Here is a 57,479-nt window from a genome sequence, read left to right on the forward strand (position 1 = left end):
TGCAGGCACCGCTGATGTCGCAGGTGCCGATCGAGCTGCGCGCCACCATCCCCTGCGCGGCCGTCGCGCAGCTGCCCGCGCAGGGCGGCATGCTGCTGGCCACCGCGCCGCCGCAGGGCGACCGGGCCGCGCTGGAGGCGCTGTTCGTACGGGTCTCCGACACCTCGGTGGACGTCGTCGATCGCAATGCCGTGGTCGCCTCGGCTCAGCGCGACGAGCTGGCCGGCTGCACCGATATCACCATCACCTCCGATCTCGACCGCACCCACGCCGTCTTCAACGGCCTGACCACCGACACGGGTCAGCCGGTGGAGGGGCAGTTGCTCGGCGATCTGCGGCCGCAGGTGGTCGGTGTCTTCACCGATCTGCAGGGCGAGGTCCCGGCCGGTCTGTCGTTCGACACCACCATCGACACCCGCTACAGCTCCACGCCCACCGCCATCAAGATGATCGCGATGATCGCGGCGGTGCTGTGCACCCTCATCGCGCTGGCGGCGCTGGCCCGTCTCGACACCAGCGACGGCCGCGGGCACCGCCGGTTCCTGCCCGCGGCCTGGTTCAAGCCCACCTGGGCCGACGGCGCCGTCATCGGCACGCTGCTGGTGTGGCATTTCGTCGGCGCCAACACCTCCGACGACGGCTACATCCTGAGCATGGTCCGGGTCGCACCCGACGCGGGCTATATGGCCAACTACTTCCGCTGGTACGGCGTCCCCGAGGCCCCGTTCGGCTGGTACTACTACGTCATCCAGCTCTTCGCCGAGGTGTCCACGGCCAGCCCGTGGGTGCGCCTGCCCGCGCTGGCGTGCGCGATTCTGTGCTGGATGGTGATCAGCCGCGAGGTAGTGCCCCGGCTGGGTCGCGGGGTGCGCAACAGCCGGGTGGCGCTGTGGACCGGCGGCCTGGTGTTCCTGGCCTTCTGGCTCCCGTTCGACAACGGCCTGCGCTCGGAGCCGATCGTCGCTCTCGGCGCGCTGCTGACCTGGGTCTCGATCGAGCGGGCCATTGCCACCGGGCGGCTGCTGCCCGCCGCGGCCGCGGTGCTGATCGCCGCGTTCACCCTGGCCGCCGCGCCGACCGGTCTGATGTGTGTGGCCGCGCTGCTGGCCGGTATCCGGCCGATGGTGAAGATCGTGGTGCGCAAGCGCCGCGAACACGGGACGTTGCCGCTGCTCGCGCCGATCGCCGCCGCCGGTCTACTGGTCTTGACAGTCGTCTACAGCGATCAGACCTTCGCCGGTATTCAGGAAGCCAACCGTGTCCGCCAGGCCACCGGCCCCAACCTGGCCTGGTACGAGGACTACCTGCGCTACTACTACCTGTTCGTGGAGACCGTCGATGGTTCGGTCTCGCGCCGCTTCGCCTTCCTGGTGATGCTGCTGTGCCTGTTCACCACCATGCTGGTGCTGCTGCGCCGGCGCCGGGTGCCCGGCATCGCCAGCGCCCCGACCTGGCGGTTGATGGGGATCGTGTTCGGAACGATCTTCTTCATGATGTTCAACCCGACCAAGTGGACCCACCACTTCGGCGCCTACGCCGGTATCGCCGGTTCGCTGGCGGCGGTCACGGCGGTCGCGGTATCGGCCAGCGCCTTGCGGGCACGCAAGAACCGGGCCATCTTCCTGGCCGGACTGCTGTTCGTGCTCGCGGTCGCGTTCTCCGGGATCAACGGGTACTGGTACGTCTCCAGCTTCGGTGTGCCGTGGTTCGACAAGCGGGTCTCGGTCAGCGGCATCCAGTCCAATACCGTCATCCTGATCCTGTTCGGGGTGGCGCTGGCGCTGGTGGCCTGGCACGCGCTGCGTGAGGGTTATGCCAAGCCGCCGAGTTCGCCGCGCTCGGCGCGTGGCCGGCGGATCCGCAAGTTCGCCGCGATCCCGTTGACGCTGGTCGCCGCCGCGATGGTGCTGTTCGAGGTGCTCTCCCTGGTCAAGGGCGCGTACTCGCAGTACCCCGGCTACTCGCTGGCGCGCTCGAACTTCGACGCGATCACCGGCTCCAGCTGTGGTCTCGCCAACGACGTGCTGGTCGAGGCCGATCCCAACGGCGGCCGGTTGACCCCGATCATCGACCCGGCGAACCCGCCGACTAACCCGAACGATCCGCTGGCCGGCGTCGATCCGGTCGGCTTCGATCCCAACGGTGTGCCCGACGACCTGTCCGCCGATGCCGTCGAGGTGAAGCCGGGCACCGGCAACACCTCCACCCAGTCGGTCGGCGCCGCGTTCGCCGAGGGCCAGAGCGCCGGTACCGGCGGCGGTCAGGGCGCGCTCGGCGTCAACGGCAGCACCGTCGCGCTGCCGTTCGGGCTCGACCCGGCGACCACACCCGTGCTCGGCAGCTACCAGAACGGTGTGCAGAAGCCGGCGTTCGTCACCTCGAGCTGGTACGGGCTGCCGGAGCGGTCCGAGGACAAGCCGCTGGTCGTCATCTCGGCGGCCGGTCGCATCCTGTCCTACGACGACACCGGCGCCATGCAGTACGGCCAGTCGCTGACCGTCGACTACGGCAAGCGTCAGCCCGACGGCAGCGTCACCCAGCTGGGCACCTACCTGCCCCGCGATATCGGCCCGTTCCCGTCCTGGCGCAACCTGCGGGTGCCGCTGGACGAGATCGCCCCCGAGGCCGACGCGGTCCGCATCGTCGCCAACGACCCGATCCTGATCGGCGACCAGTGGCTGGCGTTCACCCCGCCGCGTGTGCCGACCCTGGAATCGGCCAACAGCTTCCTCGGCTCCGAACAGCCGGTGCTGCTGGACTGGGCCGTGGGCCTGCAGTTCCCCTGCCAGCGCCCCTTCGCCCACCACAACGGCGTCGCCGAGGTACCCAACTACCGCATCCTGCCCGACCGCCCGCTGGCCGTCAGCTCCACCGACACCTGGCAGGCCCAGGAATTCGGCGGCCCCCTCGGCTTCTCCCAGATGCTGGCGAAGTCGGTCACCGTCCCGACCTACCTGAAGGACGACTGGGCCCGCGACTGGGGCTCCCTGGAACGCTACGACCAGTACTACGACGCCGTCCCCGCCGAATTGGAAACCGGCACCGAAACCCGCTCCGGCTTGTGGCAGCCGGGCAAGCTCCGGGTGTTCTGATCCTCGAGAACCGCTGAAGGGCGGCGTTCGTCGACGTGACGAGCGCCGCCCTTTCGTATGACCCTCCGACGACGGCCCCCGGGAATGACGAAGGGCGGCGTTCGTCTCTGCACGACGAACGCCGCCCTGTGGTGGCTGTTGGGTGTTTGCTGTTTACACGTTGGTGAGGCGGCGGCCCAGTTCGCGGCGTAACACCTCTTGATCGGGTAGCCGGTTGAGCACCCGTAGCACCGACGGGCGCAGTTCTCGTTGCTCCTCGTCGGTGAGCAGTCCGACGAGATCGCGCAGGGGCATATCTTCGAAGGCCGGAGTCATAGGTTCAACTGTACGACTCGACGCTGGGTAAATCCTGAGATCGAAACAAGCAGTAGCGCAACGTTTCCCGGGGCGACACTGAGTGACCGATGAGTTACTGCCGGGTATCGGCGCCGGCCGGAAAATCTAGCCTCCCGCCCACGGATGTACCCACCAGAGGGAAGCGATCTGGAGGGTACACCCGTCGCGGCGAGGTTCACTGCTACGACAGTGGCGTGCGAAACTCGCGCGTCATCTGATCCGGATGGGGGAGTCGTCGGCGAGGCCTGAGCGCGTCACGGTGGTGACATTCAGTTGCGCCGGGACGGCGCTCGGGTCGTAGGGGGTGAAACGTTCCAGGGAACCCCAGTCCCGGCCCCAGTCGTGGTTCAGATACGTCGGCACCGACTCGGCTTGCAGGAGCAGTTCGGTCCAGCCCAACGGTCCGCCGCCGATGTCGTCCTGCCAGGCGTTGGAGGCGTCGGAGCCGACGCGGTCGGGCAAGATGCGCCAGCGCGGGACCTCGGCCACGCCGTAGCGGTGGTCGAAGGGGCGCTGGCAGGGGAAGGCCAGGCCGACATGCCAATCCAGCAGTACCGGGTCGGTGTGGCCGACGACGGCATCGAGGGTGGCCAGGCGCGGCAGGCGCGGTGGGGTGATGGCCAGCCATTGCCGCTGGGTGATGTCGTTGTCGGTGGCGACCAGGCGCACCGCGTTCACCTCGGCGGGCAGCTGGTCCAGCGGCACGCGCAGGTTGCGCCACGACGGCGCCGGTCCGATATCGATCGGCGTCACCGAACCGAGGACGGTCATCGAGCCGTCGGCGGCGCGGGTGCCGTACTCCAGCACCAGGTCCTGGCCGTAGGTGAGCACGCCGTCGGCGTCGACCGAGCGGATGCGGCCGGCCGCGGTGATCGTAAGGACCCGCAGGGCAGGATCGTCGCGCCGGGAGTCGGACAGGTCCAGGCGATACCACTGGGTGGTGAGTTTCGCCTGCTTCTGATCGTCGTCGGTGTAGCTGCCGAGCACCGGGGTGCGGGCCGGGTCGAGGCCGAACGGCAGTGCCACGGTCGAGCCGTTGATCCCGGCCTGCGCGGTGGTGCCGCCGCCGGTGCCCGCGCCGGTGGTGTCGCTGGTCTTGTTGTCGTTATCGGATTCGACGGTATTGGCGCCGCCACCGGCGATTTCCTCGGCGTCGGCGGTGAGGTCGTCGGCCACACCGTCGGGGGTGAATCCGACTGTCTCCACACCGGGTTCGCTGGAGACGAGACCGTTGGCCGGATCGCCCTCGTACGGAACCAGCAGCGAGTCGGCGGTATTGGTCTCCACCAGCACCGAATCGGCCAACGCGCACGGCTCACCGGCGATCGAGCGCACATTGGATTTCGCCACCGAGTACGCCGGGAACTGGGAAACGGCGGCCTTGGCCAGTGATGCCACCTCGAAGATCACCATCAGCGCGGCGGCGATCGTCAACGGTGCGGATGCGTATCGGCCCCACCGGGAATCGCCGGAGCGCCGGTACGGCTGCCGGTAATGCAGCCACAGCGCCACCAGCAGCGCGAGCACACTGAGCCCGAGGAACAGCGTCGACACACCCTTGCCGGCCACCAGCGGCGCCTTGTCCCACCACGGGACACCGTAACTGGACACATACCACCAGCCGTTGGATCCGGTGAAGGTGATAGCCAGCAGGAACAGCACCGCCGCGGCGAACAGCGCCCGGTTGCGCGCCGAGCGAATCCCGTTGACGCCCACCGCGACCGCCGCCAGCGCGGCCAGCGAACCGGCCAGGCCGGCGTACACGCCGAAGTGATGGGTCCACTTGGTCGGCGTCCACATCATCAGCAGCAGCGAGGCGAACACGATACCGAGGATGCGCACCGACGGCCCGCGCGAGGTGCCCGGAATGCGGCCCTTGCGCAGCACTTGCAGCACACAGACCAGCAGGCACAGCAGCATCAGCAGCACACCGAACCGCCGCGACAGCGAACCGTCCGGCGCCAGCATCAGCAGCGAATCCCAGCGCGTGCGTTCGTCGAACCAGGCCACATTCGGCCCGACGATGGTGCGGACGCGGGTGGCCTCCATGACGGTGGCCAGGGTCTGGTCGGCGAAGATGACGACCAGGACCAGGGTTCCGGCCGCGAGGCCCGGTGCCAGCAGAGACGCGTAGCGGAAGAGTCCGCTGGCAACCGAACCGCGCGGGCGCCGAGTGGTTTTCGCGTCAGGATCGCGAACGGTGTCACCGGCACCGCGCACCCGCGCCCGCGCCTCCTCCAGCACCGACTGCGTCGCCACCTCCCCCCGCGCCCGCTTCACGATCACCTGCAGCACCGGCCGCGACCCGGCGATCAACGCCGCGATACAGATCAGCCCGGTGGGCCCGGCCGCCAGCGAGAACGCGGCGATGAGAATGCCGATCGCCGCTGGCAGCAGCCGAGCGGTGGCGATGGCGCGTTCGATCGAGCACCAGGTGAGCAGCGCGCCGGCCGCGATCAGCGGTTCGGGTCGCAGCCCGTTGTCGTAGGGCAGCCAGAAGGCCAGAAACACCAGCCCGGCCGTCCACAACGCCACCTTGTTGCTGCGCACCCGCGCGCCCAGCCGTGGCAGCACCTCGCGGCTGATCACCAGCCAGCACACCACGCCGGCCAGCAGCGCGGGCAGTCGCATCCAGGGGCTGGCGTCGGAGATGCGCGTCATCCAGGACAGCACCTCATAAGACCAGCCGAACGGCGCCTCGGGCACCCCGAACCAGCGGTAGTAGTTGGCCATGTAGCCGGCGTGCTCGGAGGCGCGCGCCATGTTCAGGATGTAGCCGTCGTCGGAGGTATTGGCCCCGATGATGTGCCAGAGCGCGAGCGTGCCGAGCACCGCGCCGTCGGCGAGGGTGAACCGCCACCAGTGCGCGGGCAGGAAGCGGCGTGCGCGACGGCCGTCGGAGGTGTCGAGCAGATGCAGTGCGATCAGCGCGACGATCGTGCTCAGCACCGCGAGGATCATCGCGGCGAGCTTCAGTGCGCTCGGCGACGAGCTGAACCGCGAATCGATGTCGGCGTGCAACCGGATGCCGTCGAGCCGCGCCTGCTCCAATTCGGTGAATACGCCGACCATTTGCGGCCGGATATCGCGAGTGACGGTGGCGCGGAACGGCGTCCCGTCCGCCCGGTTCACGCCCACGATCTCGGCCGTGGTGGCTGCCGCTTCCGAGGTGACCCGAACGGACTCGCACGCGCCGATCTCGGCCACCGGCGCCGACAGCAACGGCACATCACGCAGCAGCACCGACAGCGAACCGTCGCGCACCGCCACGATCAGCCCCTTGGCCGAGGCCTGATCCGATTCCATCGGGATGGTGGAGACCAGTGTGCCGTTCGCGTCCCGCAGCACCGGGCACGGCACCGTCAGGTCCAGGCGCAGCGGCTCGTAACTCACCAGCGGCGCTGCCACGCTCGTCTGCCCGGCCTGCGGCCAGTCGAGGACCGCCCGGTCCTGACGCACCGGCAGCAGCGGGGTCAGCAACGCCAGCACGAATCCGAGAAATCCGGAGACGAGGGCGATCAGGCGGAGACGGTTGAACGCTCTGGGAGATCGGTCCGGTCGCACGGGACTCGACTCTAACCGGCGGCGCCGGGCACAGCCCACGCCCTGCCCGGCCGGGAGCCGTTATTCGACGTCGGTACGCAGCGGACCGCGCCCAGCTCTCCGGAGCCGGAACTAGCGCAGCGTCCGCACGTCCCACACCCAGACGTCCTGCACCCGGACCGGGCCGGTGCCGAGCAGCTGGGTCATAGTCTGGCGCAGGGTGTCGGCGTTGGTGGTGCGCGGCAGCACCACCACATCGGCCCGCCAGTACCGCAGATCGGCCAGTGCCGCCGCGCGATCGTCGGCGTCGATGGCCGGAACCTCACCGGTGTCCTGCGCCTTGACCAGCAGCGATGCCGTGGCCCGCGCGGCGGGACCGTAGATGCCCTTCTTGTCCGCGCCGGTCGGGCCGACGAAGTAGCCGCCCGCGAGCGGGAAGGTGAAGCCCGCGTCGGCCTGCCAGCGCAGCGCCCGCGCGTCCGGCGGGCGCGGCGGCGGCACGACCACCACCGAGCCTTGGTCGACGTACTGGTCGACGGTGCCCTCGGCGAAGAACCGCGGCGTCTCGTGTCGTTCGGCGACCGGCAGGATGGTCGGCACCAGCGGCAGCAGCGCGAAGGCGAGCGCGGCGAACCAGCCTAGTGGCTTGGGATCGACGGCCGACTCCTTCCACAGCGCGATGGCCCGCTCGCTGGCCAGCGCCAGGATCACCGCGATGGCCGGGATCGCGGCCATGGTGAGCCGCGATTCCAGCATGGAATTGACCAGCGGCACCCGCTCCAGCAACCACCACGGCATGACGATGCCGGTGGGCTCCTTGCCGAACTTCGCCTCCGAACCCAGCGACAGCACCCCGAACACCACGATGACGACGGCCGCGGCCCGCACCATCCGCTCCCGCCACAGCAACGCCACCGTGGCCACCAGCAGCAATAGCAGCGGCCAGCCGAAATAGGCGTTCTGTTCGGTCGGGTTGATCGCGACGCTCTGGCCCGGGGAGAACATGCCGCCCAGCGATTCCGACGGGAACTGGGTCATGGTCTTGAGGTCGTTGCCCATCTGACCGTGGTCGATGGACCGATAGCTCTGCGGCCCGAAGAACTGCCACCACAGCGGAATCTCGGTGAGTACCAGGGTGATCACCGCGGCCAGCGCCACCGTCGGGGTGATCCGGCGCAGGATCCGCAGCCCGGTGCGCGGCTGCCCCGCGTAGTAGGCGATTCCGAACACCGCGAAGGCCAGCGCGAAGATCAGCAGCGGTTCCTCACCGAGCGCGATCTGCATGGCCACCAGCAGGCCGAGGACGACCGCATCGCGCACCCGCCGCCGCGGACGCGGCCGGTCCGGTACGTCGGCCCGCCGCACCATCCGGATCAGTTGCCCGGCGATCAGCGGCAGCAGCACCAGCACCACGAAGTTCGGGTGCGCGTTGGCATGGGAGATCATGGCCGGCGCGAACCCGCAGAACAGCCCGCCGATGACGGCGGCGGTGCGCGAACTCACCAGCTCCCGGGAAAACAGCCAGTACCAGGCGAAGGCGGTCCCCGCCAGGCCGAGGGTGAGCACCAGCACGAAGGTGACCGTCGGGCCGAACAGCAGGGTGACCGGCGTCAGCGGAATGCCGACACCGAACATGGCCGTATTGGCCATCATGTTCACCCCGGCCGGGAAGTTCTGCAGCTGCGTGCCGAGCGGGTTGTGCAGGTTGGCCACCGAATGCGCGGTGACCGCGAAGAACCACTCCCACATGGTCTGGTCCTGACCGCTCTTGATCAGGTAGGACCCGCTGGTATCGCGCCACTGCCCGGACAGCACGGTCGCGGCGAGCAGCAGATAGCCCGCACCGATCAGCAGATCGGCGCGCGGTACGCGCAGGCGCGCGCGGCGGCGTTCGGGTGCTCGTTCGGGGGTGAGCCGCTGGGCCGTGACCGGCCCGTCCATCGCGACGTCCACCGCCGTCGATCCACCCCGCTCGACGTCAGGTTCCCCACTCACTACGTAAAACCACTCCTTGTACCCGGCTGATCAGCAGCCCACCGTACCCAACCACCCTGAACCGGAGCTGACAAGCCGGATCGGGCGGTTCGGGCTCACCGCGCGACGGTGACCAGCGTGAACGGACCGATATCGGTGCTGGTGAAGCGCGGATCGTCAAACAGGGAGCTGGGGAAGGAGACGGTGTAGCGGCTCACATTGGGGTCGTTGGGATAGACGTCCTTTGCGAGCCTCAGCGTGTAGTCCTCGCCGCTGCGCCGGAACAGGAACGCGTCCGGGGCCCGCCAGGGCGCGGCCGCCATCGCGTCGAGCAGTTCCTGCGGGGTTTCCAGCTTGCTCCACGCTTCGATCGCCGCCGCGCGGTCGGCGAATTCGGCGAGCGGGTTGGCGTAGTGCGAGGTCAGGCCCTGGAAACCGAAGTAGGGGTAGTAGGCGAGGAAGGTGGTGTCGGCGGTGAGCAGCACCGTCTCCGAGCGCGGCCGCCGGGTCTGCGCGGTGAGCGCGGCGTCGATCTCGCGGTAGTAGGCCACCGCCGAGGGGTCGCGCTGATCGGCGCGGACGCCGTCGCCGTCGGTATCGGTGTAGGCGGTGGTGATCTCCGGCGCCAGCACGTGCGGAATGTCCTGGGTGAAGGCCAGCGCGCCGACCAGCGCCACCACAACCGCCACGACCTTGAACCGCTCCGGCTCGTTGAACGCCTGATAGGCCGCCCGCGCGCCTTCCACGAACCCGAACGCGCCCGCCGCGGCCAGCAGCACCAGCAGAATCGGCTCCAGCCGGAACGACAGCAGCGTCGTCCCCGCGACGGTCGCCAGCATCGACAGCAGCGACCACAGATACACCGCGACCACACCGATCCCCAGCGCCTGCGCCCGCCGCGACGACCCGGCCCGCAACACCAGCCAGATCGTGCCGATCAGGCAGAACCCGCCACGCAGCGAGAACTCCACCATCGGGAACGGCAGTTCGGCCCCGGCTTCGGGCAGATAGTGGAACGCCGTGCCACCACTGGGCCAGGTGCCGCCGAGCAGTTCCAGCAGGAACGGCAGGTAGACCGTGAGCGCGATGAGTCCGGCGATCACGCCGATGACGACCAGGCGTCCGAGCGAGGGAAGCGCCGCCCGCCACGCTCCGCCTGCGTCCGACCGCGCCGCCGCATTGTCCGTGGCCGGTATATCGGTGCCCGGCATCCCTTCGCTGCCCTCGATGCCAGCGGCGTCTGGCATGTCGGCTGTGCCCTGCGCGGCCGATTTGCCCTGCGCGGCCTGTGTGCCTTGCGAGGTGGGTGTGCCCTGCGCCGCGGCGGTCGACCGCGCGACGACGGCCCGGCGCCGCCCTGCGCGCCCCTCCGCGAGCCGCGCCCACACCGCATACCCCGCCGCGACCAGCGCCATCAACGTCACGGCGAACGCCGCGAACGCCAGATACAACGTGTAGAAGGTCGCCGCGATGCCAAGGAACACCCCGGTGCCGATCACCGCACCCCAGCCGCCTGCCGTACCGCGCTGGTCGGCGGGCCGGTGCAGCGCGCCCCAGGCCAGCACCAGCACCGGCGGCAGCAGGATCGCGATGACGGCGCCGTAGGCCTCCGGCGAGGCGTAGGCGACGCCGAATGCCGTCACCGCCGCCGTCACCGCGACGGCCCAGTCGGCCCGGATCAGCTCCGACCACAGCACCAGTGAGATCACCGCGGCCACCGCGATCGAGGCGATGGCGTAGGGCTTGAAGACCTCCCAGCCGTCCATGCCGAGCACATTCGCCACCCGGCCACCGATCCAGAACCAGCCGGCCGGATAGAACGGCGGCAGATCCGCGTAGGTCATATCGCGCAGCGCGGCGCTGTCGGTGAGCCTGGTCAGGTATTCGGTGCGGAACTCCTGATCCACCGAGACGCCGAACAGGTACAGCTTGGTGGCCGCCAGCGGCATCCCGAGCGTTATCGTGACGAACGCTGAAATACCGGTCCAGGACAGCAGTTTCGCCAGCCACGGCTTGCTCTTGCGCCGGATGAGCACGATCGAGGCGACCAGCAGCACGGCCGATGCGACCTGCCCGACCGTGGTCAGCGCCCGAGTCACATTGGAGGAGTTGAACGCGGGCCACTGCACCAGCGAAAACGCGTACAGCCCAACGGCCGCCACGACGGCCGCGACCACCGCGGCGAGGACGGCGGTTGCCGCACCCGAGCCGATCCGCCGGACCACCAGCGCTGCCCGGCCCGATTCGCCCACCTGCGTACTCATCCGATCACTCCGGCGACACTCGTGACCTTCGAGACCGGCGCACCGGCGCGGGACCAGCCGTGGCAGTGGGTGTATCGGCTCGCGCCGGACTCATACCGGACCGCCGAGCACGTCGACGGATCCTCGCGGCGGGCGCGGTAGTGCCCGAATGCTCGCATGCTGCCTCCGGATCGATGGCTGGTACTCCGCGGTCGGCGCAACGTTATCGCGGGCCGTCGAGCACGGACCGCCGAGCACGCCGGGCGATCCTCGTCAGCGGTGGCCGGCCGCGACCGGCCGTCCACCGCTACGGGAATCGGTTCACACAGGAAGCTTGCGGAACACCGGGCGCGGGATGTGGCGCAGCACCGACATCAGGTAACGCACCTGGCCGGGAGCCCAGATCAGCTCCTTGCCCTTCTGCGAGGCCGCCACCGCGAGTGCCGCGACCTCTTCCTTGTCGACGGTGAACGGCGCTTCCTTGGCGCCTGTCGCCTTCCAGTGCTCGAGCGTGGTGGTGGTGCGCACCTGGCCGGGCCGGACCACGAGCACACGCGGGCCGTACGGCCGCAGCGCCTCGCCCAGCCCCAGGTAGAACCCGTCGAGGCCGGCCTTGGTGGAGCCGTAGACGAAGTTGGAGCGGCGCACCCGCTCACCGGCGACCGAGGACATGGCGATGATGCGGCCGTAGCCCTGCGCCTTCATCTTCTCGCCCACCAGCACACCCACCGACACCGCGGCGGTGTAGTTGATCCCGGCGATCTGCACCGCCTTGCGCTGGTTCTGCCACAGCTCCTCGGCGTCACCGAGCAGACCGAAGGCGACGATGGCGACATCCACATCGCCGCCGTCCCAGGCCTGATCGATCACCTTCGGGTGGCTGTCGGTGTCGAGCGCGTCGAAATCGATCACGTCGACCTGCTCGGCCCCGGCCGCCTTCATCTGCGCCACCGCGGTATCGCGCAGCGGATCGTTCGGCAGCGCGGCCAGAATGATCCGGGCGGCGCCCTTCTTCAGGTACTCGGCGCAGATCGCCAGCCCGATCTCCGACGTTCCGCCGAGCAGCAGGATGGTCTGCGGATTGCCTACTGCGTTGATCACTGGAGCTCCAGCCTCCTGGCCATATCGGACATGAAAACGCCTGTGGGGTCGACACTTCGGCGGATCTTGATCCACTCGTCGATGCGCGGGTACATCTGGTGGAAGGTCTCGGCGGTGGTGCGCGAATCCTTCGCGGTGTAGAGCCGGCCGCCGAATTCCAGCACGCGCCGGTCCAGATCGGTCACCAGCTCGTTGAGGCCAGGGCGGATCGGGAAGTCGACGCAGATGTTCCAGCCCGGCATCGGGAAGCTCAGCGGTGCCTGGTTACCCTCGCCGAACAGCTTGAAGACGTTCAGCGCGGAGATGTGCCCGGAAGCCTGGATGTCGATGATGATCCGCTTGAACTCCTCGACCGCCTCGGTCGGCACCACGAACTGGTACTGGAGGAATCCGGCGGGACCGTAGGCGCGATTCCACTCCGCCACCATGTCGAGCGGGTGATAGAACTGCGTCAGGTTCTGCACCTTGCCGGTGTAGGTGCCGCCCATGGCGTAGTACGCCTCGCCGACCGCGCCGAGGGTCAGCTTGTTGGCCGTCCAGCTCGGGAAGATATTGGGCACGGTGAGCAGCTGCGGTGCGTCGAACTTCAGCGGATTCTTGCGCAGCCGCTTGGGCAGTTCGTCCACCTTCGCCAGGCGGCCACGGGTCAGGCAGGCGCGTCCGAGCTTCGGCGGTGCGTTCATCACGTCGAACCACGCACTCGAATACGTGTAGTTCGCCTCGCTCCCGTCGCTATGCACCGCGATGGTCTCGTCCAGCGTCCTGGTCTTGACGCCGTCGTTGAGGAAGTACGCGGTCTCGGTCGGGATCATCTCGATCGTCGCGCGCAGGATGATGCCGGTCAGCCCGTTGCCGCCGACCGTGGCCCAGAACAGCTTGGCGTTCTTCTTCGGCGAGACCGTCTGCACCTGCCCGTCGGCGGTGAGCAGGTCGATGGAGCGGACGTGGTTGCCGAAGCTGCCTTCGGAGTGGTGGTTCTTGCCGTGGATATCGGAGGCGATGGCGCCGCCGATGGTGACCTGCCGGGTACCGGGGAGCACCGGGACCCACAGCCCGAACGGCAGTGCCGCCTTCATCAGCTGGTCCAGGCTCACCCCGCCGTCGACGTCGACCATATGGGTGTCGCCGTCGATGCGGTGGATGCGGTTGAGCGCGGTCATGTCGACGACGAGGCCGCCGCCGTTCTGCGCGTGGTCGCCGTAGGAGCGGCCCAGCCCGCGCGCGATGATGCCGCGGCGCAGGTGGGCGGGCTTGCCGTCGTTGTCCTCGGCGACCATGGTCACGGCCTTGGCGATCAGCTCGGGATCGCTGGTCGAGAGCACTTCGGCGGATGTTGGTGCGGTGCGACCCCACCCGGTGAGCGTCCGGGTGCGCGTCGGCAGTTCGAACGCGCGGCCCGCGCCGTTGGTGGCGGCGGGAACGCTGTCATCACCGGTCGTCGTGGTGGGGGTCGTAGCTTTCGTGGACATCGGCATAGAGGCTACAGGTATCGCCGATCGGGTGGCCCGGGTCGCCGTACCCGCCGGTATGGCGTCGGCCACGCGCGTGTGATGTGGGCCGGTGGATGCGCTCGGGTGCACGGTGGGCCGCGGCGGCGTCCATTAGTCTCGTGCGCGTGAGTGCCGAACCCCATCTGCCGCTGCCGGTCGAGATTCCGCTGGTCGATGAGCCGGGCGGCACCGATGTCGACCTGAAGACGCAGGTCATCCGGTTCGGCCTGACCGGCGGCCTGTCGGCGATCGTCGACTTCGGTCTGTACTCCCTGCTGTACGTGCTGGGCCTGCCGGTCAATCTCGCCAAGGCCATCGGCTTCATCGCCGGGACCACCACCGCTTACCTGATCAATCGCCGCTGGACCTTCCAGGCTCCGCCGAGCCGTGTGCGTTTCCTCGCGGTGGTGGCGCTGTACGCGCTGACCTTCGCGGTGCAGGTCGGTCTCAACTGGGTGATGTACCAGGCACTGGACGACACGTGGTGGCGACTGCCACTGGCGTTCGTCGTCGCGCAGGGCACCGCCACCGTGATCAACTTCGTGGTGCAGCGGATGGTCATCTTCAAGATCGACTAGGCGCCGATTCAGCTCTCACCAGCGACTCCGCCTTCACCCCGAAATAGTCGCCGCCCTTGGCGCGCACGCTGTCGGTACCCCATTCCCGCTGCTCGCGGGTGGCGGGCACCAGATGCGGGATGTGTTTGCGGCAGTGGATATAGGCCTCCTCCACATCGACCACCACCCACAGCTGGGCTTCGCGCCCGCGCCGGCTCGGCGGCAGGCCGGGCACCCAGCTGCGCAGCGCGCCGTCGTCGACGAGGCGGGCCGAGCCGTTGATGTGCAGGCCGATCAGGTCGCGTACGAAGTCGATCATCAGGATGCCGATGTGCGGGTTGGTGTGGATATTGCCGAGGCTGGCCAGCACGCCGTTGCCCCGGTACTCCGGATAGGCGAGTGTCTGCGCGTCGATGACGTGCAGGAAGCCCGGTTCGCCTGCCCGGAAGCTGGCATCGCATTCGCCGTGGGCGTCAGCGGTGGCGATGAACGCCATATCCATCCGGCCGACGAATTCGATCATGTGCTCGTTGAGCCGATCGCGGACCTGGTCGTCGTAGAAGCGCCGGGCCCGGTCCTGGGTGCCGTGACGTTCCTGTAGTTCGTGTTCGCCGTCGCTGCCGCGCATGCGAGCCCCCTGTGATTGCCGGATTCGAGACCGTCGAGGCTCCTCGTCGAACCAGCGACTTAAAACGAAAGCTGGTCAATTTTATCCGGCAAACACCCGGTTGCGGAGCGAAACGAGTGCACTCGGATGTCACGAATCCCGAGCTAGCCCAAGGTTTTCCGGGCACACACAAACAGACTGGTTCGTATGATTGATGCCCGTGGGTTACCGCGCAGCGAACCGGCTCGCGGCCAACCCTTTTCGCGACACGGCAAAGACCCCGCCGGTGGACGACGGGGTCGGTGGTTGCCGTGTGCGGTTGTCTCGGACGGTCTTTCCGTGCTTCTGGTGCCGGCTCAGCAGGCGACGCTGGTGAGCTGTCCGCGCTTGCGGGCCGCGGCGGCCCGGACGGCGGCGCTGATCGCGACCACCGGCGGCACCCAGCGGGCCTCGCCCGGGGCGATGCCCCAGCAGGCCGACCCGACCGAGAGCTGGGTCGGCGGCAGCGGGATGCTCGCACCGTCGGTGTGCACCGTGGCACCGGCCGCGCGCAGCGCCTCGATCGCCATGGCGGCCTTGCGGGCGCCGGTGACGAGGTGGATCTCGCGACGCTCGGTGCCGGGCACCTCGATCACCGGGCCGGACAGGTTGTTGGCACGCAGGAAGCGACGGACCTCGGCGGCCAGCTCCCCACTGACCTCGATGGCGGACAGGTCGTCATCGGTGATCAGGCACAGACCGTTGGCCGTTTCGGCAACCGTCCAACCGCGCTGGGTGTAGTCCTGCGCGGCTGCGGACATGGCGTCCGCCGAGACGGAAGTCGGAAACGTCGTGCGCACTGTCTTCTCCATTCCCCGTTACAGATCAGGTCCTGCATTCATGGTTCGTATCGAGGGCAGGTGCCCGAAGCGTTACGAGATTCCGCGAATTTTTCACAACTGTCGGATTCGTCTCATTTACCGGCGAGTAATAGCGATCGGTGCTAGTGCCCGGTACGTCCGGTTTCCGGGCCGCGACCGGGGCAGATGTGACGAGGTCGGGGCTGGTTTCCGGGGCCGGGAGCGGGAAGGATTCCGGGCATGAGTGATGAGTCCGACCGCACCGAGTCGCCGCAACCGGACGACCTGGAGGCCGAGTCGCGCTGGATCACCTGGCGCTCGACCGCGGCCCGCCGCCTCCCGGGCGCGGCCGCCGAGGAGGAGACCTCGCCCGAGCCGTTCGTCAGCAGGCGCGCGTTCCGGCAGTGGTGCGCCGACGCGGTGCGCGGCCTGCTCGATGTGCAGTTCCGCAGGCCCGCCACCCGCACCCTGCTGCCGCTGGCCTATCTCCTCGGGCTGCTGTTCGCCTTCGGCATCCCGATCGCGCTGACCGTGCTGATGTGGCAGGTCTCGGCTCTGCTCGGCATCTTCGCGGCGTTGATCGCGGTGCCGCTGGGGTTGAGTATCGCCGCCTCGGTGCGATTGATGCTGGAGTTCCTGGTGAACGCCTCCCGGCTGGCCACCCGCGTCGAGCACATCAGCGATCTGGCCGACGACCTGTTTCAGGCGCTGTCCGATGTGGCCGAACCGGTCAACCAGCTCTCCGAAGACGTTCGCGCGGTGCAGTTCTGGCGGTTCCGCCGCGGCGGCTCGCGCAAATGAGTGGCGCAGCAGCGTCAACGGCCTCTCTGTGACATCCCTGGTATTGCCGTCCGGTTTCGTTGTGGAACAATGCCGTTCGTCTAACGAGGGGGAAACAGTGGCAGCACAGGGGACCACCGGATCGACCATGCCCAGGCGTCGGCTCGGCAGGCAGCTGCGCGATCTGCGCAACCGGGCCAGGATGACGACGCGGGCCGCGGCACAGCAATTGGAGTGGTCGGAGGCCAAGATCTGGCGCATCGAGACCGGCCAGACCTCCTTGCGCGGCCTCGATGTGGAAGCCATGTGCAAGGTGTACGGCGCGCCGCCGGAAGCCGTCGGCCCGCTCACCGCGCTGGCCAAGGAGACCAAGGCGCGCGGCTGGTGGACTGGGTACAGCGACGTCATCGGTGAGGGTTTCGAGGTCTACATCGGGTTGGAGGAGGCCGCTTCGCGGCTGTTCGCCTATGAGGACCAGCTGATTCCCGGCCTGCTGCAAACCGAGGCCTATGCCCGTGCGCTGCTGCGGGCCGCGCGGCCGGAACTCTCCGACTCCGATATCGAGCGCCGGGTGCGGCTGCGGATGGCCCGTCAGCCGCTGCTCACCAGAGAAGAATCGCCGCTGCGGCTGGATGTGCTGATCGGTGAGGCGGCACTGTGGCGTCCGCTGGGCGAGCGTTCGGTGACCGCCGGTCAGCTCGACCACCTGCGGCTGATGTGCGAACTGCCGAATGTGCGGATCCAGGTGGTGCCCTCGGATGCCGACTATCACCGCGGCCTGGAGTCCGGGCCGTTCGTGATCCTGGAATTCCCCGAGCCGGACCAGTCGGGCGCGCCGGAACCGCCGGTGGTGTACGTGGAGGCGTTCACCGGGCCGGTCTACCTGGACAAAGCACCCGATATCGAGCGCTACCGGGCTGCCTTCGACAGCATCCGCGCCGTCGCGGTGGACGCGCGCACCGCGATCGACGAGGCGCGCGCGAACGTCGGCTGAATCAGCGGTCGGCCAGCCGGGGCGCGGCGGCGTCCTTGGGAGAACGCAGATAGGTGATCGGACGGCCCGCGCGATCGGTGCGCGGCCAGTCGATGCCCAGGTCTGGATCGAAAGCGTCCAGATCGTGGTCGAATTCGGGGGAGTACTCCAGCGAGCACAGATAGGTGACGGTGGAATCGTCGGCCAGCGACAGGATCGCGTGCCCGAGACCTTCGGACAGGAATACCGAGCGGCGGTCGACGTCATCGAGCAGCACGCTGTCCCAGCGGCCGAAGGTCGGTGAACCTTCGCGCAGATCGACCACTACATCGAGGAAGGCCCCGCGCACGCAGCTCACGTATTTTGCCTGGCCGGGCGGGTTTTCGGTGTAGTGGATACCGCGCAGCACGCCGGCCGCCGACACCGAGGTGTTGACCTGGAGCAGATCGAAACGGCGGCCGGTGGCCTTCTCGAACTCGGAGGCCTTGAACGTTTCGGCGAAGGTGCCGCGCTCGTCGCTGTGCAGTCGCGGGGTGAACACCCACGCGCCCGGGATCGACATCTCCCTGATCTGCATCCTCACCAACCTCGTCCGTGCTCGAGCAGATCGAGCAGATAACTGCCGTAACCGGACCGGACCAGCGGATCGGCGAGTGCGCACAGCTGTTCATCGTCGATGAAGCCCATCCGCCAGGCGACCTCCTCGGGCACGCCGATCTTGAGGCCCTGGCGTTCTTCGATGGTGCGCACATAATTGGCGGCGTCCAGCAGCGAGTCGAAGGTGCCGGTGTCCAGCCACGCGGTGCCGCGCGCGAGCACGTCGACGCGCAGCTTGCCCGCCTCCAGGTAGGCCCGGTTGATATCGGTGATCTCGTATTCCCCGCGCGCGGACGGGCGCAGGCCGCGGGCGATCTCGACCACGTCGTTGTCGTAGAAGTACAGCCCCGGGATCGCGTAGTTGGAGCGGGGGACCTTCGGCTTCTCCTCGATGGATATCGCACGGCCGTCGGCGAATTCGACCACGCCGTAGGCCGTCGGATCGGAGACCCGGTAGGCGAACACCGCGCCACCGTCGAGGCCGGCGAAACGGTTCAGGCTGGTGCCGAGCCCGGGCCCGTGGAAGATGTTGTCGCCGAGCACCAGTGCCGCGCAGTCGGCGCCGATATGGTCGGCGCCGAGGACGAACGCCCTGGCCAGGCCGTCGGGTTCGGGCTGGACGACGTAGTCGATGGCGATGCCGAACTGGGAGCCGTCGCCGAGCAGGCGGCGGAACGATTCGGCGTCCTCGGGGGTGGTGATCACCAGGATGTCGCGGATACCGGCCAGCATCAGCGTCGAGAGCGGGTAGTAGACCATCGGCTTGTCGTAGACCGGGACCAGCTGCTTGCTGACGCCGCGCGTGATCGGGTGCAACCGGGTCCCGGTGCCGCCGGCCAAGATGATTCCGCGCATGTCTGCACAGTCTGCCAGCCCGCCGGTCGACCGGCATGACCGGTTCAGCGGCCGGTCCCGGCATCGGGGAGATTCCGAGTGCTGTTCGAAACGGTTACGGAGTGCGGGTACCAGGTATAGGGAACAGCGGATCCGGGCAATGATGTTGCACAGGTCACATCCACATGGTGTGCTGAGGCCGCGATTGTTTGAAACGGACTCGTTTCTGAAGCGTCACCGTGTGCGATCGGTGTGAACGTCAGCGTCGACGCTCATCCGGGCAGCTGTCCGGCCGGGGTTCGACGCCCCAGCGGAGGGCAGGTGCGCCATGGATGCGACAAAAGGACCCGGCATCGTGGTCAACCCCGGCGGGCCGAGTGCCCCGGGACGGATCTTCGAAGCCGCCTTCCGCGGCGTGGTGCGGCCGGTGCTGCGCGGTTTCCCGATCAACCGGATGACGCTGCCGGTCGGCGCGGCCCTGATCGACGGCCTGGCGATGCTGCGCCCGGAACCTGCGGGCATCGACCGCGAACAGGTCTCGATGAAGGGCTTCCGGATGGAGATCGTGCGGCCCGCCGGTGCGGCCAGGGCGCTGCGCCACGGCGCGGTGCTGTACTTCCACGGCGGCGGCTTCGCGATCTGCGGGCTACGTACGCATCGGCCGGTCGCTGCCGGTCTGGCGCGCCGGACCGGGCTGCCGGTGGTGAATGTCGAATATCGGCAGCTGCCCGGCACCCGGATCACCGAATCACTGGCCGACTGCCTGGAGGCCTACCGCTGGCTGCTGCGCCATCGCGTCGATCCAGCGCGCATCGTCATCGCGGGCGATTCGGCGGGCGGGCTGCTGGCGTTCTCGACCGTGCTGGCCGCGATACAGGCGGGGCTGCCCACTCCGGCCGGCATTCTCGGGCTCAGCCCATTGCTCGACCTGGACTACGCCGCCAAGACCGACTATGAGAAGACCGCGCGCGACGCCTACATCCCGCTGGCCGCGCTGACCGCGGTGGTGCGGCTCGGCGGCGAGGTCGCGGGCGTGCTCGACCCGCAGCTCTCCCCGGTCAACGCCAACCTGGCTGGCTTGCCGCCGGTGCTGCTGATCGCGGCGGAGCAGGAGCTGTTGCGCTTCGACAGCGAGCTCATGGCGCGGCGACTCACGGCGGCGGGCGTGCCGAACTCGCTCGAGCTCTGGCGGGGCACAGTGCACGATTTCATGAGCATCGCGCCGAATCTGCCGGAGGGGCGGGCAGCCTTGGCGCGGGCCTCCCGATTCATTCGAGCCAGAATCGAACAGGCCGATCAGGCCCGCACCGCGTAAACCGTATGTAAACAATCGCGCACACTTGGCGAATCGGAGCGATATGGCTCCGCGAATATGTGATCTGAAATACGCCGCGGAATTCTCGGGCAAATATTCTGCGATCACGGCAGAAACCCCGCCCGGTCGCAACCGGACGGGGTCACCTGCTGTAGGGAACCGTCGGGGAATTACTTGGCCGGCGGGTTGAACGGCTGGTTGATGGTGGTGAAGTACTGGATCGCGGCGCCGATCGCGACGGGCGCGGTGATCAGGATCTGACCGGCCAGGGTGCCCAGCGCGCCGACGGCCAGGATGCCGCCGATGCAGCCCACCGCGGCGGCCGGGATGAACGGGCCGAACAGGCCGATGATGGTGGCCGAGGCGACGGTGGCGCCGGCGATGCCGCCGAGCACGCAACCGACGGCCGCGCCGCCGATGCCGCCGACCAGGGTGGCGATGGTGGCGCCCATGCCGATGGTGTCCTTCATCCGGTTGAAGGCGTCCTTCTCCCGGTCATAGGGGGTCTTCCAGCTGGCCTGGTCCTCGAACGGCAGGGCGACCGGCTTGTAGACAGCCTTGGCCATGTCCAGCTGCGGGGTCAGGGTGGCGGTGCGGCCGGAGATGTCGGCGGCGATCGGGAACTCGAAATCGTCGACCCGGAACGTCAGCGGGGTCCCGGCCAGCACGGTGCCGTTGCTCGCCTTCACCTTGAAGGTGTTGTCCTCGACGACGAGCGAGCCGGCATCGGTGGTGATGATCGTCGACGAATCGGTGCTCTGCGCGGTGAAGTTGACGGCGGTCTCGGTGGCGGGGGCGGCGTTGACGGTGCCGGCCGTGACACCGAGGGCGGCGATCACGAGCGCCGAAGTCGCGGCGAATTTCCTCATCAGCATTTCTGGAACCTCGATGTAAAGCGTTCGGAGGGGACGAAATGATGGAAATCGAGTCCAGCTAACGATGGGTGAACCGACTGTATCCGTTCGTTCAAATTCCGTTCACCGCAGACGCGTTTAGGGCGGTGCGGATCTGGAAATATGTACTTCTGGGCGGCGTTTCCAGGGAATTCGCTGATACCGGTTTTCGCTGAATCGGAATTCAAAGCGAGCAAGGCCACACCCATTCACCTGGGCTATCTTCGCAATTCGCCCATGCCCGCGGTCCGGGAGCCGGGCCGCGGCGACGTAAGGTCGTGGGGTGCGATTGCTGGTAACCGGCGGTGCCGGGTTCATCGGGGCGAATTTCGTCCAGCAGACCGTGACCGAGCGGCCCGACGTCACGCTCACCGTGCTCGATGCGCTCACCTACGCGGGCAACCGAGCCTCGCTCGCGCCCGTCGCCGACCGCATCGACTTCGTGCACGGCGATATCGCCGACCTGGATCTGGTCGACGAACTGGTCAGCGGGGTCGACGCGGTGGTGCACTTCGCCGCCGAATCGCACAACGACAACTCGCTGACCGAGCCGTGGCCGTTCGTGCAGACCAACATCATCGGCACCTATTCGCTGCTCCAGGCCGTGCGTCGGCACGACGTGCGCTACCACCACGTCTCCACCGACGAGGTCTACGGCGATCTGGACGCAGGCGATCCGGCCTTCACCGAGCAGACCGCCTACAACCCGTCCAGCCCGTATTCGGCCACCAAGGCCGGCAGCGATCTGCTGGTGCGGGCCTGGACCCGCTCGTTCGGGGTGCGCGCCACCCTGTCCAACTGCTCCAACAACTACGGCCCGTATCAGCACGTGGAGAAGTTCATTCCGCGCCAGATCACCAACCTGATCGACGGGGTGCGGCCGCGGCTGTACGGGGCGGGCCACCAGATCCGCGACTGGATCCACGTCGACGACCACAACCGCGCGGTCTGGGATGTGCTCGAACGCGGCCGGATCGGGCAGACCTACCTGATCGGCGCCGACGGCGAACTCGACAACAAGACCGTCGTGCGGCTGATCCTGGAGGCCTTCGGCCGCGACTCGGACGATTTCGACCACGTCACCGACCGGCCCGGCCACGATCAGCGCTACGCCATCGATGCGAGCCTGCTGCGCGACGAACTCGGCTGGCGCCCCCGCTACGCCGACTTCCGGGCCGGCCTGGCCGACACCATCGCCTGGTACCGCGCCAACGAGGACTGGTGGCGCCCGCACAAGGCGAGCACCGAACGCGCCTACGCCGAAGCGGGCGAGACGACGATCAACCCGAGCTGAGCCCGCGCGCTCGGACAGCTACGACGGCCTGATTGTCGAGCATCCCTGGCACCTCGCCCCAGCAGTACGACTGGGGCAGGGCGCACTCAGCCCCAGACGACGACGTAGTACTTGATGGCCGCCGCGGCCAGCGCGATCGTGGTCGCCGCCATGATGGTGATCGGCGCCGCCCGTCCCGGCGCCTTGCCGCCGACACCGGTGAGCCGCAACGGCATCCAGCGCAGCAGCACCGCGAAGGTGAGGATGGCCAGCGGCACGAAGTAGCGGCCCTGCACACCGTCGATGATGTAGAAATCGATCGGCGTGAACGACATGTAGAGCGTCACGTAGATCATCGCGACGCTGGCGGCCAGCGTCAGCGCGACGACCAGAGTGCGCCGGAAATCCGGGGTGCTCATCCGCTCGGCGATGCCGAGGCCGACCGCGAACGCCAGCAGGCACGTCACGATCGACATGGCGGGCACATCCACGTAGCCGAAGCCCAGCTCGCCGAAGAACTCGGTGAACCACTCCTGATCGCGGCGGGCGATGCTCTCGCCGAATACGCCGAGGAAACCGATCGGATCGCGCAGGATTCCGCCGAGCTGTTCGCCCGGATTCACCGTGTACCACTGGTGCCGGGGCCGCATCAGGCTCATGCCGTCGCCGGTCGGTGCGGCGATCTTCATCCATATCGCGAACAAGGCCGCGCCGATCGCGGCGCACAGCCACGGCACCCAGCGCAGCAGGCCGGAGAAGCCGAACCGCTTGGCCGGAACCAGCACCACCAGCATGGCCAGCAGCACGTAGGTGGGCTTGCTCAACGGCAGCAGCACCGTCGCGGCCAGCAGCGCCGTCGTCTCCACCCGGCCCAGGCCGCGACCCAGGAACAGTGCCTTGACCAGCAGCGCCGAGACCATGATGGCCAGCGCGTTGGTCATCGTGTCGGCGGTGACGGTGCCCGCTTGGAACACCGCGATCGGCAGCAACGCCACGCTGAACGCCAGCCACTGCACCCGGTAGTGGCGCAGCGCCCACAGCGCGAACCCGACCACCACGAGGTAGGCGAGCAGCCCGGCCAGCCGGGTCAGCAGCACCATGCCGCCGGCGTCGAGGCCGGTCAGCTCGGCCAGCCGGATGCCGATCGCGGCGGGCACGTACGGGACGGGGGAGTAGGCGGCGGTATTGGTGAACCAGATCGTGTTCTGCTGCGCGGTGATCTCGGCGCTGCCGACCCGGTCGTAGGCGCCCGGATCGCCGACCATCGGGGCCGGTTCTTCCGGGTTCTCGGTGTAGTCGCGGATCGCCACGCCCATCAGCGCGTCGATGGCCGCCGGAGCCTGGCCGCCGTAGGCGACGCCGCGCTCGTCCTCGATCTCCTGCGGCAGGAACCCACCGTGCGCCACCTGGTAGGCGCGGCCGAACTGGGTGATCTCGTCATGGCCCCAGAACGGCGGGGTGATCACCGCGAACACGGCGCCGAACAGGGTCGCGAGGACGGTGAAGGCGAGGGTGGCGGCACCGAACTTCGCGATCAGTGTGTCGGCGGTGCGGCGCAGGGGGCTTGCGGTCGACGGGGACGTCTTGGTGGCCGCCGGGGTCGTTGCGGCGTCCACGGGGTCTGTCGCTGCGGCCTCGGACTCGGAGTCGTCATCGGTCGTGGACTGCGCCGCGTCGGTCGCCGCGTTGTCGGTGGTTGCTTGCGCGGCGTCGGCTGGCTCGTCGTCGGCGGTCGCGGCCCCCGCGGGGTCAGCCAGGGTAGCCGGTGCGGAGTCCGCGTCGGGCGTGGCTTCGTCGCCGGAGTCACTGGTCGCGGCCTCGGGGTCGACCGGTTCCTGCGCGGATTTCCGGTCGGCCGAGGTCGTCAACGCCCGGCCTCGCCGGGACGCGGGTCCTCCCCGGGAGCCGAATAGCGCAGGTAGACCAGTCGCGCGGTTTCGTGCCGGGACCGGCGGATGCCGTCGAGGATCATGCCCGCGGTCCAGGCCAGGCTGCCCAAGAGCAGCAGCGTGAAGGCCAGGAACAGCGTCGGGAAGCGCGGCACGGTGTGCGATTCGTAGAACTCGATGACGATCGGAATGGTCAGGATCACCGACACCAGCCAGCTCAGCGTGCCGAACAGGCCGTAGAAGGCGACCGGCCGCTCGTGCCGGGCCAGCCCGATGATCAGCGCCAGGATCTTGAAACCGTCGTGGTAGGTGCGCAGCTTGCTCTCACTGCCGGCCGGGCGGTCCCGGAAACCGACCGGAACGGCGGTCTGCGGCACCCGCAGGTGCAGCGAATGGACCGTCAGCTCGGTCTCGATCTCGAACTCGCGAGACACTGCCGGGAAACTCTTGACGAAGCGGCGGGAGAACACCCGGAACCCGCTCAGCATGTCCTCGACGTTCTCGCCGAACACCTTGCCAACCACACCGTTGAGCACCTTGTTGCCGGTCTCGTGGCCGGCCCGGTACGCCGAGGTGCCCTCGTCCTGCTTACGCACGCCGAGCACATGGTCATAGGGACCGTCGAGCAGGGTCTTGATCATCAGCGGCGCGGCCGACGCCTCGTAGGTGTCGTCGCCGTCGATCATCAGGTACACGTCGGCCTCGATGTCGGCGAAGGCGCGGCGCACCACATTGCCCTTGCCCTTGGTGTTCTCCGCCCGCACGATCGCACCGGCCTCGCGGGCCCGTTCGGCGGTGGCGTCGGTGCTCAGGTTGTCGTAGACGTAGACGACGATGCCCGGCACGGCGGCCTGCAGGTCGGTGACGACCTTGGCGACCGAAGCCTCTTCGTTGTGGCAAGGGACCACGGCGGCAATGCGAAGCTCGGTGGGATCCACCCGGGTCAATCCTCGAGGTCGGCTGTGAATGGGAACACCGGGAGATTACAGGTGCGTGCGGGCAAACGCCCCAGCGAGGTGCCTGCGGTACCGTCGCCCGAGTGTCACCCAGTGAGCCGACGAGTCCCGCACCGCGGTCAGCGCCCGCGGCACCCGCGTCGTTGACCGGCAAAGTGTTCACCGCGCTGCGTCAGGGCAGTGCGTTCCTGGTGGTCGGCGCGATCGGCTTCCTGGTCGACGCGGGCACCTACAACCTGCTGGTGTTCTGGGGTGGCGAGGGCGTGCTGTTCCACGCGCCGCTGCCGGCCAAGATCATCGCGATCGCGGTGGCGACGGTGGTCACCTACTTCGGCAACAAGTGGTGGACCTTCGCGCACAAGAAGACCGACAACCCGGGGCGCGAATACCTGCTGTACGCGGTGTTCAACGTCATCGCGATCGGCTTGCAGCTGGGCTGCCTGGGCTTTTCCCGCTATGTGCTGGACCTGTCCAGCGCGCTGTCGGACAACATCTCCGGCACCCTGATCGGCCAGATCGTGGCCGTGGTGTTCCGCTACTGGGCCTACGACAAGTTCGTCTTCGTGGGCAAGAGCGCCCCGGCTCCGCAACGGGTCGCCGCCGAATGAGCGGGGCCTCGCGAGCGGCCGGGCGGGGTATCGACTCGGCGGGCTTACGGCGTGTGCGATTGATATCCTCGCTCCCGCCGCGAACCGTATCCGGGGACATGTCTGTCCCGTCGGCACAATGAGGAATTTCGAGGACTTCATGGACCAGTCGGCTACCCAGGCCGTTACCGAAACGAACGATCGCGCGGACGTCGCGCCGGACGCGTTGCGTGTCGCCTCCCATCCGGCGCCGGATCGACTGGTGCTGCAGCGAGGGATCTTCACCGGCCCGTCGCCGAAGGTCAGCGATGAGCTCTACGCCGTGGTCAAGGGCCGCTCGACGCGGGAGCGGCAGGCGTTGCGGCTGGAGAAGGGCGCGATCGCGCACACCAACACCTACTTCGGCCGGTTCGCGGCCAGCTACTGGCAGCGCTGGACCACCGTCACCGCGGTCGAGGCGACGATGACGCTCGAGGTCGCGAACAAGGCGCGGGTGCGCCTGGTCGCCTCCGATATCGCCGGTCATCGGCGCATCATCGCCAGCGCCGACGTCGCCGCCAGCGGTCCGCTGACGCTGTCCGCGCCGCTGGACCAGTACGTCGACGGCGGTGCGCTGTGGCTGGAGTTCGACGCGGTCGGCGCCGAACTCGGCATCTCCGAACTCACCTGGACCGCGGCCGCACCGGAACGGGTGCGCCCGGTCGCCATCGCGATCTGCACCTTCAACCGGGCCGAGGATTGCGCGCACACCGTCGCCGCGCTGGCCTCCGATCCCGTCGTGCTCGCCGCTATCGACGCGGTCTACGTGGTCGATCAGGGCACCGACCTGGTGCAGGACCGGCCGCTGTTCCAGCAGACGCTGCCCGTCTTCGGCGACAAGCTGCGCTACATCCGTCAGCCCAACCTGGGCGGCGCAGGCGGTTTCACCCGCGGGCTCTACGAGGTGTCCGGGGCCAACGAGCACGCCGACGTCATCCTGATGGACGACGACATCCTGTGCGAGCCGGAAACGGTATTGCGGCTCAACGCCTTCGCCAACCTGACCGTGGAACCCACGCTGGTCGGCGCGCAGATGCTGTTCCTGCTCAACCCCGACTACCTCAATGTCGGCGCCGAGGAAGTGCATCTGGACAAGCTGATGCACGGGCAGAAGGTGCCCAAGGCGTTGCGCAACACCAGCATGCTGAAGAAGAACCAGGAACGGCGCGTGGACGCCGGCTACAACGCCTGGTGGACCTGCCTGATCCCGGCCGAGGTGGTCAAGAAGATAGGGCTGCCGATTCCGATCTTCTTCCAGTGGGACGACGTCGAGTACGGCATCCGCGCCCGCGAGCACGGGTTCGTCACGGTGACGTTGCCCAACGCCGCGGTCTGGCACGCCGATTTCTACTGGAAAGACTTCGACGACTGGGCCCGCTACTTCAGCACCCGCAACTCGCTGATCGTCTGCGCCATGCACACCGATCTCGACGGCAAGGCCATCACCCGTCAGCTGTTCCGCAACCTGGCCGAACATCTGGTGGCGATGCAGTACGGCCTGGCGCACACCACCTTGCAGGGCATCGAGGACTTCCTGCGCGGCCCGAAGGTGTTGCGCGACGGCGGTATCGAGGCGCTGGCGGCGGCCCGCACCAGTCGCGCCGAATTCGCCGAGACGATCAAGCATCCGGCCGCCACCCCACCGGTGCCGTCGGCGGAGATTCAGGTCCGGCGCGCCGGCGGTGAGCCGAGCCGGCTGCTCGCGGTGCTGGTCAAGCGGGCGATCACGCAGTGGACCGGGCGCACCCAGCACGGCATCGTCGGCGTCACCCGCGAGGACGCGCACTGGTGGCATGTGTCGCTGTTCGACCACGTCGTCGTCACCGACGCCTCCCAGTCCGGCGTGCGAGTCCGCCGCCGCGACAAGGCCACCGCCCGCAAACTCCTGCTGCGCACCATCCGCGTGCTGCGCCGCCTGCGCCGCGAACTGCCGGCCCTGCAAGAGCAGTACCGGGCCGCGATGCCGGAACTCACCAGTCGGGCGAACTGGGAGCGGTTGTACGGGATCGAGGGGAGTTCCGAGTCGCGCTGAGCAGGAAGCCCGTCGGCGATCCAGCGGGAGGAAACCGTTGTCGCCGATGGGGTTTCGGCAATGCACGAATCGCCCGGGGCGAAGTGGTGACCTGCGGCGATTGCGCTGATCGGAGCTGGCCGGTCTCCGGGATGATTCGGCGTGATGGGTGTCAGCGATGTTCCGCTCGATGCTCGGCCGTCGCGTGATTCGGGTGCCCTCGAGTTGGGTAGGTACTAGTGAGCTCGCGCTGCCTCCACGGCGGCTGCGGCATTCAGTCAGACGTAGCCGGCCTGCCGCGCTCGACATGAGGCACCGGCGAATCCTCGGTAGGGTGCGCGTGCACGTTACCGATCTTGGGAGGAATCGATGAGTTACCCCGGGGCGCCGCAAGGCCAGCCTGGACCAGGTCAGCCGCAGTTCGGGGGTGTGCGGCAGTACGCGCCGCCGGGTGCTCCGCCGTTCGGTCAGCCGCCGATGGGGCAGCCGATGCCGGGGCAGCCGATGCCCGGCCGTCCGCCGATGCCGCCGGCGCCGAATGGTGCGCCGCCGTTCCCGCAGGGTGGGCCGTACGGGCAACCACCGCAAGGCATGCCGCCGCAGGGGATGCCGCCACAGGGCCGCACGCCCATGCCCGGCGGTCAGCCGCCCATGCCCTACGGCGCCCCGAGCGCCCACGGTCCCGCCGCAGGTCAGGGCCTGCCCGGTGATCCGCCCGGCCTCACCGTCGACGCTTCCTACACCCCGATGGCCTTCCTGCTCGCCATCACCAAGCCGAAGATCATCGTCAACGGCCAGCAGGTCCCCAACACCCGCTGGGGCGCCAACCACATCCCCGTCGGCCCCGGCCAGCACCACGTCAAGGTGAGCACTCCCTGGCTGTTCGACATGGGCCCGGCCACCACCGCCGTCCCCGTCGCCGAAGGCCAGGCCGCCCGCCTCTACTACCGCGCCCCCGCCCTGATCTTCCTCAACGGCGCCCTCGGCCCCGGCCCCCAGAAGACCCCCGGCATGGTCTTCGTCTACATCTCCTGGGCCTGCGCCGCCCTCCTCATCCTGCTGGCCTTCCTACCCCTGCTGTTCATCTAGCGCCGCCGCTACCCGCACCCGTCGAACGCCACCCGCACCCGGCGCTGCAGGTCGAGAGCCTCCGGACTGTAGTACTTCTCCGGCTCCTGCTCACCCGCAGTGCCGGGATACTCGCACCCCGCGACATGGACGGAGCCGCCGCCGGTCTTGCCGGAGTCGTCCGCGGTCTTGCCGGAGTTGTCGGGAACATCCCACCTCAGGAACAGCGGGTGATCGGGTGTCGGTTTCACCGCCTCGATCACCGCGGCGAGATCGTCATAGGCGGACGTTGTGTCGCCTACGCCGACCGACATGTACGACAGATGCCCATCCTCGATGGTCAGCGCGGCCATCCTCACCGGCAGTCCGGTGAGTTGTTGCCTGATCTGCTGCTCGCGCTCGATGCTGAACGGAAAGCCGACCCGCCACATCGGGTCATCGCCGACAGGCATCACCTCGACGGATGTCGGTTCGTTCCCGACTACCGTCCGCACCGCGGCCAGCGACTGCGCGACCGGCGGCGCTTCACGGATGACGATCGAGGTGCCACTGTTGCGAAACCAGTTGATGTCGGACCCCGGCAGCGCACCGCCGAGTTGCCTGATCAGTCGTGTGTCGGTGCCCAGCTGCTCAGGGTCGAGCCGTTCGCCGCGCTGAAGCGTGAGCCCCTTACCTACGGTGAAATCGGCCGACTGGTCATACCCGTCGAAATAGTCACCCTTGATCTCATTGATCCGCCGGGCAACCGCGGTTACCTGATCCTCGGTCGCCGCCGGCATCCGGATCGATAGATCCAGCACCGCCCCGTGCGTGATGTCGTTGGAGTACGACGCCGAGTACATCTCGACCCCCGGCATAGCGCTGATCTCGGCGTCCAACTGCTTCACCTGCGTCGGCCGCCCAGGCAATCCGGTGCACCCGGCAGCGACGAACATCATCGCGACAAAAGCTGACACCCACGCCGCAAGCTTGATCCTCCCCATACCGAAATACTGCCGCACAAACCGGCTACGCGCCGCCATTGCGCCGCTCCGCCGGCTTGGATGCCCCCTCGCGATCCGGTGCCCTGACAGCCGAACGCCACGGTCCGCGCGCGAGCCGTGGCGTTCTAACCGGAACCGATCAGAGGAACAGGTCGGTGGTCAAGGGTCCGTCGCCCGGGGTGACGCGGTACTTGTCCAGGTCGGTGATGCCGTGGGCGGCCAGGACGTCGTCGTCGATGAAGAAGTTGCCGGTGGTCTCGGTGGACGGGGAGGTCAGGACCAGGTACGCGGCGTCGGCGTAGATGTCGGGGGTGCGGGAGGTGGCGACCATTTCCTCGCCGCCGAGCAGGTTCTTGACCGCAGCGGTGGCGATGGTGGTGCGCGGCCACAGCGAGTTGACGGCGATGCCGTCGGACTTCAGCTCTTCGGCCAGGCCGAGGGTGGTCAGCGACATGCCGTACTTGGCGATGGTGTAGCCGAGCGATGAGCCGGCCCACTTCGGGTCGAGGTTCAGCGGCGGCGACAGGGTGAGGATGTGCGGATTGCGCCCTGCCGCGGCGGATTCGCGCAGTGCGGGGATGCACAGCTTCGACAGCAGGAAACTGCCGCGGCAGTTGATGTCCTGCATGAGGTCGTACTTCTTCATCGACAGCGTGTCGGTGGGCGAGAGGTCGATGGCCGAGGCGTTGTTGACCACGATGTCGATGCCGCCGAACTGGTCGATGGTCTGCTGCACGGCGTCGGCCACCGACTCGTCGATGCGCACGTCGCCGACGAACGGCAGCACCTTGCCGCCCGCGGCCTCGAGTTCGGCGGCGGCGGTGTGGATGGTGCCGGGCAGTTTCGGATGGGGCTTGTCGGTCTTGGCGATCAGCGTGATGTTGGCGCCGTCGGCCGCGGCCCGTTTGGCGATCTCCAGCCCGATGCCGCGGCTGCCGCCGGACATGATCAGCGTCTTACCCGCGAGCGGCTTCGATTCGGTCATTGACTGCTCCTGTCGTCTCCGCCGCGGTGCGAGCCCGCGGCCATCCGCTTCTCGACATTAAGCGTAAACCGAGCCCTATGCAACCAGTTGCATAGGGCGAGACGGTGGTGTGCCTCACACCGCCCCTTGTCTGCCTGGGCGGCGGTTCCCGCTGGTCGGGCGCTTTTCGCGCCGCAGCGGTCCGGCGGCCGATGCCTGGAACATGTAGGTGCCCCACGACCTGCGCCGTGGCGGAGTGTGCACCTGTTCGGCCGCGGGAAACGGGGTCACCGGCCACCCGATGACCCCGCCGTCCCCTATTCAGCGCCGCGAGTTCTTCTCCCGGAACATCCGCCGATGCTGCTTACTGATGTCCCGCCACACCTTCTCGCGCTCGGCCCGCAGCCGTTTATCGCTGCGCGCCGCCATCCACTCGTTCTCGCGGGCGAGTTTGCGATAGCTGTCCAGCCGCCGCTCGGTGAGCTCACCGCTGTCGATCGCCGCGCGCACCGCGCAGCCGGGTTCGGCGTCGTGCGCGCAGTCGCTGAAACGGCAGTCGGCGGCGAGGGTTTCGATATCGCTGAAGGTGCGTTCGAGTCCCTCGGCCGCGTCCCAGAGCCCGACGCCCCGCAGTCCGGGCGTGTCGATCAGCGTTCCGCCACCGGGCAGTGGCCGCAGCTCCCGGTGCACGGTGGTGTGTTTGCCCTTCTTGTCGACGGCGCGAACTTCGTTGGTGGCGAACACTTCCGCGCCGAGCAGCGCGTTGGCCAGCGTCGACTTGCCCGCACCGGACGGGCCGATGAGGGCCACGGTCCCGTCGAGCAGCGCGGTCAGCACATCGAGTCCGTATTCGCTGGTGGCACTGACCGCGACGACGGTGGCGCCGGGCGCGACGGCCCGCACCTCGTCGAGTGGAAGGTATTCGGCCGCATCGGCTTTGGTGAGCACGACGACGGGTTGCGCCTGCGACTCCCAGGCCAGCGCGAGCATCCGCTCGATCCGGCCCAGGTCGACGTCACCGTCGGCGGCGGTGCAGACCAGCACCGTGTCGACATTGGCGGCGAGCACCTGCGCCCGCGAGTCCCGTGACGCCGTCGACCGCACGATCGCCGACCGCCGCGGCAACAGCCTGCGCACCGTCATCGTCGCGTCGATGAGCACCCAGTCGCCGGTGCACAGCCCGCTGACCTCGGAATCCGAGCGCGGGCAGCTCGCTCGGCGCAATCCGCTGGGGGTGGCGACATCGCATTCGCCGCGATCCATTCGGATCACCCGCGCGGGCACGCATTCCGGGTCGAGCAGGGTGGTGTATTCGAGCCGGACGCGTTCGGTCCAGCCGTAGGGAACCAACTGGTCGTATTCGACCATGATGAGAGCCTCCGTGGGGCGCCGAGCCCACGGCGGGGGCTCAGCGAGTCGAGTAAGAGAGGGAATCCGGGCCGTCGGTGTGCACCCGCACAGCCGACCTGGGCACAGCAATCCGCACGGTCACCACGAACTCCACCTCCTCGTTTCTCCTCGAAGTCGGGTCAACTCTCACACGCGGGCCGGACCCGCGCAACCGAATTACTGGTCCGGCTTCCCGAACTGCTCGTGCCGTCCCAGGCTGCGCAGATGGAACCATTCGCGCAGCCCCGCCGGATCGCGCCGGGTCACCAGGAAGAACCAGGAGAAGCGGATCCATTCCTGCGGCAGCAGCTTGCGCATACCGGGCTGGGACATCAGGTACCCGCGGTTGCGGTAGGTGAAATAGCGCTTGACCGGGTCGTCCGGGTACTGGGTGTGCATGCGCCCGCCGAGGATCGGCTTGAACTCGGCCGCGCCGTTGGGATGCAGGTAGGCGGTTTGCAGGCAGGTGCCGAAGGGCAGCCCGGAGCGCACCAACCGCCGGTGCACCTCGACCTCGTCGCCGCGCACGAACAGCCGCAGATCCGGCACCCCGATGACGTCGATCGCCCGCGCCGAGATGAGCGCGCCGTTGAACAGCGAGGCGATCCCGGGCAGGAAATCCTCCTCGCCCAGCTCCGACCGCAGCCGCCGCCACACCACGCCGCGCCGCAGCGGGAAGGCCAGCCGGTCGGGCTCGTCGATATCGCAGACCACGGGGGAGACCTCGACCAGACCGTGCCTGCCGGCGCAGTCCAGCAGAGTGGCCAGCACTTCGGGGCCTTCGGGCCTGCCGTCGTCGTCGGCCAGCCACACCCAGTCGGCGCCGAGGCTGAGCGCGTGCAGGATGCCGAGCGCGAATCCGCCCGCGCCGCCGAGGTTGTGGGCCGAGCCGAGATAGGTCGTCTCCACCGGCTGATCCCGGACCAGCTCGGCCACCTCGGGCTCGTTGCCGTTGTCGACGACGATGAGATGGTCGACCGGCCGCGACTGCGTGGCCAGCACCTTCAACGATTCGGCCAGCAGTTCGCGCCGCTTGTGGGTGACGACGACGGCGACGATGCGAGCGGTCGCGCCGGTATCGACTGCCGCGTGTTCGGCGGAGGTCGCGGACTCGACCGGGGACGCCCCGGCAGCGATCGGGGTGTTCTTCCCGGTCGGCTCACTCATGTCTGGTTCGGCTCCAGTTCTCGTTCGGCGTCGGCGGCCTGCTCGGCTTCCAATTCGGCAAGGACGGTCGCGACGTGATTACCCGCCTCCGGGCCCTCGTAGGCCCGCACCACTTCTTCGATACCGCCGTGCAGCCGGACCTGGCCGTGATCGATCCACAGGGCCGAATCGCAGAGCTGGGCGAGGAATTCGTTGGAATGGCTGGCGAAGACCAGGATGCCGGATCGGGCCACCAATTTCTGGAGGCGCAGCCGGGCTTTTTTCATGAATTCCGCGTCGACGGCGCCGATGCCTTCGTCCAGCAGCAGGATTTCCGGGTCGATCGAGGTGACCACGCCCATCGCCAGCCGCACCCGCATACCGGTGGAGTAGGTGCGCAATGGCATCGACAGGTATTCGCCGAGTTCGGTGAAATCGGCGATCTCATCGATCTTGGCCATCATCTGCTTGCGGGTCTGCCCGAGGAACAGGCCGCGAATGATGATGTTCTCGTATCCGGAGATCTCCGGGTCCATGCCGACACCGAGGTCGAACACCGGCGCCACCCGACCGCGAATGCGGGCACTGCCGCGCGAGGGTTCGTAGATGCCCGACAGCAGCCGCAGCAGTGTGGATTTGCCCGCGCCGTTGTGCCCGACCAGGCCGATCCGGTCGCCTTCTTTGAGCGACAGCGTGATGTCGCGCAATGCCTCGACCACCACGACATCGGACTGGTTGCGTCCGATGGCGCCGCCGGCTTTACCGAGGAACGCCTTCTTCAACGACCGCGATTTGGCGTCGAAGATGGGGAACTCCACCCACGCGTTGCGGGTTTCGATGCTCACATGATCTGTCATCGCTGCATCGGCTCCTATACCCAGTACGGCACGCGCGAACGGAATTTCTTCAGGGCGAATACGGCCCCGATCCAGCCCACCACAGTGATCGCGCCGACGATCACCCAGTGATAGAGCTGCTGATCGTCACCGAGTAGCGGCGCGCGCACGATTTCCAGGTAGTGGAAGGTCGGCACGATTTCGGCCAGCTTGGCCCGGTCGGCCACATCGCCGCCCTGTTCTTGCAGGCTCTTGGTGCTCCACATGACCGGGGTGAGCACGAACAGCATCAGCGTCATACTGCCGAGAATCGGTGCGATATCGCGGTAGCGGGTGCTGAAGATGCCGAACAGGATCGACACCCACATGGAATTGGCGAAGATCAGCAGCAGCGCCGGTATCGCGAAGACGACCGTCCAATGCAGGTTCTGCCACACCCCGAAGGCGAGCAGCACCACGAAATAGATGGCGAAGTTGTGCGCGAAGAACAGGAACTGCCGCCACACCAGCCGGTAGACGTGCACGCTCAACGCCGAGGGCAACTGTTTGATCAGGCCCTCGTTGGCGATGAACACATCCGAGCCCTCCAGGATGCTGGCCTGGATCACGTTCCACACGATCAACCCGACCGCCACATACGGCAGGTACTCGCGCAGCGGCTGGCCGAGCAGCGCCGCATAGAGAATGCCGATCGCGGTGGCCTGCACGCCGGTGGCGATGGTGATCCAGAACGGGCCGAGCACCGAGCGCCGGTAACGCTGCTTGATGTCCTGCCAGCCCAGCGATAGCCACAGCTCGCGCTGGCCGAAGCCGTCGCGCATGTCCTTGAACGCGCGGGCGAACGACTGCGAGTCCGAAACCAGCGGTTCGGCGGGCTCGACGGGCGCGGTGACGGTGGGTTCTGAGGTCTGTTCGTTACTCACATCGGAAACCGAGTCGGGGCGAGCGGCAGCGGCGGGCACGGTGGTCGAGACTACTCGGCCGACGGTCGACGGGCCCCGCCACCACTGCCGCCCGGCCGGGTCGAGGCGCGGAGGAGGCAGCGCAGCGCCACCACGCAGCGCCTCCCGGCCGGGCACAATTCAACACTGCCTGGGGTCACAGGTACTGGCCGGTGCCGCTCATGCCGTGGCCGTGCTGGGCGTTGCGCTGATCGCCCGCGTGCACACCCGGCGGCAGCGCACCCTGACGCATCTGCTCGAGCTGGGCCCGCGCCGCCATCTGCTGGGCGAACAGCGCGGTCTGGATGCCGTGGAACAGGCCCTCCAGCCAGCCGACCAGCTGGGCCTGGGCGATGCGCAGCTCGGCGTCGGAGGGCACCGACTCGTCGGTGAACGGCAGCGTCAGCCGCTCCAGCTCCTCACGCAGCTCCGGTGCCAAGCCCTGCTCCAGCTCGCGGATCGAGGATTTGTGGATCTCGCGCAGCCGGGCCCGGCTGGCGTCGTCCAGCGGTGCCGCCCGGACCTCCTCGAGCAGCTGCTTGATCATGGTGCCGATGCGCATGACCTTCGCGGGCTGCTCGACCATGTCGGCCAGCGATTCGCCGGAGTCGTCGCGCTCGTCAGAGTCGTTGGTTTTCTCGTCGTCGGAGACCACCTGCGCGGTGTAGGCCGCTTCCGATTCCTTGCCGCCGGGAAGCAGCAGGGGGCGTCCTTCGGGTCCGATAACGACGACGGGATCCGATGCGTCATCCGAGTGCGTCATGGTCTCTATCATGTCGCGTCGGCCGCGAACGTGCTAAAGACGGTGGCTGTGGGGAGGGTTACGCGGGCTCACCCGCTGCCCTTAGAGTGGCCAGCATGACTTACGACGTCGCGCGGGTTCGGGGCCTGATACCGTCCCTGGGCGACGGCTGGATCCACCTCGACCCGCAAGCGGGCATGCTGGTTCCGGATTCGGTATCCCGGGCCGTGTCAACAGGTTTCCGTACGTCGTCGTTTTCCCACGTCGGCCGCCATCATTCGGCCAAGCGCAGCGCCGCCATCCTGGACGCGGCGCGCGAGGCGGTCGCGGACCTGGTCGGCGGTGATCCCGCCGGCGTCGTGCTCGGGCCGGATCGTGCGGTACTGCTGGCCTGGCTGGCCGAGTCGCTGAGCTCGCGCCTCGGGCTCGGTACCGGGATCGTGCTGTCGCGCCTGGATGATGAGGCCAATGTCGCGCCCTGGTTGCGCATCGCCAACCGCTACGGCGCGCATGTGCGCTGGGCCGAGGTGGAGATCGAGACCTGCGAGATGCCGGCCTGGCAGTTCGAGGAGCTGATCGGACCCACCGCGCGGCTGGTCGCGCTGACGGCCGCCTCGCCGATCGTCGGCTCGGCGCCCGCGGTGCGGGTGGCCGCCGACCGGGTGCATGAGGTGGGCGGGCTGCTGGTGGCCGACGCGTTCGGCGCCGCGCCCTACGCGCTGATCGATATCGAAGAACTCAATGCCGACGTGGTCGCGCTGAGCGCACCGTCGTGGGGCGGCCCGCAGATCGGTGCGCTGGTCTTCCGCGATCCGGCCTTCCTCGACCGCATCCCGTCGATGTCGCTCAACCCGTATGCCAAGGGCGCCGAACGGCTCGAGGTCGGCGGGCACCAGTACTCACTGCTGGCCGGGCTCACCACCTCGATCGACTACCTGGCCGGGCTCGACGAACGCGCCACCGGCACCAGACGCGAACGCCTGGAAATCTCCATCACCTCGTTGCAGGACTACCACGACCAGCTGTTCGAGCATCTGATGGACACCCTCGACAAGATCGACAACCTCACCGTCATCGGCCGCGCCTCCACCCGCATCCCGACCGTCAGCTTCACCATGGTCGGCCTGCAAGCGGAGAAGATCGCCGCCAAGCTGGCCGACAACCGCATCGGCGTGCTCAGCGGCACGCACGGCGGCAGCCGGCTGCTGGACGCGCTCGGCGTCAACGACGAGGGCGGTGCGGTCACCGTCGGTCTGGCGCCGTATACGACGAAGTTCGAGATCGATCAGCTCGGCCGCGCGCTGGCCGCACTGGACTGACACTGCCGAGACATCGGTCTGCCGGGTCGAACCATGCGGCCGAAAGCGGGCGAGCCCGTCCTGTGCGCCGCCGCGCAAGGCACCACCCCGCACCGTCGACCGCGAGCTGGGCAACGGCGGCTGAGTCCCGATGCTGGCTGCACTGGACTGACGCCGCCGAGGCATCGGCGGGCTGGGTCGACTGGCCGCCTGGCCTGCATGAATGCGGTCGCGGAGTGGGCGTAGGTCGCTGAGCAGGCAGTGAGGGCGCGGATTGATCACCCCGGTCCGTCGCGGCAGCGCGTGGCTCGTGAACTTTGCGGCCGAAACCCCCGGTGCCGCCCGGTCGAAAAGCTCCGTGCGGCCTCAGTACTCGCCGATCTGCACAACGACCTTGCCTACGGTGTCGGGCGAATCCAGCAACTCGTGCGCCTGCCCCACCTCGCTGATCGGCAGTTCGGCCGCGATCACCGGAACCACGGCACCCTCCGCGACCAGCGGCCACACGTGCTTGCGGACCTCGGCGATGATCTCGGCCTTGCTGCCCGGCCCCGTCGCCGGACGTCCGCGCAGATTGGTGGCGCGCACCGCCGCGCGCTTGCCGAGCAGCGTGGCGAGGTTCAGTTCGCCCTTCACCCCGCCCTGCAATCCGATGACGACCAGCTGCCCGTAGGTGGCCAGCGCGTCCACATTGCGGGCCAGGTAGGCGGCGCCCATATTGTCGAGAATGATGTCGGCGCCCGGCCCGGCCGCGCCCTGCTCGTCGCGGATGATCTCGACGAAATCCTGTTCCCGGTAGTTGATCAGGATGTCCGCGCCCAGCTCGGCGCACTGTTCCAGCTTGTGTGCCGAACCCGCCGTCACCGCGACGCGCGCACCGAGCCGCTTGGCCACCTGGATCGCATGCGTGCCGATACCGCTGCCGCCGCCGTGGATCAGCACCAGCTGCCCGGCGCGCAGGCCCGCGGTCATCACCAGGTTCGACCACACCGTGGCCGCCACCTCGGGCAACCCGGCCGCCGCACCCAGATCGAGTTCGTCCGGGATGGGCAGCAGCTGTCCCGCCGGTGCGACGGCCCGCTCGGCGTAACCACCGCCGGACAGCAGCGCGCACACCCGGTCACCCACCGACCAGTCGCGGACTCCCTCGCCGAGCGCCGCGATCGTCCCCGAACACTCCAACCCGGGGATCTCGCTCGCGCCCGGCGGCGGCGGATAGTGGCCTTTACGCTGCATGATGTCGGCCCGGTTCACCCCGGCCGCGGCGACGTCGATCAGCACTTCGCCGGGCCCGGCCTCCGGTTCGGGCGCCTCGGCCCACTCCATGACCTCCGGCCCACCGAATCCGTTCAAGGTGATCGCGCGCACCCGCCCATACTGCCGGACCGCCCCGTCGCCCGGCCATCGCGGAGCTCGCCGAGCGCTACATGGCCGAGGCATCGCGCGAGTAGCACCCACGGTGATGTGACTCTCGGTCCGGGATCGCCCCGGGAGAGCGCGCTGGGCGGGGGTTACGGGCGAGTGATCGGCGGTGACGCGCCGCCACGAGAGTCCGGCCGCCGCTGCGGATTCGCCGGGTGTGGGCGCGGTCACGGAGGGTAGGCGCTAGCGTCTTCGAACGTGAGCAGCTTCATCGACTTTCAGAATGAGATCTACTTCCGTGGGCTGGGCGGCGAGGTTCCGGAACTGCCGATGACGGCCGACGGGCTCGAGGAGCGGGCCCGGGAGTTGCTCGGCGCGGAGGCGTTTGCCTACGTCGCAGGGAGCGCGTCGGGGGAGCGCACAGCGCAGGCCAACCGCGCGGCCTTCGACCGCTACCGGATCGTGCCGCGCATGTTGCGGGGCACCACCGGGCACGGCACCCGCGATCTGTCGGTCGAGGTGCTGGGTACCAAACTGTCCGCGCCGGTGCTCACCGCGCCGGTCGGGGTGCTGGAGCTGCTGCAGGAGCGCGGCGAGACGGTGGTCGGTGAGGTCACCAAGGAGCTCGGCGTCGGCATGGTGCTGTCCACGGCGGCGTCGTCGACCATCGAGGAGGTCGGCGCGGTCTCCGGCGAATGGTGGTATCAGCTGTACTGGCCCGCTGACAACGACCTCGCGCGCTCGTTCGTCCAGCGGGCCGAGCAGGCCGGCGCCAAGGCCATCGTCGTCACCGTCGACACGCCCTCGCTCGGCTGGCGCCCGCGCGATCTGGAGCTGGCCCATCTGCCGTTCTTGCAGGGCAAGGGCATCGCGAACTACCTGTCCGATCCGGTGTTCCGCGCCAAGCTGCCCGCCGCGCCGGAGGACAGCGAGGACGCCATGCGCACCGCGATCCTCACCTGGGCCGGGCTGTTCGGCAACCACACGCTGCGCCCCGCCGATATCGCGCACCTGCGCGAATGGACCGACCTGCCGATCGCGGTCAAGGGCATCCTGCATCCCGACGACGCCAGGCAGGTGGTCGACGCCGGCGCCGACGCGGTGGTGGTGAGCAACCACGGCGGCCGTCAGGTCGACGGCGCCATCGCGGCGCTGGACGCGCTGCCCGCCGTGGTCGCGGGCGTCGGCGATCGCGCCGACGTGCTTTTCGACTCCGGAATCCGCACCGGCTCGGACATGCTCATCGCGCTGGCGCTGGGCGCCAAGGCGGTGTTCTACGGGCGGCCGTGGGCCTATGGGCTCGGCATCGCCGGTCACGACGGCGTGCGTCATGCGCTGCGGCTGCTGCTGGCCGACTTCGATTCGGCGATGGGCCTGTCCGGTCACGCGAAGGTCGGCGATCTCTCGCGCGATCTGCTGGTGACGCCGCGCTGAACGCCGAAAGGGTAACCGGCCGGTAACTTCGCTGGTCGGGCGGCATAGAATACCGACGTGTCTACCAAACCAAGCGGTCGCGTTTCCGCTGAGCCGGAGTGGCTGACCCCGGCTCAGCAGAACGCGTGGCGGGCCTTCATGGACGGCCACCTCCGTTTGATGACCACGTTGAACCGGCAGCTGCAACGCGACAACGACCTGAGCCTGGCCGAATACCGGATCCTGGTGCTGCTGTCGGAGGCGCCCGGCCGGGCCTTGCGGATGAGCGAGCTGGCCGACGGCGTGCTCTCCTCGCGCAGCCGCCTCACCCACCAGATCCGCCGGATGGAGGCGCAGGGCCTGGTGCGCCGCAATACCTGTGTCGAGGACGGCCGCGGCGTGCTCGCCGAACTCACCGACGCCGGCCTGCACCGGCTCTCGGAGGCCGCGCCCGGTCATGTCGAGGCGGTGCGCAAGGGGTTCATCGACCTGCTCACCCCCGAGCAGCTCGACGTCATCGCCGATGTCTTCGGCCGCATCGACGTCGAAGCCCTCTCGGACGGCCGCTGACCCACCCGCGCGATCGGTTACGATCGTGGCTCTGGAGACGTGGCAGAGCGGCCGAATGCACTCGCCTTGAAAGCGAGCGTCGTGAGAGCGACCGGGGGTTCAAATCCCTCCGTCTCCGCCATCAGCCCGCGCCGGCGGCCGGATCGCGACCGGCCCCGGCGGGCGGAATCGCCCGATACCGATCACGTCCCAGCCCGGCAACACGCCGCGATTATCGAGTGTGTCGTGCACCGCGAGTGTTTCAATGCGGCTATGACGTGGACCACCATCGCTAGATCCCTGAGCTTGCTGGCCGTGGGTACCGCGGCCGGTCTCACCCTCGCGGCGCCGGCCCAGGCCAGCGACGCCAACCCGCTGGACTGTTCGGGCGTGCCGCACGCGCAGGGTATCGCCGACCGGCACAGCGGCCTGCGCGGCGTGCCCGTGGTGCCGGTGTGCATGAACAACAAGGTCTATATCGGGATCCCGCTGGCGGTTTCGCCGCTGGCCAACATCACCCTGCCCGGCACCACCACCGTCTGCCTGGTGGAACGCGAAACCGTCGAGGCCGCTGCCCGATTCGAGTGGCGCCGCGATCAGCACGTGGTGCCGATGTGCATCGCCAACCGCGCCTACGGCGTCTACGAGCCCTGATCCCGGCCATCGGTGCTGGTAGCCGGGCGGATTCGCGCCCCGTGCGATTTTCGCCGCCGCGACCGCTCGGGCGCTTCTGGCAGTATGGCCACATGCTGTCACGGCGTGGACCGCGGCGCCGGCTGTCCGGCGCGCTGGTGAGCGCCGCACTGCTGATCGGTGCGGCGGCCACCGGCGCCCCCCTGACGACGGCCGCGCCCCCCGAGGAACAGGGCACCGGATCCTCCGACGGGCCGGGGATGGCCGAGCAGACCAGACCGATGCCCGCGCGCCCCAGGATCAGTGGCGTCAGCGAGATCACCGACCGCAGGCTGCGCGTCTACGTCGATTCGCCCGCGATGAGCCGCACCGTCGAAGTACAGGTGCTGTTGCCGCGCGACCGCAGCGCACCCCGTCCCACCGTCTACATGCTCGACGGCCGCAGCGCGGTCGAGGACAGCAACAACTGGATCGAACGCGGCGGCGCGGTGCCGTTCTACGAGGACAAGAACGTCAATGTGGTGTTCACCGTCGGCGGCCCCGCCAGCTACTACACCGACTGGCAGCGGCCCGATCCGGTGCTCGGCACCAATATGTGGGAAACCTTCCTGACCAAGGAACTGCCCCCGCTCATCGACGCCCGGTTCGACGGCAACGGCCGCAATGCCCTGATGGGTGTGTCGATGGGTGCCGAGGGCGCGATGATGCTCGCGGTGCGCGAACCGCGGCTCTACTCCGCGGTCGCCGCGCACAGCGGTTGCTACACCAGCGGATCCGATCTCGGTCAGGCGCAGGTGCGTGCCGTGATCGCCACCTACAAGGGCGATCCGGACAATATGTTCGGCGAACCCGAAGACCCGGCCTGGCTCGCCCACGACGTCACCCGGCACGCGGAAGCGTTGCGCGGCAAGGCCATCTACCTGTCCTCCGGCAGCGGTGTCCCGGGCAAGTACGAGGTCCCGGGCAACCCGGAGCTGCTCACCGCGATCGGTTTCGGCAGCCCGCTGGAAGCCGGCACCAACACCTGCACCCGTCGCCTCATCGACCGGCTCGACGCGCTCGGCATCGCGCATACCGCGCATCTGCGGTCGACCGGCACGCATTCCTGGCCGTACTGGGCCGACGAGCTACACAGCTCCTGGCCGACGATCGCGCGCGGGCTCGGCGTGGAGTGAGGTTTCGCGCGCTCGCCGCCGGATCAGCGGGTAGATCGGCGTGGCCTGCGGATCGAGCGGATGTCGGCATGCCGCGCGTCGCGTGACGATCGGCAGAGACGCCGACGCTCAGCCGGCGAACCGGGCAGCGACCGCCGGATCGGTGGCGAAGCTCAGGAACAGGTCGTTCTCGTGCGGATCGCCGGTGGTGACGCGCACTCCGTCGCCGGCGAACGGCCGCACCAGCACTCCGGCCTCCGCGCTCGCCTCGGCGAAGGGCACGCTGTGCTCGCCCAGTGCGAGCCAGACGAAGTTCGCCTCGCTCGGCGGCACCCGGTAGCCCGCGGCGAGCAGCGCCTCGCGCACCCGATTCCGTTCGGCGATCAGCGGCTCGGTGCGATCGAGCAGCTCGTGCCGCGCCTCCAGCGAGGCGATCGCGGCGGCCTGCACGATTCGGTTGACGCTGAACGGGATGTGCACCTTCAGCAGCGCGGTGATCACCTCGGGCGCGCCCACCGCGTACCCCGCGCGCAGCCCGGCCAGCCCGTAGGCCTTCGAGAAGGTTCGCAGCACAACCACATTGGGCCGGGTGCGGCCGAGCTCGACGCCGTCGGGGCGGTCCTGCGGGGTCAGCCGCATGTATTCGTAGTAGGCCTCGTCCAGCACCACCAGCACGGTGTCCGGGACGGTGTCGAGGAACCGGGTCAGCGCCGCCTGGCCGACCGCGGTGCCGGTCGGGTTGTTCGGGTTGCAGATGAAGATCATCTTGGTGCGTTCGGTGACCGCGGCGGCGATCGCGTCCAGATCGTGCACCAGCTCCGCGTCCAGCGGCACCGGCACGGCCTTGGCATTGCCCACCTGGGTGACGATCGGGTACGCCTCGAACGAGCGCCACGCGAACAGCACCTCGTCGTCGGGGGAGGAGCAGGTGATCTGCACCAGTTCCTGGCACAGCGCGACGCTGCCGCAGCCCACCGCGACGTTCGCCGGGGAGACGCCGAGGAACTCCGCCAGCGCCGCCCGCAGCTCGGTGACCTGATTGTCCGGGTAGCGGCTCGACAGCTCGGCCGCCTCGGTGATGGCCTTGAGGGCGGTTGGCAGCGGACCGAAGGTGGTCTCGTTGCTGGCGAGCTTGACCGCACCGGGATGGTTGCGGCCGGGGACGTACGCCGGAATGGAATCGAGGTCCGGCCGAATCTGCGCGGTCACCCCCCAACCATATGCCCGCCCCCGGAATTTCCGTGCGGGAGGGCCTCTCACGTGCAATTTCTCCCCAAGATCAGAAATCGGCCCTACGCTGGATTCATGTCGGGCACTTATGACGATCTAGCGCCGCTGCGCGTCGGGGACGACATGGCAACCGAAGGTGAATCCGAGCCGGACCGGCGCCCGGCCGCGCACCAGCAGGTGCCCATCACCGTGGTCGAACCCGAGGGCAATGCCCGTGGCGGCATCGTGTTGCTGCACGAGTCCAGTGAGTTCACCGGGCCGTTGCTGGAGCTCATGCAGGCGTTGGCCACCGAGGGCTGGACGGTCGTCGCGCCCAACCTGTTCCATCGCGCCACCGATACGCCGTCGACCGGGGTGTTCGGCGACGAACTGTTCGAGGATTTCGACGCCTGCTTCGACTGGCTCACCCGGCGTGGAGTGTTCCCGGACTGCATCGGCGCGCTCGGCTTCGATACCGCGGGCACCGCCGCCTGCCTCGTCGCCACCAACCGCCCCATCGGCGCCGCCGTCAGCGTCGCCGCCCGTGGCATCGTGAGCCCCCTCACCGACAAAGCCGAGGCCCTTGTCGAGGCCGCCCCGCGGTTGCAGGCCCCGTGGCTCGGCCTGTTCGGCGAGACCGACCCGAACACCCCGTCCGAGGAAGTCGAGCAGTTGCGCGACGCCGCCGCCCGCGCCGAAGTGGCGAGTCTGGTGATCAGTTATCCGGGTCTGCTGCACCGCGCCGACAAACCCGGCGACGACGAGGAGGAGCGCGACGACCTCATCGACGCGCAAACCAGGATCTTCGACTGGTTCGACAGCAATTTACGCTAACTACCAGCCGTTTTGCACTCTGTGGATCGGCTACTGTAACCTTGCTGCTCGGCGGTTCGAAAGGACCGGTGCCCTCGAAGAGAAGGCTCCAGGAGGCGTGCCAGAGCGGCCGAATGGGACTCACTGCTAATGAGTTGTCCCTTCACGGGGACCGGAGGTTCAAATCCTCTCGCCTCCGCCAAGCCCGGGAAACCGGGTCCACAACTGAACACCGCATGCGCCCGTAGCTCAACGGATAGAGCATCTGACTACGGATCAGAAGGTTAGGGGTTCGAATCCCTTCGGGCGCACTTCAGAAGGCCCCTCCCGCTCGGGAGGGGCCTTCTTTCTCGTCGCGGGGATTACTTCGGGCATACATTCGCCGAGCGATATACCGCCGATGGGCGCGCTGTTGCCTCCGTCGTGTGCCGTTCGACACATCCCACCGGTTCTGGCCGGCAAACGCCTCCGCAGGCTCGCCAGTCATGGGGAATGCCGCCAGCACACCCGTAGCATCGCCGTCGTGAAACTTGGAATGCTTTCGTGCATAGGTGCTCTCACCGTGGCCGCGGTGTCCGTGGTGGCGCCGTCCGCCTCGGCGTTTCCGACCGGATCGTTCGGGGGTGGCGGTGACGGCAGGCAAGTCGTGATCATCGACGGCACCATGGAGCTGAGCAACCTCGACCAGTGCTGGGCCAGTGGGTTCCCGCGCGAGATCGAGGTCGAGAACCGCAGCGACCGCAACTTCCTGCTGTTCGCCTCCGACAACTGCACCGGTGCCCCCGTCGCGACTGTCGCCCCGCACAGCCGCCTCACCCACCACGGCTGGTCCGGTAAGGCCGCCTGACGACCCGCGAGTGGTGCCCGGCCGCGAACTGTTTCCGCAGCCGGGTACCACTCGCTCTACTTCCAGTCGGGAACCGGCGGCAGCGGCTGGGGGAGTGAATCGGGGGTGGTGCGGCCGAGCAGCCAGACGAGGGTGTCGGCGGCGGGGGCGGTGATGGTGTGGGTGGCGGTGCCGTCGCCGATGGTGGCGGTGAAATCGGGGGTGATGATCTCGAACGGCTCGGTGGCGGACTTGCTCAGGCTCGCGGCGGCCTCGGGGAGCAGTCGGCCGACGAAATCGGCGGGCCAGTCGGTGTGGGTGTAGCCGGCGGCGAGATCGACGTGGTGGATCTCGACCTCCTGCCAGCGCATCCAGACCACCTCGGTGGCGGGGATCGGCCGGCCCTGACGAGTACGCACCTCGGCCTGCCACTGTTCGGGGCTGAGGGTGGCGGCCAGGCCGGCGAACCGCTGCGCCGACTCCACGAAATCGGTCCGCTGTTCGGCGAGCGGACGCGGAGCGCCTTCCTCGATATCGGATTCCCGTAGGAAAGCGCTTGCGTACTGCGGGATTTCGACGCCGGTGCGCGCCCACAGCAGCAGATTGACCAGGCTGTCGGCATTTCGCGACAGGTGCGCGAGGACGTGGCCGCGGGTCCAGCCGGGCAGCAGGGACGGCTCTTTCAACGCCGCATCGTCCAGGGTGTCGATGGTGGCGAGCAGACGCCGCGTCGATTCGGTGACGGTATCGAGGAGCTTCAGGGCGGCCTCAGGAGTATCGCTGGTCACGGTTCGAGATTATCGGCCGAACTCGAGTAATTTCCCGGATCCCTGACCGCGCTGTGCGGTCGGACAATCGGTCGATGCATGCCCTCCGTTCACACACAGCTATCAGACTCCGAGCGGCGTCATCGCTCGTGATCGCCGGGTTGACGTTGGCTACTGCCGCATGCGGCTTCACGCGAGCTCCAACCAGACTCGATGAAGCAGAGGCCTATCAGCGGGCCGACGAGCATATCGCGGCGGTGGTCGACAGACTCGGTCGGGAAGTCATGATGAAACCCGGGCTGCGCAGCACCAGTGTTCGTGACCCCGTATTCGGTGGGGAGCCGAAGGTAGTTGGTGTGGAGGTCAATTACATTCTGGTGTTTCCCGAAGTCGACCCTCCCACCTTCACCGGGAACGCCGACGTGTTCAGCCGGGTGGAAGCGTGGTGGACCGATAACGGCTATCGGATTACGTATCGCGAACGGGACCGCCCATTCCGGGTCTTACGGGTGATCGATGACCAAGATGGCGTAACTGTCGCGCTGAAGGAGGGGAGAATAGGTAACCTGTGGCTTACCGCCAGCTGCCCGATGTCAGTGCGTTACCGCCGCTGACACCCCACGCGCAGCGCAGCGGAACACGGGTTACCGCGCATGCCGGGTGACGATCCGGTGGATGAGCCGCGCCGCCGTCCGCGCGGTCCGGTTGTCGATATCGAGCCCGGGATTGAGCTCCGCCACATCCGCGACGGCGAGCTTGCCGCTCGCGGTCACCCGATCGCAGACGGCCTGAATCGTCGGGAGCGGGATGCCGAAGGCGGCAGGCGCACTGACGCCCGGCGCGACCGACGCGGGCAGCACATCGAGATCGATGGTCAAGTACAGCAGGTCGATCTCGGCCAGGAAGTCGTCGACGAAGGCCAGCGCCGACTGCTGATCGCAGTCGTCGTCGAGCAGATAACGCACGTCGAACTTCGCCGCGGTGTCGAACAGCGCGGCGGTATTGCTCGGCTGGCTGATGCCGAGCACCGCGTAGCGCACCGCGCCGTCGGCCTCCAGGATCTGCCGGAACGGGGTGCCGGAGCTGGGAACCGGATCGGCGCGCAGGTCGAAATGGGCGTCGAGGTTGAGGATTCCGATCCGCCCCGCCGCGCGGCCGCGCGCAGATCCCGCGACGCCGAGGTAGGTGCCGTAGGCGATCTCGTGGCCGCCACCGAGCACGATCGGGAAGTGGCCGGCGTCGAGCAGTGCGCTCACCTCGGCGCCGAGGGCGCGTTGACCCTCCTCGAGCCTCTCGCCGGAAACGGTCACGGTTCCCGCGTCGAAGGCTCGATGCGGTGCCGCCAGCGCCATCGGCGACAGCGCCTGTCGCAGCGCATCCGGCCCCGCCGCGGCGCCGACCCGGCCCTTGTTGCGCCGCACGCCCTCATCGCTGGCGAATCCGACGAACACGCACGCACCGGGTTCGACACCCGGCCCATACGGTTCGACGACCTGATGCCAGCGCAGATGCTCGGGTGTGGTGCCGTCGGTGCGTCCGGTCCAGCGGGGTTGCATCGGGTGCTCCTCAGTTCGAGTAGGCGAGCGTGCCTTCGCGCCACACTCGGCTGATCAACGGGACCCCCGGCCGGTAGGCCAGGTGCAGGTGGGATGGGGCGTCGAGCGCCAGTGCGTCGGCGCGGGCGCCGGGGGTCAGCGCACCGACGTCGGTGCGCTGCAGGGCGCGGGCGCCGCCGGCGGTGGCGGCCCAGACGGCTTCATCCGGTGTCATGTGCATATCGCGCACCGCGATGGCGATGCAGAACGGCAGGCTGGTCGTGTAGCTGGTGCCCGGATTGCAGTCGGCGCCGAGCGCGACCGTCACGCCCGCGTCGATCAGCGCGCGTGCGTCGGGATAGCTGCTGCGGGTGCAGAAGTCCGCGCCCGGCAGCAGCGTGGCCACGGTGTCGCTCTGGGCGAGGGCGTCGATATCGGCGGCGTTCACATGCGTTACATGGTCGACCGAGGCCGCACCCAGTTCCACTGCGAGTTGCACTCCAGGACCCTGTCGCAGCTGGTTGCCGTGCACTCGCGGAATCAGCCCGTGCGCGATCCCGGCGGTGAGCACGGTGTGTGCCTGGTCGCGGTCGAAGGCGCCCTGTTCGCAGAACACGTCGATCCATTTGGCGTGCGGCGCGCACTTCGGGATCATCTCCGCGACCACCATCGCCACGTAGTCGTCGGCGCGTCCCGCGTACTCGGGCGGCGGCACATGTGCGGCCAGCAGCGTCACCTCGTCGGTGTGCCGGCCCGCCACCTGGACGCTGCGCAGTTCGTCGGCGACGGTCTGCCCGTAACCGGATTTGCATTCGACGGTCGTGCTGCCCGCCCGCAGCGATTCATCGAGCAGCCTGCGCACATTCGCCCCGAGCTGCTCATCTGTAGCGGCCCTGGTGGCCGCGATGGTGGTGCGGATCCCGCCCGCGGCGTACTTCTGCCCCGACATGCGCGCCGCGAACTCCTCGGCCCGGTCCCCGGCGAACACCAGATGGGAATGGGATTCCACGAATCCGGGCAGTACGGCGCGCCCGTCGAGCGAGTGCTGTGTATCGGCAGCAGGCGCTGCGGCCGAATCACCCACCCACGCCACGGCGCCGTCCGCGAAGACGACGGCGGCGTCACGGCGCAGGCCGAGCGGGCCCTCGCCGAGGGCGGGATCGTTGGTGACGAGGACGCCGATATCGGTCAGTGCGGTGGTTGCCATGCATGACTCCTAGATCCGAGTGTCGACCATCTCGGTGTGCGAGGGGTAGATCATCTGCGCGGGTGGGTTGTTGGTGCGTTTGGCGACCGGGTAGTAGATGGCTCCGGTGAACACGATGCCGACGATCCACGAGATGTCGGCGCCGCCGAGCATCTCGGTGACCGGCCCGGTGTAGAGCTTCTGCGCCAGGAACGGGATCTGCGCGATCACGCCGAGCGCGTAGCAGACCAGGGCGGGCACATTCCATGCGCCGTAGCGGCCTGCGGGGTCGTAGAGCGCGGGCAGGTCGATGCGTTCTTTGGAGATCAGGTAGTAGTCGATCAGGTTGATCGCGCTCCACGGCGTGAACACCATGAGCAGCACAAGGACGAAGTTCTTGAAGTTCTCCAGGAAGTCTGCGCTGGCGGCGATCGCGATCAGCATCGACACCCCGACGAACCCGAGGATGTAGAGGCTGCGGGCGGCGGTGGAGATGTGCGAGCGCCCGTTGAACGCCGTGACGCTGGTGAGCACCGACATGAACCCGCCGTAGGCGTTGAGCACGTTGACCGTCAGTTTGCCGACCACGATCACCAGATAGATCAAGAAGGCGATGACGGCGGGCCCGGCGAGCTCACCGAGGAACCCGACCTGGTTGCCCAGGAAGGCGTCACCGGCGACGGCCGCAACCAGCGCGCCGAAGGTCATCGACCACTGCGAGCCGATCACGCTACCGAGGAAGGTGGACCAGAAGGTGGTGCGTTCGCTGGTGCTGCGCGGCAGGTAGCGCGAGTAGTCGGCGACGTAGGGGCCGAAGGTCAGCTGCCAGCCCGCGCCGAGGGAGATGGCCAGCAGGAAGGTCACGGCGTCGAATCCGACGATGCCGACGAAATCGCCGACGCTGTATTCGGCGAACAACTGGATCGCCAGATAGGTGAATCCGAGGATCCCGATGACGGTCGCGATCCGGCCGACCACGTGGATCAGCCGATACCCGGTGATGGCCACGAACGCGGTGAGCGCGCCGAAGATCAGGATTCCGATGGTCGGGTTGTCGATCCCGAGCATCTTGTCGACCGCTTGCCCGGCCAGCACGGTGCCGGTGGCGGCGAACCCCAGATACATCAGGATCACGAGTACCAGCGGAACCACCGCGCCCTTGACGCCGAACTGGGCGCGACTCGAGATCATCTGCGGCAATCCCATCCGCGGGCCCTGCGCTGAATGCAGGGCCATCACCGCACCGCCGAAAACGTTGCCGATGAGTAGCCCTAGAATTGCCCAGAGCGCGTCGGCGCCGAAGACGACCGCGAGCGCACCGTCGACCACCGCGGTGATCTGCATATTCGCCCCGAACCACAGGGTGAACTGGCTGCGCGGTGTGCCATGCCGTTCGTTGTCCGGAACGACGTCGATGGTGCGGCGTTCGAGCCTGAGGATGTCCTCGGAGGTGCCGTCGTTGTTCATGAGCCTGACTTTCTGCGGCGTCGACATGAGTGGCGACCCGGCGGCGCGGTGGTTGCCGCGCTGTGTGGTGGATCACGCCATGCCGCATATGTATATGCCTGTATAGACAGGCTGTCAAGCGGCTGACGTGGTCGTTAGGCCATGGCGGCTGCCGCAGGTGCGAGCCGTTCGGAATGTGGGCGTTGACATTCCTGTATAGACAGGTTTATACATGTAGGGCCAATGTGACGGGACACACAACCTCGGCCCCGAACGCATCGGTTTCCGCCTGAACGATCTCGGGAGAATGGTTTGAACAAGACCGCCGAAGTGCTGACCCGTGGGCTCAATGCCCGGCACATACGTTTCATCGCGCTCGGATCGGCCATCGGGACCGGCCTGTTCTACGGTTCGGCCGAAGCGATCCACCGCGCGGGCCCGTCCGTGCTGCTGGCCTACCTCATCGGCGGCGCCGCGATCTACATCGTGTTGCGCGCACTGGGCGAGATGGCGGTGAGCAACCCGGTCTCCGGATCGTTCGGCGAGTACGCCAGCAAGCACCTCGGCCCGCTGGCCGGGTTCATGACCGGCTGGACCTACACCTTCGAGATGATCATCGTCTGCCTCGCCGACGTCACCGCGTTCGGCGTGTACATGGGCTTGTGGTTCCCCGACGTGCCCCGCTGGATCTGGGTGCTATCGATCATCTTCTTCATCGGCGCGATCAACCTGCTGCACGTCAAGGTGTTCGGCGAGGTCGAATTCTGGTTCAGCCTGGTCAAGATCGTCGCCATCGTGGCCATGATCGCCGGCGGCATCGCCATCCTGATCTTCGGTTTCGGCGTCCACGACACCAGCACCGGCGTGTCCCATCTGTGGGCCGAAGGCGGGTTCTTCCCCGAAGGGTTCGGTGGTTTCGTCGCCTGCTTCGCGATCGTGATGTTCGCCTTCGGTGGTACCGAGATCATTGGAATCACCGCAGGTGAAGCCGAGAATCCGGAGCGCACGATCCCGCGCGCGATCAATACCGTCCCGGTCCGGATCATCCTGTTCTATGTGCTGACGCTCGCCGTCATCATGGCCATCAACCCGTGGCAGACCATCAGCGGTGAAAGCAGCCCGTTCGTTCAGATCTTCCAGGGCCTCGGCATCGGCCCGGCCGCCACCGTGCTCAATATCGTGGTGATCACCGCGGCGCTGTCGGCCATCAACAGCGATATCTTCGGCGCGGGCCGGATGATGTTCGGCATGGCCCAGCGCGGTCAGGCGCCCGCGGTGATGAAGCAGGTCTCCCGCAATGGCGTGCCCTGGATGACGGTGGTCATCATGACCGTCACGCTGCTGGTCGGCGTGCTGCTCAACTACCTGATCCCGGACAAGGTGTTCCTGGTCATCGCCTCGATCGCCACCTTCGCGACCATTTTCGTCTGGTTGATGATCCTGCTTTCGCACTACCGCTCGCGCCGCCGGATGAGCGCCGAAGAAGTCGCGGAGCTGAAGTTCCCGGTGCCGTTCTGGCCCTACGGGCAGCTGATCACCATCGGGTTCCTGGTGTTCGTCATCGGCGTGATCGCCTTCGACACCGACAGCCGGGTCGCGCTGGTCGTCGGCGTGGTGTGGCTGGTGCTGCTGTTCATCGCGTATCGCCGCTGGGTACGCCCGGAGCCCGAGCAGGAAGGCGTCCCGGTCGCCGAACCGGTGACCGAGCCCGCCTGATTTTCGTCCTACTACCTATTTCGGAACGGAGAACAATTGTGAGTATGGAGACCTTGCGACGCACCGAGCGGGCAGCGGGCGATATCGCCGAGGCGGTCGTCGTCGGCGTCGGTCCTGTCGCGGCCGAGGACGTGGTGCGGGTCGCCAGGCACGGCGCCCCGGTGCGGCTGTCGGAGGACGCGCTGGCCGCCCTCGCCGAAAGCCGCAAGCGGATCGAGGCGCTGGCTGCCGACCCCAAGCCCGTCTACGGCGTGTCCACCGGGTTCGGTGCTCTCGCGGTCCGTCATATCCCGCTCGAGCTGCGTAAGCAGTTGCAGCGCAGCCTGGTCCGTTCACATGCCGCCGGTTCCGGTCCCGAGGTGGAGCGTGAGGTGGTGCGCGCGCTGATGCTGCTGCGCCTGTCCACGCTGGCCACCGGTCGCACGGGTGTGCGTCCGCAGGTTGCGCAGGTCTACGCCGATCTGCTGTCGGCGGGCATCACGCCGGTGGTGCACGAATTCGGCAGCCTCGGCTGCTCCGGTGACCTGGCGCCGCTGTCGCACGTCGCGCTCGCGGCGATCGGCGAGGGCACCGTGCGCGATGCCGACGGTGCGCTCATGCCCGCCGCGCAGGCGCTGGCCGCCGCGGGCATCGAGCCGGTCGAACTCGAGGAGAAAGAGGGCCTCGCGCTGATCAACGGCACCGACGGCATGCTCGGCATGCTGGTGCTGGCCTGCCACGACCTGCGCAAACTGCTCCAGCTAGCGGACGTGACCGCCTCGATGAGCGTGGAGGGCCTGCTCGGCACCGACAAGGTCTTCGCCGCGGATCTGCAAGCCCTGCGCCCGCAGCCCGGCCAGGCCGTCGCCGCCGCGAATATGACCCGCCTGCTGGCGAATTCCCCCATCGTCGCCAGCCACGCCACCCCCGACTGCACCGTCGTCCAGGATGCCTACTCCCTGCGCTGCGCCCCCCAGGTCGCCGGCGGCGCCCGCGACACCCTCGCCCACGCCGAACGCGTCGCCGCCTGCGAACTCGCCAGCGCCGTCGACAACCCGGTCGTCACCCTCGATGGCCGAGTCGAATCCAACGGCAATTTCCACGGCGCCCCCGTCGCCTACGTCCTCGACTTCCTCGCCATCGTCGTCGCCGACGTAGCCAGCATCAGCGAACGCCGCACCGACCGCTTCCTCGACAAGGCCCGCAACCACGGCCTGCCCCCCTTCCTCGCCGACGACCCCGGCGTAGACAGCGGCCACATGATCGCCCAGTACACCCAGGCGGCCATCGTGTCGGAGCTGAAGCGCCTGGCGGCTCCCGCCAGCGTCGACTCGATCCCGTCATCGGCGATGCAGGAAGACCATGTGTCGATGGGCTGGTCGGCGGCGCGCAAGCTGCGTCGTGCGCTCGACGGGCTCACTCGGGTGCTGGCCATCGAGGCACTGACCGCCGCCCGCGCGTTGGACCTGCGCGCCCCACTCGAGCCGTCGCCCGCCACGGGCGCCGTGCGCGCGGTGCTGCGCGAGCACGTCGAGGGACCCGGCCCCGACCGTCACTTGTCGCCGGAGATCGAAAAGGCCGTGGCGCTGGCCGCCTCCGGCGCGCTGCTCGCGGGCGCGGAGTCGGTGATCGGTCCGCTGGACTGAGTTACGTCCCGGAGCGCCGGATGATTTCGATGTCCCTGCCGTTCACGAGCGGCAGGGACATCGCGCAAATGGCCTCAGCGACTTCCGGCAGAACTTTGTGCTTCGACGAAGTCGACCGGAACGGGCGTCGAGCAGGATGCTCTGGTCGGATTCACTCACGGTCAGGGAACTCCTGATCGACCATCGCGTCCATGTCGGCGCGCCATTCGGCATAGTCGATCTCGGGCAGACAAGCGCTGGTGCGGGCGAGGTCGGCCACGGGAACGAAGCCACGCGCACCGCGGGATCTCCTCCGCACGGACTTCGCTCGGAATTCGTACTCCCCCTGGGGAACGTCATCGATATCGACGTCGACCGGCATCCCCTCGGCGATGGTGTTGATGCTTTCGCCGTGTACCGCCGACAGGTGAAACCAGGCGAGCCTGCCGTCGTCGGTCTTGACGACGCCGGTGCCGTTGCGCGGCTTCCACCGCCAGATGATCCCAGCTACCACTCTCGTCGCCCCCTCATCGATGTGCCGGTCGCATCTATCCTCACCCGGAACCGGCAGGCCATCAAAGTTCGTCATCTCGGCGCAGCCCCTCCAACAACTCCTCGAGCGTTCGCCGTTCACTAGGCATCCCATACGGATCCAGCGTCGACCAGGTGCCGTCATCCCAGTGAACCCACCCACACAGCTCGTCCTCGGGATCGGTCACCGCACATACCGCTCGGCCCGCTGATCAGGCGTGATCGCCCCCACCGCAACCAGCGTCCGATACGCATCCCGCTTATGCGGACAACTCTCGATACTGCACCTGCGATGCGACTGCATCACCCCATGTGCCATCCGCACCGACATCCGAGGTGCTCGCTCGGTGATCGGGGGTTCATCCTCGCTGAAGGTGTAGGGCAACACGTAGATCAGGCCGAGCAGCAGCACGGCGACCGAACCGGCCACGGCGAATGCGGCGATGTAGTCCGACATCGAACCCCCTGCGGTTGTTGGTTGTTGGGAACCGCCCGGCGCCGAGGAATGAGGGGCACGCACCCGGCGCCGGGGGCTGGTTCAACAGTCGCCTTTCGGGGCTATCGCTGGTAGTCGACTGCGGGATACCGTGGGCTACTGCGGTATATCCGCGTGCGACGGATCTCCCTCGAGGGGGTAGGAGATTGGTTATGCAGGTGAGGTGGACAGGCGCGGAGGCGACGGCACTGCGACTTGCGCTGGATGTCTCCCAAAGACGATTCGCGGAGCGGTCGGGTGTGGCTGTCGCCACCGTGAAGAAGTGGGCTGCGCGTGGTGCATGGCTGACTTTGTCGCCCGAGTGCGCGGCGATTATGGACACGATGCTGGCGCGGGCGACGGATACCCAACGGGCGGCCTTCCTGACGTTGAGTGGGCGAGCCCCCGGACACAATGTCGGTGCGGTGGCGTGGCTTGGAAGCGAGACTGCCGACTGCATCACACAGGCTGGTGAACTGACCCTGAAGGACTTGACGATGGACCGACGTCAGGCTGCGCGAACGCTTCTCGGTGTGGCACTAGGCGCGAACTTGATCGACAGCCTCGACCGTTGGCTATACACCGATCATCGTGGCATCGAGCACACCAGCGCGTCTGTCGGACTGCAAGAGGTCGAAGAACTCGAGGCAGCCGCGCGGGCCTTTCGCGATTGGGACGACCAGTTCGGCGGTGGGCTACGCCGCAAGGCGGTCGTCGGACAGCTGTCCGAAGTTACCGACTTGGTCCGCGAAGGCCAGCCACCAGAAGTCGACCGGCGTCTACGATCGGTGATGGCTCAGCTGGCTGAGACCGCCGCGACCATGTCGTGGGACTCGGGCCAACAGAGCACTGCCCAGCAGTATTACGTGCTCGCTGCACGCGCCGCGAGCAGCGCCGATGATCCCGCTTTCTGCGCGAATGCTCTCGCTGGGATGGGCCGCCAACTGCTATCTCTGGAGGGCACGACTGGAGCCGGTGAGGCACTGGAGCTGATCCGGCTCGGCCTCGAACGAGGCGCGAACCGACTCACCCCTGCCGTCGAGTCCATGCTCCACACGCGGGAGGCGTGGGCGTACGCGCAGCTGGGTCGCCCGTCGGCGTTCCGTCGAGCGTGCGAGAAGGCCGTCGAACGGCACGCAGATGTCCGACCAGACGTCGAACCGTTTTGGGTCGAGTACTTCGACCGAGCTGAACTATTCGGAACGGTCGGCGGCCGACTTCTCGAATTGGCCCGCAGAACGCCGAGCTTCGCATCCGAGGCGGCCGAGCAGATCACGACTGCGGTCGAACTGCGCCGCCCGGACCGGCTCCGCAGCGCCGCCCTCGATCAGCTTGGCCTTGCCGAGGCTCGGCTGATCCAGGGCGAGCTCGAAGAGGGGTGCCGGGTCGGCCATGATGCGCTGGCGGTCGTCGAGCGGACGCGATCAGACCGAGTCAGAGTGAAGGCCACTAAAGTTCTCGCCCGGACCGAGCGAGTCAAGGGTGTCGGCGTCGTCGCCGAATTCCGCGACCGGCTGCGTCCCCTGGTCGCCACGTAGGGAAGGAGCGCTGTTGCGCGTCGCTGTCACCGGCCATATGAACATCACCCCGGACACGGGAAAGTTGGTCTACGACCGAATCGTTCAAGTCTTGTCCGGGTACGACGACCTCATCGGCGTCAGCTGCATCGCACGAGGCGCGGATTCGGTTTTCGCCCAGGCCATCGTTGATTGCGGTGGACGGCTCGAAGTAGTGCTGCCCTCGCGGAACTATCGCGAGCGCAAGGTCAAACCGGATCACGCCGAACTGTTCGACAGTCTCTTGGCGCGAGCCGACACCGTGCACGTCATGGACTTCGACGCCGCCGGCCGCGAGGCATACGAAGCAGCCAACGCACAACTGCTCATCGGCGCAGACCAGCTGATCGCGGTGTGGGACGGGAAGGTCAGCGAACGCGGCGGCACTGGAACCGTCGTCGACCTAGCTCGGGAAGCCGGTGTACCTGTCGAGATCGTGTGGCCCGAAGGATCCGAACGGGACTGATTCATATGTGGATTGGCGCCCACAGGGAGCAGCAGTCGCTAGTGGCACATGGCAGTGGCAACCGTCGAGCATACTTTCAGGCTGGGGCCACTCGCGCAGAAGGACTCAGAATTAGCGCCTCACGCCGAACACCGCACGGTCGATTCCGCGGGGGTATCGAATGTTGGCCTGAATCCAGATCGCCACAGATAGACCGCTCACTTGCCAAGCGGCGCCACCAGCACATTCCTACGAGGGTTCCGGCTGCACGCCATCTTCGTACACGCCGAACGTGGTGCACATGGTCGGCGGACACGCGAGTTCCGCCCCGCTAGTCGCAGTCGCGGTCCCGCGGGTGGGGCAAAGGTCTAGTCTGTACGGGTTGACCGCCAAGCGCTGTCTCCCCCTTGAGCTTAGCTTCGTTTGATGTGCCGTTCACTGTGTTCCCGCTTTAGAAAGACGTGCAGCGTGAAGGTTTTGGGTGTCGTGGTCTCCGCCGGTGTTCTCTACTACGGGGCACTGGATGCGTCTGTGGGTACCGCAGCATTCAGGGCAACCGCCGGGGCTCCCGGTCGTCTGGTTCCCGCAGCTGGCCTGGCAGGCGCAAACCGGTTGGCGGACACGTTCTTGAGGATCACTCAGGACATCCGAGTCCTGGAGCCAGACGCTGTTGTCCTCGTCGGAACACGTAAGCACAGCCAGTGGAAGTACCGAGACGCGGTTGAACGCATCTCCCTGATCTCGGCCCTCATTCTGTCCTGCACTCAATTGGATGTGAGATATGAGGAGTTGACCACTGAGCGGATCGGCAAGGCGCTCGGTATCCCGCCTGCTTCTTTGGACTCATTCCGTCACGAAAGGATTGGAATGTTACAAAAGCCGCCGTATTGGGCGTCGGGGCGAGCAATCGCGTTCGCTGCAGCAATGGCGTATATCACAAACGGATCTGAAGGCTGACGGTCT

The 57,479-nt window shown here is 67.9% G+C and carries 49 protein-coding genes and 3 tRNA genes (1 of these 52 cut by a window edge); 24 read left to right on the top strand and 28 right to left on the bottom strand.

The window, feature by feature from the left end:
* Nucleotides 1–3,092 carry the 3' portion of an arabinosyltransferase domain-containing protein gene (locus NOCYR_RS00775; RefSeq protein WP_081505262.1) on the top strand. The gene continues 247 nt to the left of window position 1, outside the view, so 3,092 of the gene's 3,339 nt are visible here — the last part of the coding sequence; the start codon falls outside the window, past its left edge; the stop codon is at nt 3,090–3,092.
* Nucleotides 3,093–3,245: 153 nt separating this feature from the next.
* On the opposite strand, the gene NOCYR_RS29895 is transcribed toward NOCYR_RS00775, so the two are convergent.
* The 6 genes from NOCYR_RS29895 to NOCYR_RS00800 all read right to left on the bottom strand — a co-directional run bounded on the left by NOCYR_RS29895 (nt 3,246) and on the right by NOCYR_RS00800 (nt 13,764).
* The gene (locus NOCYR_RS29895; RefSeq protein ID WP_014348450.1) at nt 3,246–3,407 is read right to left on the bottom strand and encodes a hypothetical protein; all 162 of its coding nucleotides are present in this window, start codon (nt 3,405–3,407) and stop codon (nt 3,246–3,248) included.
* A 231-nt stretch (nt 3,408–3,638) separates the two neighbouring features.
* Entirely contained in the window at nt 3,639–6,992 is a 3,354-nt protein-coding gene (locus tag NOCYR_RS00780) for an arabinosyltransferase domain-containing protein (protein WP_048832521.1), read from the bottom strand.
* 111 nt (nt 6,993–7,103) lie between these two features.
* A complete protein-coding gene (locus NOCYR_RS00785) occupies nt 7,104–8,912 on the bottom strand; it encodes a DUF6541 family protein (RefSeq protein ID WP_048833825.1) in 1,809 nt (602 codons plus the stop codon).
* Between the two features lie 149 nt (nt 8,913–9,061).
* On the bottom strand, nt 9,062–11,209 hold the full coding sequence (locus NOCYR_RS30215; RefSeq protein WP_048832523.1) for a galactan 5-O-arabinofuranosyltransferase: 2,148 nt from the start codon (nt 11,207–11,209) through the stop codon (nt 9,062–9,064).
* Nucleotides 11,210–11,509: 300 nt separating this feature from the next.
* Nucleotides 11,510–12,289 carry a decaprenylphospho-beta-D-erythro-pentofuranosid-2-ulose 2-reductase gene (locus tag NOCYR_RS00795; RefSeq protein WP_014348455.1) on the bottom strand — a complete coding sequence of 260 codons (780 nt, stop codon included), beginning with the start codon at nt 12,287–12,289 and terminating at the stop codon, nt 11,510–11,512.
* Nucleotides 12,286–13,764 (bottom strand): FAD-binding oxidoreductase, encoded by a 1,479-nt coding sequence (locus tag NOCYR_RS00800; RefSeq protein ID WP_014348456.1) that lies wholly within the window; start codon nt 13,762–13,764, stop codon nt 12,286–12,288. Before NOCYR_RS00800 ends, NOCYR_RS00795 begins: the two co-directional genes overlap by 4 nt.
* 89 nt (nt 13,765–13,853) lie before the next feature.
* Here NOCYR_RS00800 and NOCYR_RS00805 point away from each other — a divergent pair, with 89 nt between their 5' ends.
* A complete protein-coding gene (locus NOCYR_RS00805) occupies nt 13,854–14,357 on the top strand; it encodes a GtrA family protein (protein ID WP_081505536.1) in 504 nt (167 codons plus the stop codon).
* Here the strand turns inward: NOCYR_RS00805 and NOCYR_RS00810 are convergent.
* Together NOCYR_RS00810 and NOCYR_RS00815 are read right to left on the bottom strand one after the other, a co-directional pair.
* Nucleotides 14,344–14,964: a pyridoxamine 5'-phosphate oxidase family protein gene (locus NOCYR_RS00810; RefSeq protein ID WP_014348458.1), complete on the bottom strand. Its 621-nt coding sequence runs from the start codon at nt 14,962–14,964 to the stop codon at nt 14,344–14,346. The two genes, NOCYR_RS00805 and NOCYR_RS00810, sit on opposite strands and share 14 nt — an antisense overlap.
* A 335-nt stretch (nt 14,965–15,299) precedes the next feature.
* Entirely contained in the window at nt 15,300–15,782 is a 483-nt protein-coding gene (locus NOCYR_RS00815) for a hypothetical protein (protein WP_014348459.1), read from the bottom strand.
* 240 nt (nt 15,783–16,022) lie between these two features.
* On the opposite strand from NOCYR_RS00815, the gene NOCYR_RS00820 reads away from it, so the two are divergent.
* Together NOCYR_RS00820 and NOCYR_RS00825 are read left to right on the top strand one after the other, a co-directional pair.
* Nucleotides 16,023–16,583, top strand: a complete 561-nt coding sequence (locus NOCYR_RS00820; RefSeq protein ID WP_014348460.1) for a DUF4282 domain-containing protein — start codon at nt 16,023–16,025, stop codon at nt 16,581–16,583.
* A gap of 127 nt (nt 16,584–16,710) precedes the next feature.
* Nucleotides 16,711–17,556 carry a helix-turn-helix domain-containing protein gene (locus NOCYR_RS00825; protein ID WP_048832525.1) on the top strand — a complete coding sequence of 282 codons (846 nt, stop codon included), beginning with the start codon at nt 16,711–16,713 and terminating at the stop codon, nt 17,554–17,556.
* Nucleotide 17,557: 1 nt separating this feature from the next.
* Here NOCYR_RS00825 and NOCYR_RS00830 read toward each other — a convergent pair whose 3' ends face one another.
* Both NOCYR_RS00830 and rfbA read right to left on the bottom strand, forming a co-directional pair.
* Nucleotides 17,558–18,112, bottom strand: coding sequence for a dTDP-4-dehydrorhamnose 3,5-epimerase family protein (locus NOCYR_RS00830; protein ID WP_048832528.1), 555 nt, complete (start codon nt 18,110–18,112; stop codon nt 17,558–17,560).
* 2 nt (nt 18,113–18,114) lie between these two features.
* Nucleotides 18,115–18,987 (bottom strand): glucose-1-phosphate thymidylyltransferase RfbA, encoded by an 873-nt coding sequence (rfbA, locus tag NOCYR_RS00835; RefSeq protein ID WP_014348463.1) that lies wholly within the window; start codon nt 18,985–18,987, stop codon nt 18,115–18,117.
* A 307-nt stretch (nt 18,988–19,294) separates the two neighbouring features.
* Between rfbA and NOCYR_RS00840 the strand changes: the two genes are divergently transcribed.
* Complete coding sequence (locus tag NOCYR_RS00840; protein ID WP_048832530.1) at nt 19,295–20,281, top strand: alpha/beta hydrolase; 987 nt, start codon at nt 19,295–19,297, stop codon at nt 20,279–20,281.
* Between the two features lie 170 nt (nt 20,282–20,451).
* Here the strand turns inward: NOCYR_RS00840 and NOCYR_RS00845 are convergent, their stop codons facing one another.
* Nucleotides 20,452–21,156, bottom strand: coding sequence for a hypothetical protein (locus NOCYR_RS00845; protein WP_014348465.1), 705 nt, complete (start codon nt 21,154–21,156; stop codon nt 20,452–20,454).
* Nucleotides 21,157–21,457: 301 nt separating this feature from the next.
* Between NOCYR_RS00845 and rfbB the strand changes: the two genes are divergently transcribed.
* On the top strand, nt 21,458–22,468 hold the full coding sequence (gene rfbB / locus NOCYR_RS00850) for a dTDP-glucose 4,6-dehydratase (RefSeq protein ID WP_014348466.1): 1,011 nt from the start codon (nt 21,458–21,460) through the stop codon (nt 22,466–22,468).
* 86 nt (nt 22,469–22,554) lie between these two features.
* On the opposite strand, the gene NOCYR_RS00855 is transcribed toward rfbB, so the two are convergent.
* Nucleotides 22,555–24,315: a DUF2142 domain-containing protein gene (locus tag NOCYR_RS00855; protein ID WP_014348467.1), complete on the bottom strand. Its 1,761-nt coding sequence runs from the start codon at nt 24,313–24,315 to the stop codon at nt 22,555–22,557.
* Nucleotides 24,312–25,274, bottom strand: coding sequence for a glycosyltransferase (locus NOCYR_RS00860; RefSeq protein WP_014348468.1), 963 nt, complete (start codon nt 25,272–25,274; stop codon nt 24,312–24,314). The genes NOCYR_RS00855 and NOCYR_RS00860 overlap by 4 nt, the downstream gene beginning before the upstream one ends.
* Before the next feature lie 101 nt (nt 25,275–25,375).
* Between NOCYR_RS00860 and NOCYR_RS00865 the strand changes: the two genes are divergently transcribed.
* The 3 genes from NOCYR_RS00865 to NOCYR_RS30220 all read left to right on the top strand — a co-directional run bounded on the left by NOCYR_RS00865 (nt 25,376) and on the right by NOCYR_RS30220 (nt 29,018).
* Nucleotides 25,376–25,900 carry a GtrA family protein gene (locus NOCYR_RS00865; RefSeq protein ID WP_048832532.1) on the top strand — a complete coding sequence of 175 codons (525 nt, stop codon included), beginning with the start codon at nt 25,376–25,378 and terminating at the stop codon, nt 25,898–25,900.
* A gap of 139 nt (nt 25,901–26,039) precedes the next feature.
* Complete coding sequence (locus NOCYR_RS00870) at nt 26,040–27,950, top strand: glycosyltransferase (RefSeq protein ID WP_014348470.1); 1,911 nt, start codon at nt 26,040–26,042, stop codon at nt 27,948–27,950.
* 348 nt (nt 27,951–28,298) lie between these two features.
* Nucleotides 28,299–29,018 (top strand): hypothetical protein, encoded by a 720-nt coding sequence (locus NOCYR_RS30220; protein ID WP_231856012.1) that lies wholly within the window; start codon nt 28,299–28,301, stop codon nt 29,016–29,018.
* A gap of 8 nt (nt 29,019–29,026) precedes the next feature.
* Here NOCYR_RS30220 and NOCYR_RS00880 read toward each other — a convergent pair whose 3' ends face one another.
* The 7 genes from NOCYR_RS00880 to NOCYR_RS00910 form a co-directional block, all read right to left on the bottom strand.
* Nucleotides 29,027–29,980: a hypothetical protein gene (locus NOCYR_RS00880; RefSeq protein ID WP_148280494.1), complete on the bottom strand. Its 954-nt coding sequence runs from the start codon at nt 29,978–29,980 to the stop codon at nt 29,027–29,029.
* A 139-nt stretch (nt 29,981–30,119) separates the two neighbouring features.
* Nucleotides 30,120–30,965 carry an SDR family oxidoreductase gene (locus NOCYR_RS00885; RefSeq protein WP_014348473.1) on the bottom strand — a complete coding sequence of 282 codons (846 nt, stop codon included), beginning with the start codon at nt 30,963–30,965 and terminating at the stop codon, nt 30,120–30,122.
* 300 nt (nt 30,966–31,265) lie between these two features.
* Nucleotides 31,266–32,312: a ribosome small subunit-dependent GTPase A gene (gene rsgA / locus NOCYR_RS00890; RefSeq protein WP_014348474.1), complete on the bottom strand. Its 1,047-nt coding sequence runs from the start codon at nt 32,310–32,312 to the stop codon at nt 31,266–31,268.
* A gap of 198 nt (nt 32,313–32,510) precedes the next feature.
* A complete protein-coding gene (locus NOCYR_RS00895; RefSeq protein WP_014348475.1) occupies nt 32,511–33,500 on the bottom strand; it encodes a glycosyltransferase in 990 nt (329 codons plus the stop codon).
* Complete coding sequence (locus NOCYR_RS00900; protein WP_048832536.1) at nt 33,497–34,336, bottom strand: ABC transporter ATP-binding protein; 840 nt, start codon at nt 34,334–34,336, stop codon at nt 33,497–33,499. Before NOCYR_RS00900 ends, NOCYR_RS00895 begins: the two co-directional genes overlap by 4 nt.
* A gap of 14 nt (nt 34,337–34,350) precedes the next feature.
* Complete coding sequence (locus NOCYR_RS00905; RefSeq protein WP_014348477.1) at nt 34,351–35,238, bottom strand: ABC transporter permease; 888 nt, start codon at nt 35,236–35,238, stop codon at nt 34,351–34,353.
* A 175-nt stretch (nt 35,239–35,413) separates the two neighbouring features.
* The gene (locus tag NOCYR_RS00910; protein ID WP_014348478.1) at nt 35,414–36,019 is read right to left on the bottom strand and encodes a bacterial proteasome activator family protein; all 606 of its coding nucleotides are present in this window, start codon (nt 36,017–36,019) and stop codon (nt 35,414–35,416) included.
* Nucleotides 36,020–36,114: 95 nt separating this feature from the next.
* Between NOCYR_RS00910 and NOCYR_RS00915 the strand changes: the two genes are divergently transcribed.
* Nucleotides 36,115–37,317, top strand: a complete 1,203-nt coding sequence (locus NOCYR_RS00915; protein WP_014348479.1) for a cysteine desulfurase-like protein — start codon at nt 36,115–36,117, stop codon at nt 37,315–37,317.
* A gap of 345 nt (nt 37,318–37,662) precedes the next feature.
* On the opposite strand, the gene NOCYR_RS00920 is transcribed toward NOCYR_RS00915, so the two are convergent.
* Nucleotides 37,663–38,664, bottom strand: a complete 1,002-nt coding sequence (locus tag NOCYR_RS00920; protein WP_014348480.1) for an NAD(P)H-quinone oxidoreductase — start codon at nt 38,662–38,664, stop codon at nt 37,663–37,665.
* A gap of 252 nt (nt 38,665–38,916) precedes the next feature.
* Here NOCYR_RS00920 and NOCYR_RS00925 point away from each other — a divergent pair, with 252 nt between their 5' ends.
* From NOCYR_RS00925 to NOCYR_RS00945, 5 genes are all read left to right on the top strand, one after another.
* Entirely contained in the window at nt 38,917–40,092 is a 1,176-nt protein-coding gene (locus NOCYR_RS00925) for a lactate 2-monooxygenase (protein WP_014348481.1), read from the top strand.
* A 138-nt stretch (nt 40,093–40,230) separates the two neighbouring features.
* The gene (locus tag NOCYR_RS00930) at nt 40,231–40,641 is read left to right on the top strand and encodes a MarR family winged helix-turn-helix transcriptional regulator (protein WP_014348482.1); all 411 of its coding nucleotides are present in this window, start codon (nt 40,231–40,233) and stop codon (nt 40,639–40,641) included.
* A gap of 33 nt (nt 40,642–40,674) precedes the next feature.
* Nucleotides 40,675–40,762, top strand: a tRNA-Ser gene (locus NOCYR_RS00935).
* 131 nt (nt 40,763–40,893) lie between these two features.
* The gene (locus NOCYR_RS00940; RefSeq protein ID WP_148280495.1) at nt 40,894–41,274 is read left to right on the top strand and encodes a hypothetical protein; all 381 of its coding nucleotides are present in this window, start codon (nt 40,894–40,896) and stop codon (nt 41,272–41,274) included.
* Between the two features lie 92 nt (nt 41,275–41,366).
* Nucleotides 41,367–42,428, top strand: a complete 1,062-nt coding sequence (locus NOCYR_RS00945; protein WP_014348484.1) for an alpha/beta hydrolase — start codon at nt 41,367–41,369, stop codon at nt 42,426–42,428.
* A 108-nt stretch (nt 42,429–42,536) separates the two neighbouring features.
* Here the strand turns inward: NOCYR_RS00945 and hisC are convergent, their stop codons facing one another.
* A complete protein-coding gene (gene hisC / locus NOCYR_RS00950) occupies nt 42,537–43,616 on the bottom strand; it encodes a histidinol-phosphate transaminase (RefSeq protein ID WP_014348485.1) in 1,080 nt (359 codons plus the stop codon).
* Between the two features lie 96 nt (nt 43,617–43,712).
* Here hisC and NOCYR_RS00955 point away from each other — a divergent pair, with 96 nt between their 5' ends.
* The 4 genes from NOCYR_RS00955 to NOCYR_RS00970 all read left to right on the top strand — a co-directional run bounded on the left by NOCYR_RS00955 (nt 43,713) and on the right by NOCYR_RS00970 (nt 45,276).
* Nucleotides 43,713–44,450 (top strand): dienelactone hydrolase family protein, encoded by a 738-nt coding sequence (locus NOCYR_RS00955; RefSeq protein WP_014348486.1) that lies wholly within the window; start codon nt 43,713–43,715, stop codon nt 44,448–44,450.
* Nucleotides 44,451–44,541: 91 nt separating this feature from the next.
* Nucleotides 44,542–44,631, top strand: a tRNA-Ser gene (locus NOCYR_RS00960).
* Nucleotides 44,632–44,667: 36 nt separating this feature from the next.
* Nucleotides 44,668–44,740: transfer RNA gene (locus tag NOCYR_RS00965), tRNA-Arg, on the top strand.
* Nucleotides 44,741–44,991: 251 nt separating this feature from the next.
* Nucleotides 44,992–45,276 carry a hypothetical protein gene (locus NOCYR_RS00970; protein ID WP_014348487.1) on the top strand — a complete coding sequence of 95 codons (285 nt, stop codon included), beginning with the start codon at nt 44,992–44,994 and terminating at the stop codon, nt 45,274–45,276.
* 56 nt (nt 45,277–45,332) lie between these two features.
* Here NOCYR_RS00970 and NOCYR_RS00975 read toward each other — a convergent pair whose 3' ends face one another.
* A complete protein-coding gene (locus NOCYR_RS00975) occupies nt 45,333–46,043 on the bottom strand; it encodes a maleylpyruvate isomerase family mycothiol-dependent enzyme (RefSeq protein WP_014348488.1) in 711 nt (236 codons plus the stop codon).
* Nucleotides 46,044–46,171: 128 nt separating this feature from the next.
* Here NOCYR_RS00975 and NOCYR_RS00980 point away from each other — a divergent pair, with 128 nt between their 5' ends.
* Complete coding sequence (locus NOCYR_RS00980) at nt 46,172–46,636, top strand: hypothetical protein (protein ID WP_048832540.1); 465 nt, start codon at nt 46,172–46,174, stop codon at nt 46,634–46,636.
* 30 nt (nt 46,637–46,666) lie between these two features.
* Here the strand turns inward: NOCYR_RS00980 and hutG are convergent, their stop codons facing one another.
* Genes hutG through NOCYR_RS00995 form a run of 3 tightly spaced genes read right to left on the bottom strand, consistent with a single transcriptional unit; the run spans nt 46,667 to nt 50,210 of the window.
* The gene (hutG, locus tag NOCYR_RS00985; protein WP_014348490.1) at nt 46,667–47,578 is read right to left on the bottom strand and encodes a formimidoylglutamase; all 912 of its coding nucleotides are present in this window, start codon (nt 47,576–47,578) and stop codon (nt 46,667–46,669) included.
* A gap of 10 nt (nt 47,579–47,588) precedes the next feature.
* Nucleotides 47,589–48,764, bottom strand: coding sequence for an imidazolonepropionase (gene hutI / locus NOCYR_RS00990; RefSeq protein ID WP_014348491.1), 1,176 nt, complete (start codon nt 48,762–48,764; stop codon nt 47,589–47,591).
* A 9-nt stretch (nt 48,765–48,773) separates the two neighbouring features.
* Nucleotides 48,774–50,210 carry a purine-cytosine permease family protein gene (locus tag NOCYR_RS00995; RefSeq protein WP_014348492.1) on the bottom strand — a complete coding sequence of 479 codons (1,437 nt, stop codon included), beginning with the start codon at nt 50,208–50,210 and terminating at the stop codon, nt 48,774–48,776.
* A gap of 291 nt (nt 50,211–50,501) precedes the next feature.
* On the opposite strand from NOCYR_RS00995, the gene NOCYR_RS01000 reads away from it, so the two are divergent.
* Together NOCYR_RS01000 and hutH are read left to right on the top strand one after the other, a co-directional pair.
* Entirely contained in the window at nt 50,502–51,905 is a 1,404-nt protein-coding gene (locus NOCYR_RS01000; RefSeq protein WP_014348493.1) for an amino acid permease, read from the top strand.
* A gap of 44 nt (nt 51,906–51,949) precedes the next feature.
* Nucleotides 51,950–53,530, top strand: a complete 1,581-nt coding sequence (gene hutH, locus NOCYR_RS01005; protein WP_014348494.1) for a histidine ammonia-lyase — start codon at nt 51,950–51,952, stop codon at nt 53,528–53,530.
* A 151-nt stretch (nt 53,531–53,681) separates the two neighbouring features.
* Here hutH and NOCYR_RS01010 read toward each other — a convergent pair whose 3' ends face one another.
* Together NOCYR_RS01010 and NOCYR_RS01015 are read right to left on the bottom strand one after the other, a co-directional pair.
* Nucleotides 53,682–54,143, bottom strand: a complete 462-nt coding sequence (locus tag NOCYR_RS01010) for a hypothetical protein (protein WP_148280496.1) — start codon at nt 54,141–54,143, stop codon at nt 53,682–53,684.
* A gap of 81 nt (nt 54,144–54,224) precedes the next feature.
* Nucleotides 54,225–54,497 carry a hypothetical protein gene (locus NOCYR_RS01015; protein WP_048832542.1) on the bottom strand — a complete coding sequence of 91 codons (273 nt, stop codon included), beginning with the start codon at nt 54,495–54,497 and terminating at the stop codon, nt 54,225–54,227.
* A 278-nt stretch (nt 54,498–54,775) separates the two neighbouring features.
* Between NOCYR_RS01015 and NOCYR_RS01020 the strand changes: the two genes are divergently transcribed.
* Both NOCYR_RS01020 and NOCYR_RS01025 read left to right on the top strand, forming a co-directional pair.
* Nucleotides 54,776–56,053 carry a hypothetical protein gene (locus NOCYR_RS01020; RefSeq protein WP_148280497.1) on the top strand — a complete coding sequence of 426 codons (1,278 nt, stop codon included), beginning with the start codon at nt 54,776–54,778 and terminating at the stop codon, nt 56,051–56,053.
* 13 nt (nt 56,054–56,066) lie between these two features.
* On the top strand, nt 56,067–56,537 hold the full coding sequence (locus NOCYR_RS01025) for a hypothetical protein (RefSeq protein WP_014348497.1): 471 nt from the start codon (nt 56,067–56,069) through the stop codon (nt 56,535–56,537).
* Nucleotides 56,538–57,479: the final 942 nt, after the last annotated feature.

It is taken from the genome of Nocardia cyriacigeorgica GUH-2 (assembly GCF_000284035.1).
Lineage (GTDB): Bacteria > Actinomycetota > Actinomycetes > Mycobacteriales > Mycobacteriaceae > Nocardia > Nocardia cyriacigeorgica_B.

Excerpts from the sequence above, each read along its gene's own strand:
- NOCYR_RS29895 (WP_014348450.1), bottom strand. The coding sequence starts at position 3,407 with ATGACTCCGGCCTTCGAAGATATGCCCCTGCGCGATCTCGTCGGACTG.
- NOCYR_RS00785 (WP_048833825.1), bottom strand. The coding sequence starts at position 8,912 with ATGGACGGGCCGGTCACGGCCCAGCGGCTCACCCCCGAACGAGCACCC.
- NOCYR_RS30215 (WP_048832523.1), bottom strand. The coding sequence starts at position 11,209 with ATGAGTACGCAGGTGGGCGAATCGGGCCGGGCAGCGCTGGTGGTCCGG.
- NOCYR_RS00800 (WP_014348456.1), bottom strand. The coding sequence starts at position 13,764 with ATGCCGATGTCCACGAAAGCTACGACCCCCACCACGACGACCGGTGAT.
- NOCYR_RS00805 (WP_081505536.1), top strand. The coding sequence starts at position 13,854 with ATGCGCTCGGGTGCACGGTGGGCCGCGGCGGCGTCCATTAGTCTCGTG.
- NOCYR_RS00810 (WP_014348458.1), bottom strand. The coding sequence starts at position 14,964 with ATGCGCGGCAGCGACGGCGAACACGAACTACAGGAACGTCACGGCACC.
- NOCYR_RS00820 (WP_014348460.1), top strand. The coding sequence starts at position 16,023 with ATGAGTGATGAGTCCGACCGCACCGAGTCGCCGCAACCGGACGACCTG.
- NOCYR_RS00825 (WP_048832525.1), top strand. The coding sequence starts at position 16,711 with ATGCCCAGGCGTCGGCTCGGCAGGCAGCTGCGCGATCTGCGCAACCGG.
- NOCYR_RS00830 (WP_048832528.1), bottom strand. The coding sequence starts at position 18,112 with ATGCAGATCAGGGAGATGTCGATCCCGGGCGCGTGGGTGTTCACCCCG.
- rfbA (WP_014348463.1), bottom strand. The coding sequence starts at position 18,987 with ATGCGCGGAATCATCTTGGCCGGCGGCACCGGGACCCGGTTGCACCCG.
- NOCYR_RS00840 (WP_048832530.1), top strand. The coding sequence starts at position 19,295 with ATGGATGCGACAAAAGGACCCGGCATCGTGGTCAACCCCGGCGGGCCG.
- NOCYR_RS00845 (WP_014348465.1), bottom strand. The coding sequence starts at position 21,156 with ATGCTGATGAGGAAATTCGCCGCGACTTCGGCGCTCGTGATCGCCGCC.
- NOCYR_RS00870 (WP_014348470.1), top strand. The coding sequence starts at position 26,040 with ATGGACCAGTCGGCTACCCAGGCCGTTACCGAAACGAACGATCGCGCG.
- NOCYR_RS30220 (WP_231856012.1), top strand. The coding sequence starts at position 28,299 with ATGAGTTACCCCGGGGCGCCGCAAGGCCAGCCTGGACCAGGTCAGCCG.
- NOCYR_RS00880 (WP_148280494.1), bottom strand. The coding sequence starts at position 29,980 with ATGGGGAGGATCAAGCTTGCGGCGTGGGTGTCAGCTTTTGTCGCGATG.
- NOCYR_RS00885 (WP_014348473.1), bottom strand. The coding sequence starts at position 30,965 with ATGACCGAATCGAAGCCGCTCGCGGGTAAGACGCTGATCATGTCCGGC.
- rsgA (WP_014348474.1), bottom strand. The coding sequence starts at position 32,312 with ATGGTCGAATACGACCAGTTGGTTCCCTACGGCTGGACCGAACGCGTC.
- NOCYR_RS00895 (WP_014348475.1), bottom strand. The coding sequence starts at position 33,500 with ATGAGTGAGCCGACCGGGAAGAACACCCCGATCGCTGCCGGGGCGTCC.
- NOCYR_RS00900 (WP_048832536.1), bottom strand. The coding sequence starts at position 34,336 with ATGACAGATCATGTGAGCATCGAAACCCGCAACGCGTGGGTGGAGTTC.
- NOCYR_RS00910 (WP_014348478.1), bottom strand. The coding sequence starts at position 36,019 with ATGACGCACTCGGATGACGCATCGGATCCCGTCGTCGTTATCGGACCC.
- NOCYR_RS00915 (WP_014348479.1), top strand. The coding sequence starts at position 36,115 with ATGACTTACGACGTCGCGCGGGTTCGGGGCCTGATACCGTCCCTGGGC.
- NOCYR_RS00930 (WP_014348482.1), top strand. The coding sequence starts at position 40,231 with ATGGACGGCCACCTCCGTTTGATGACCACGTTGAACCGGCAGCTGCAA.
- NOCYR_RS00940 (WP_148280495.1), top strand. The coding sequence starts at position 40,894 with ATGACGTGGACCACCATCGCTAGATCCCTGAGCTTGCTGGCCGTGGGT.
- NOCYR_RS00945 (WP_014348484.1), top strand. The coding sequence starts at position 41,367 with ATGCTGTCACGGCGTGGACCGCGGCGCCGGCTGTCCGGCGCGCTGGTG.
- NOCYR_RS00955 (WP_014348486.1), top strand. The coding sequence starts at position 43,713 with ATGTCGGGCACTTATGACGATCTAGCGCCGCTGCGCGTCGGGGACGAC.
- hutG (WP_014348490.1), bottom strand. The coding sequence starts at position 47,578 with ATGCAACCCCGCTGGACCGGACGCACCGACGGCACCACACCCGAGCAT.
- hutI (WP_014348491.1), bottom strand. The coding sequence starts at position 48,764 with ATGGCAACCACCGCACTGACCGATATCGGCGTCCTCGTCACCAACGAT.
- NOCYR_RS00995 (WP_014348492.1), bottom strand. The coding sequence starts at position 50,210 with ATGAACAACGACGGCACCTCCGAGGACATCCTCAGGCTCGAACGCCGC.
- hutH (WP_014348494.1), top strand. The coding sequence starts at position 51,950 with ATGGAGACCTTGCGACGCACCGAGCGGGCAGCGGGCGATATCGCCGAG.
- NOCYR_RS01015 (WP_048832542.1), bottom strand. The coding sequence starts at position 54,497 with ATGTCGGACTACATCGCCGCATTCGCCGTGGCCGGTTCGGTCGCCGTG.